The sequence below is a fragment of the Pseudomonas sp. P867 genome, assembly GCF_019891455.1.
Lineage (GTDB): Bacteria > Pseudomonadota > Gammaproteobacteria > Pseudomonadales > Pseudomonadaceae > Aquipseudomonas > Aquipseudomonas synxantha_A.
In genome coordinates this window covers 1-57671 of sequence record NZ_JAFLXB010000004.1, presented here as the reverse complement: position 1 = coordinate 57671, position 57671 = coordinate 1, and the positions used below count along the sequence as shown (strand labels likewise).

50 protein-coding genes, 1 tRNA gene, 1 pseudogene and 1 riboswitch (1 of these 53 running past the window's edge) are annotated in these 57671 nt (G+C 60.9%); of the genes and pseudogenes, 34 read left to right on the top strand and 18 right to left on the bottom strand.

Annotated elements, in window-relative coordinates:
• Both J1G33_RS08985 and J1G33_RS08980 read left to right on the top strand, forming a co-directional pair.
• On the top strand, nt 1–259 hold the end of the coding sequence (locus tag J1G33_RS08985; RefSeq protein ID WP_032878257.1) for a glycosyltransferase family 4 protein. The gene continues 890 nt to the left of window position 1, outside the view; only the last 259 of its 1149 coding nucleotides appear in the window; its start codon lies off the left edge, out of view; the stop codon is at nt 257–259.
• Complete coding sequence (locus J1G33_RS08980) at nt 256–1137, top strand: glycosyltransferase (protein WP_032878256.1); 882 nt, start codon at nt 256–258, stop codon at nt 1135–1137. The genes J1G33_RS08985 and J1G33_RS08980 overlap by 4 nt, the downstream gene beginning before the upstream one ends.
• Before the next feature lie 19 nt (nt 1138–1156).
• Here the strand turns inward: J1G33_RS08980 and J1G33_RS08975 are convergent, their stop codons facing one another.
• Nucleotides 1157–2998, bottom strand: coding sequence for a bifunctional O-antigen ligase/aminoglycoside phosphotransferase family protein (locus tag J1G33_RS08975; protein WP_223017952.1), 1842 nt, complete (start codon nt 2996–2998; stop codon nt 1157–1159).
• A gap of 157 nt (nt 2999–3155) precedes the next feature.
• On the opposite strand from J1G33_RS08975, the gene msbA reads away from it, so the two are divergent.
• The 3 genes from msbA (at nt 3156) to J1G33_RS08960 (ending at nt 7503) form a co-directional block, all read left to right on the top strand.
• Nucleotides 3156–4961 carry a lipid A export permease/ATP-binding protein MsbA gene (gene msbA, locus J1G33_RS08970; RefSeq protein ID WP_032878254.1) on the top strand — a complete coding sequence of 602 codons (1806 nt, stop codon included), beginning with the start codon at nt 3156–3158 and terminating at the stop codon, nt 4959–4961.
• 189 nt (nt 4962–5150) lie between these two features.
• Nucleotides 5151–6575, top strand: a complete 1425-nt coding sequence (gene hldE, locus J1G33_RS08965) for a bifunctional D-glycero-beta-D-manno-heptose-7-phosphate kinase/D-glycero-beta-D-manno-heptose 1-phosphate adenylyltransferase HldE (RefSeq protein WP_005784159.1) — start codon at nt 5151–5153, stop codon at nt 6573–6575.
• The gene (locus J1G33_RS08960) at nt 6568–7503 is read left to right on the top strand and encodes an NAD-dependent epimerase/dehydratase family protein (protein ID WP_005784161.1); all 936 of its coding nucleotides are present in this window, start codon (nt 6568–6570) and stop codon (nt 7501–7503) included. Before hldE ends, J1G33_RS08960 begins: the two co-directional genes overlap by 8 nt.
• Nucleotides 7504–7571: 68 nt before the next feature.
• On the opposite strand, the gene J1G33_RS08955 is transcribed toward J1G33_RS08960, so the two are convergent.
• From J1G33_RS08955 to J1G33_RS08940, 4 genes are read right to left on the bottom strand one after another with little or no spacing between them, the layout of a single operon-like run.
• Nucleotides 7572–8540, bottom strand: a complete 969-nt coding sequence (locus J1G33_RS08955) for a hypothetical protein (protein ID WP_005784162.1) — start codon at nt 8538–8540, stop codon at nt 7572–7574.
• Nucleotides 8541–8581: 41 nt separating this feature from the next.
• Complete coding sequence (locus J1G33_RS08950) at nt 8582–9394, bottom strand: aldo/keto reductase (protein ID WP_032878250.1); 813 nt, start codon at nt 9392–9394, stop codon at nt 8582–8584.
• Nucleotides 9391–10566, bottom strand: coding sequence for an FAD-dependent oxidoreductase (locus tag J1G33_RS08945; RefSeq protein WP_223017951.1), 1176 nt, complete (start codon nt 10564–10566; stop codon nt 9391–9393). Before J1G33_RS08945 ends, J1G33_RS08950 begins: the two co-directional genes overlap by 4 nt.
• Before the next feature lie 55 nt (nt 10567–10621).
• A complete protein-coding gene (locus J1G33_RS08940; RefSeq protein ID WP_005784167.1) occupies nt 10622–10957 on the bottom strand; it encodes a multidrug efflux SMR transporter in 336 nt (111 codons plus the stop codon).
• Between the two features lie 103 nt (nt 10958–11060).
• Here J1G33_RS08940 and J1G33_RS08935 point away from each other — a divergent pair, with 103 nt between their 5' ends.
• Together J1G33_RS08935 and waaA are read left to right on the top strand one after the other, a co-directional pair.
• Nucleotides 11061–11951, top strand: a complete 891-nt coding sequence (locus J1G33_RS08935) for a LysR family transcriptional regulator (RefSeq protein ID WP_032878246.1) — start codon at nt 11061–11063, stop codon at nt 11949–11951.
• A gap of 23 nt (nt 11952–11974) precedes the next feature.
• The gene (gene waaA / locus J1G33_RS08930; RefSeq protein WP_032878244.1) at nt 11975–13252 is read left to right on the top strand and encodes a lipid IV(A) 3-deoxy-D-manno-octulosonic acid transferase; all 1278 of its coding nucleotides are present in this window, start codon (nt 11975–11977) and stop codon (nt 13250–13252) included.
• A gap of 123 nt (nt 13253–13375) precedes the next feature.
• Here the strand turns inward: waaA and J1G33_RS08925 are convergent, their stop codons facing one another.
• Nucleotides 13376–14815 carry a TolC family outer membrane protein gene (locus J1G33_RS08925; RefSeq protein ID WP_005784173.1) on the bottom strand — a complete coding sequence of 480 codons (1440 nt, stop codon included), beginning with the start codon at nt 14813–14815 and terminating at the stop codon, nt 13376–13378.
• A gap of 196 nt (nt 14816–15011) precedes the next feature.
• Nucleotides 15012–15117, top strand: a riboswitch (TPP riboswitch).
• A gap of 149 nt (nt 15118–15266) precedes the next feature.
• Between J1G33_RS08925 and thiC the strand changes: the two genes are divergently transcribed.
• Nucleotides 15267–17171: a phosphomethylpyrimidine synthase ThiC gene (gene thiC, locus J1G33_RS08920; protein WP_262416772.1), complete on the top strand. Its 1905-nt coding sequence runs from the start codon at nt 15267–15269 to the stop codon at nt 17169–17171.
• Between the two features lie 226 nt (nt 17172–17397).
• Nucleotides 17398–17739 (top strand): annotated as a pseudogene (locus tag J1G33_RS08915) (putative hydroxymethylpyrimidine transporter CytX); the annotation flags it as partial.
• Here J1G33_RS08915 and J1G33_RS08910 read toward each other — a convergent pair.
• Nucleotides 17708–18454, bottom strand: coding sequence for an RsiV family protein (locus tag J1G33_RS08910; RefSeq protein WP_032878238.1), 747 nt, complete (start codon nt 18452–18454; stop codon nt 17708–17710). The pseudogene J1G33_RS08915 and the gene J1G33_RS08910 overlap by 32 nt on opposite strands.
• Before the next feature lie 205 nt (nt 18455–18659).
• Here J1G33_RS08910 and J1G33_RS08905 point away from each other — a divergent pair, with 205 nt between their 5' ends.
• The 8 genes from J1G33_RS08905 (at nt 18660) to J1G33_RS08870 (ending at nt 27546) form a co-directional block, all read left to right on the top strand.
• Nucleotides 18660–19277, top strand: coding sequence for an NUDIX domain-containing protein (locus tag J1G33_RS08905; protein WP_032878236.1), 618 nt, complete (start codon nt 18660–18662; stop codon nt 19275–19277).
• Nucleotides 19268–19717 (top strand): DUF1249 domain-containing protein, encoded by a 450-nt coding sequence (locus J1G33_RS08900; protein ID WP_003209507.1) that lies wholly within the window; start codon nt 19268–19270, stop codon nt 19715–19717. The genes J1G33_RS08905 and J1G33_RS08900 overlap by 10 nt, the downstream gene beginning before the upstream one ends.
• 95 nt (nt 19718–19812) lie before the next feature.
• On the top strand, nt 19813–20625 hold the full coding sequence (cpdA, locus tag J1G33_RS08895; RefSeq protein WP_148852931.1) for a 3',5'-cyclic-AMP phosphodiesterase: 813 nt from the start codon (nt 19813–19815) through the stop codon (nt 20623–20625).
• A 141-nt stretch (nt 20626–20766) separates the two neighbouring features.
• A complete protein-coding gene (locus tag J1G33_RS08890) occupies nt 20767–21375 on the top strand; it encodes a YqiA/YcfP family alpha/beta fold hydrolase (RefSeq protein WP_078820136.1) in 609 nt (202 codons plus the stop codon).
• Between the two features lie 46 nt (nt 21376–21421).
• Nucleotides 21422–23326, top strand: a complete 1905-nt coding sequence (parE, locus tag J1G33_RS08885) for a DNA topoisomerase IV subunit B (protein ID WP_005784190.1) — start codon at nt 21422–21424, stop codon at nt 23324–23326.
• Nucleotides 23326–24321, top strand: a complete 996-nt coding sequence (locus J1G33_RS08880; RefSeq protein WP_223017950.1) for an esterase-like activity of phytase family protein — start codon at nt 23326–23328, stop codon at nt 24319–24321. The genes parE and J1G33_RS08880 overlap by 1 nt, the downstream gene beginning before the upstream one ends.
• Nucleotides 24322–24394: 73 nt before the next feature.
• A complete protein-coding gene (gene parC / locus J1G33_RS08875) occupies nt 24395–26659 on the top strand; it encodes a DNA topoisomerase IV subunit A (protein WP_032878231.1) in 2265 nt (754 codons plus the stop codon).
• Between the two features lie 173 nt (nt 26660–26832).
• A complete protein-coding gene (locus tag J1G33_RS08870; protein ID WP_005784196.1) occupies nt 26833–27546 on the top strand; it encodes an ABC-type transport auxiliary lipoprotein family protein in 714 nt (237 codons plus the stop codon).
• Between the two features lie 117 nt (nt 27547–27663).
• On the opposite strand, the gene J1G33_RS08865 is transcribed toward J1G33_RS08870, so the two are convergent.
• Complete coding sequence (locus J1G33_RS08865; protein WP_005784198.1) at nt 27664–29199, bottom strand: HAMP domain-containing protein; 1536 nt, start codon at nt 29197–29199, stop codon at nt 27664–27666.
• Nucleotides 29200–29332: 133 nt separating this feature from the next.
• Here J1G33_RS08865 and serB point away from each other — a divergent pair, with 133 nt between their 5' ends.
• The gene (serB, locus tag J1G33_RS08860; protein ID WP_032878225.1) at nt 29333–30547 is read left to right on the top strand and encodes a phosphoserine phosphatase SerB; all 1215 of its coding nucleotides are present in this window, start codon (nt 29333–29335) and stop codon (nt 30545–30547) included.
• A gap of 141 nt (nt 30548–30688) precedes the next feature.
• Here serB and asd read toward each other — a convergent pair whose 3' ends face one another.
• The 3 genes from asd to J1G33_RS08845 are packed head-to-tail and all read right to left on the bottom strand — an operon-like array spanning nt 30689 to nt 33973.
• The gene (gene asd / locus J1G33_RS08855; protein WP_032878223.1) at nt 30689–31549 is read right to left on the bottom strand and encodes an archaetidylserine decarboxylase; all 861 of its coding nucleotides are present in this window, start codon (nt 31547–31549) and stop codon (nt 30689–30691) included.
• Nucleotides 31550–31564: 15 nt separating this feature from the next.
• Nucleotides 31565–32380 (bottom strand): thiosulfate sulfurtransferase, encoded by an 816-nt coding sequence (gene rhdA / locus J1G33_RS08850; RefSeq protein ID WP_032878220.1) that lies wholly within the window; start codon nt 32378–32380, stop codon nt 31565–31567.
• 57 nt (nt 32381–32437) lie between these two features.
• Nucleotides 32438–33973 (bottom strand): HDOD domain-containing protein, encoded by a 1536-nt coding sequence (locus J1G33_RS08845; RefSeq protein ID WP_223017949.1) that lies wholly within the window; start codon nt 33971–33973, stop codon nt 32438–32440.
• Between the two features lie 166 nt (nt 33974–34139).
• On the opposite strand from J1G33_RS08845, the gene motA reads away from it, so the two are divergent.
• Together motA and motB are read left to right on the top strand one after the other, a co-directional pair.
• Nucleotides 34140–34991 carry a flagellar motor stator protein MotA gene (gene motA, locus J1G33_RS08840; RefSeq protein WP_005784209.1) on the top strand — a complete coding sequence of 284 codons (852 nt, stop codon included), beginning with the start codon at nt 34140–34142 and terminating at the stop codon, nt 34989–34991.
• A 3-nt stretch (nt 34992–34994) separates the two neighbouring features.
• Nucleotides 34995–36014, top strand: coding sequence for a flagellar motor protein MotB (motB, locus tag J1G33_RS08835; RefSeq protein ID WP_046070637.1), 1020 nt, complete (start codon nt 34995–34997; stop codon nt 36012–36014).
• Between the two features lie 61 nt (nt 36015–36075).
• Here motB and J1G33_RS08830 read toward each other — a convergent pair whose 3' ends face one another.
• Nucleotides 36076–36285, bottom strand: a complete 210-nt coding sequence (locus J1G33_RS08830; protein ID WP_223018077.1) for a hypothetical protein — start codon at nt 36283–36285, stop codon at nt 36076–36078.
• Nucleotides 36286–36525: 240 nt separating this feature from the next.
• A complete protein-coding gene (rsgA, locus tag J1G33_RS08825; RefSeq protein ID WP_005784215.1) occupies nt 36526–37557 on the bottom strand; it encodes a small ribosomal subunit biogenesis GTPase RsgA in 1032 nt (343 codons plus the stop codon).
• A gap of 108 nt (nt 37558–37665) precedes the next feature.
• Between rsgA and orn the strand changes: the two genes are divergently transcribed.
• Both orn and J1G33_RS08815 read left to right on the top strand, forming a co-directional pair.
• Complete coding sequence (orn, locus tag J1G33_RS08820; protein WP_005784217.1) at nt 37666–38208, top strand: oligoribonuclease; 543 nt, start codon at nt 37666–37668, stop codon at nt 38206–38208.
• Between the two features lie 207 nt (nt 38209–38415).
• Complete coding sequence (locus J1G33_RS08815; protein WP_172833454.1) at nt 38416–39033, top strand: trimeric intracellular cation channel family protein; 618 nt, start codon at nt 38416–38418, stop codon at nt 39031–39033.
• Here the strand turns inward: J1G33_RS08815 and queG are convergent.
• Nucleotides 39030–40094: a tRNA epoxyqueuosine(34) reductase QueG gene (queG, locus tag J1G33_RS08810; protein ID WP_032878214.1), complete on the bottom strand. Its 1065-nt coding sequence runs from the start codon at nt 40092–40094 to the stop codon at nt 39030–39032. The two genes, J1G33_RS08815 and queG, sit on opposite strands and share 4 nt — an antisense overlap.
• A gap of 63 nt (nt 40095–40157) precedes the next feature.
• Here queG and J1G33_RS08805 point away from each other — a divergent pair, with 63 nt between their 5' ends.
• From J1G33_RS08805 to J1G33_RS08750, 12 genes are all read left to right on the top strand, one after another.
• Nucleotides 40158–41018: an NAD(P)H-hydrate dehydratase gene (locus J1G33_RS08805; protein ID WP_032878212.1), complete on the top strand. Its 861-nt coding sequence runs from the start codon at nt 40158–40160 to the stop codon at nt 41016–41018.
• On the top strand, nt 41006–41476 hold the full coding sequence (gene tsaE / locus J1G33_RS08800) for a tRNA (adenosine(37)-N6)-threonylcarbamoyltransferase complex ATPase subunit type 1 TsaE (RefSeq protein ID WP_223017948.1): 471 nt from the start codon (nt 41006–41008) through the stop codon (nt 41474–41476). The genes J1G33_RS08805 and tsaE overlap by 13 nt, the downstream gene beginning before the upstream one ends.
• Nucleotides 41477–41493: 17 nt before the next feature.
• Nucleotides 41494–42915: an N-acetylmuramoyl-L-alanine amidase gene (locus tag J1G33_RS08795; RefSeq protein WP_223017947.1), complete on the top strand. Its 1422-nt coding sequence runs from the start codon at nt 41494–41496 to the stop codon at nt 42913–42915.
• Between the two features lie 14 nt (nt 42916–42929).
• Complete coding sequence (mutL, locus tag J1G33_RS08790; RefSeq protein WP_164699556.1) at nt 42930–44831, top strand: DNA mismatch repair endonuclease MutL; 1902 nt, start codon at nt 42930–42932, stop codon at nt 44829–44831.
• Nucleotides 44831–45802 carry a tRNA (adenosine(37)-N6)-dimethylallyltransferase MiaA gene (miaA, locus tag J1G33_RS08785; protein WP_103733910.1) on the top strand — a complete coding sequence of 324 codons (972 nt, stop codon included), beginning with the start codon at nt 44831–44833 and terminating at the stop codon, nt 45800–45802. Before mutL ends, miaA begins: the two co-directional genes overlap by 1 nt.
• 94 nt (nt 45803–45896) lie before the next feature.
• On the top strand, nt 45897–46157 hold the full coding sequence (gene hfq, locus J1G33_RS08780) for an RNA chaperone Hfq (protein WP_003188059.1): 261 nt from the start codon (nt 45897–45899) through the stop codon (nt 46155–46157).
• A gap of 12 nt (nt 46158–46169) precedes the next feature.
• Nucleotides 46170–47471 carry a ribosome rescue GTPase HflX gene (hflX, locus tag J1G33_RS08775; RefSeq protein ID WP_032878202.1) on the top strand — a complete coding sequence of 434 codons (1302 nt, stop codon included), beginning with the start codon at nt 46170–46172 and terminating at the stop codon, nt 47469–47471.
• A 96-nt stretch (nt 47472–47567) separates the two neighbouring features.
• A complete protein-coding gene (gene hflK, locus J1G33_RS08770) occupies nt 47568–48743 on the top strand; it encodes an FtsH protease activity modulator HflK (RefSeq protein ID WP_005784234.1) in 1176 nt (391 codons plus the stop codon).
• Nucleotides 48743–49609, top strand: coding sequence for a protease modulator HflC (gene hflC / locus J1G33_RS08765; protein WP_003188064.1), 867 nt, complete (start codon nt 48743–48745; stop codon nt 49607–49609). The genes hflK and hflC overlap by 1 nt, the downstream gene beginning before the upstream one ends.
• A 293-nt stretch (nt 49610–49902) precedes the next feature.
• Nucleotides 49903–51090, top strand: coding sequence for an ATP phosphoribosyltransferase regulatory subunit (locus J1G33_RS08760; RefSeq protein ID WP_032878199.1), 1188 nt, complete (start codon nt 49903–49905; stop codon nt 51088–51090).
• A gap of 54 nt (nt 51091–51144) precedes the next feature.
• On the top strand, nt 51145–52434 hold the full coding sequence (locus J1G33_RS08755; RefSeq protein WP_005784238.1) for an adenylosuccinate synthase: 1290 nt from the start codon (nt 51145–51147) through the stop codon (nt 52432–52434).
• A gap of 139 nt (nt 52435–52573) precedes the next feature.
• Entirely contained in the window at nt 52574–54508 is a 1935-nt protein-coding gene (locus tag J1G33_RS08750; protein ID WP_032878197.1) for a methyl-accepting chemotaxis protein, read from the top strand.
• Nucleotides 54509–54620: 112 nt separating this feature from the next.
• Here the strand turns inward: J1G33_RS08750 and J1G33_RS08745 are convergent, their stop codons facing one another.
• From J1G33_RS08745 to J1G33_RS08730, 4 genes are all read right to left on the bottom strand, one after another.
• Entirely contained in the window at nt 54621–56174 is a 1554-nt protein-coding gene (locus J1G33_RS08745) for an iron ABC transporter permease (protein WP_032878196.1), read from the bottom strand.
• A complete protein-coding gene (locus tag J1G33_RS08740) occupies nt 56174–57199 on the bottom strand; it encodes an iron ABC transporter substrate-binding protein (protein ID WP_032878194.1) in 1026 nt (341 codons plus the stop codon). The genes J1G33_RS08745 and J1G33_RS08740 overlap by 1 nt, the downstream gene beginning before the upstream one ends.
• A gap of 146 nt (nt 57200–57345) precedes the next feature.
• Nucleotides 57346–57432 (bottom strand) — tRNA-Leu (locus J1G33_RS08735).
• 1 nt (nt 57433) lies between these two features.
• Nucleotides 57434–57671, bottom strand: a 238-nt coding sequence (locus J1G33_RS08730) for a hypothetical protein (RefSeq protein WP_223017946.1), incomplete at its 5' end; no start/stop codon positions are given.

Here is a 57671-nt window from a genome sequence, read left to right as displayed (position 1 = left end):
CCATCTGCCGGTGATTGCCTCCAACGGACCGGCAATGCTGCCCCTGGTGCAGGGCGCGGGTGGGCTGTCCCATGACCCGGGCAACGTCGAGCAGCTGGCTGCAGCCCTGGATACTTATCTGGCACTGAGCGATGAACAGCTGCGCGAAAAGGGTGAAGAGGTGTTCCGCTATCTGGAGGCCAACCACACCCTTGACGAGTTCAAGCACAAGTACCTGACCCTGATTGAAACCGGTTTGCGTGAAGTAGGTAGAGCATGAATCAGCAACAGCCCCTGGTCTCGGTGATCATCGCCTCCTATAACCATGGCCAGTACATCGAACAGAGCATCCTCAGCGTGCTGGGGCAGACCTACCCCAATATCGAACTGTTGGTGGTGGATGACGGTTCCAAGGATGACAGCGTCGAACGCATCCAGCGCTTGCAGGCCGAGCACGGCTTTGATTTCCAGGTGCAGCAGAACCAAGGCCTCAGCGCCACCTTGAACGGTGCGATCGCTCGTGCCAAGGGTAGCCTGATCGCGCCGTTCGGTTCGGATGACATCATGTTGCCGGACCGTCTCGCCACTCAGGTTGCGTACATGGAGGGCAAGCCGAAGGTGGGCATGTGCGCCGGCAATATCGAGCTGATCGACGGTGACGGCAACCTGCACCCGGAGAAGAAGCAACGTCGCGACGTGCCGTTTCGCAGCCTCGACTTCGACGATATATTCCTGGACCGCAAGCCCTTTCCGCCGGCGCCGACCATGCTGATTCGTCGCGACGTACTGGAGGAGGTCGGCGGGTTCGACCCGCAGATTCCCCTGGAGGACTTGTTGATCCAGCTGAAGATCACGGCGGCGGGCTATACCATCGACGCTTTGGGTGTGGTGATGGCCAAATATCGCCAGCACGCTACCAACACGTACAAGAACCACCGTTACATGATCCAGAACATTCTCAAGACTTACGCATTGTTCAGCGATCACCCGGCCTATGATCAGGTGCGCTACAACTTCCTGAACTCAATGTTCCTCAAGACCGCCGACCGCGACCGCCCGTTGGCGCGCGAGATTCTCAAGCAGATCCCGTTGAAGTTCTGGGGGCGCAAGACCTTGCGTGGGTTGGTGAGGTTGTATCTGGCGCCGCTCAGGAACTGAAACGGCGCCATCCCTCCTGCTACAGGCCCTGTACCTGCTCGCGGATTTTCGCAGTGGCGGCCGGGCTTGCCACCGAGGCATACCCTTTGACCAGTTGTTCGAAATGCGTTTCGAACAGCCAGTTGCGGTCTTGTGGGTAGCGCTGCATGTGACGCAGGTTACGTTGGCGCAGCGCATAACGCAGTGAAGAGGGGTAGATGCGCAGGTCAGCGATGTCGATCAGGCCGAACTCGCCATCGTCCATCAACAACACATTGCCCAGGTGCAACGAGCGAAAGTACACCCCACGCTCGTGCAACTGCGCCATGAACCGGCCAAAACGCTCCACCAGTGATTCGCGCAGGCTGCTGTCCAGGCTTTGCAACGCTTGGCGCAAAGTCAGGCCGGGCAGGGGGGTGTAGGTGACGGCACTGCTGGCATCGGGCAAACGATACAGCCCGAGGATTTGCGGAGCGGGGATCCCCAGGGTACGCAGTTGCTCGCTGTTGCTGGCAAAGCGCTCGGAATAGGGGTTGAAACTGCCGGAGGTGTACCAGCGGCGGGGGCGGAACACCTTGAGGAAATTACCGTCTTGCAGGCGCAGTACTTTGGGGCCCAGGCCATCGGCTTCAATGACATGGGCGTTGCTGCACAGCTGCTCGAAAGCCGGGGCCTTGATGTTCTGTACCGGCATGCGCAGCAGGCAGCGGTGGCGCTGGGCGAGGCTCAGACCTGTGATAATTGCCAACGGAATCCAGAGTACGAACCAATGTTCCTTGGGCCGCGACAGAATGCCGCCGCCTTCGGTCAGGCCAGCGCCGATGCCATAGGCCAGCAGCGACGATGCCAGGATGAACAACGGCTGCGCGCGCTCCTTCAGGCCCTTATACAGGCCCCACCCGAGCATGAAGATCCACGGAATAAAGCCGATGATACCGACGTAGTAGAGCACCCCGAGCGCAAAGCTGTGGGGTTCGCGCAGTTGGTCGCCATCTGCCAGGGTCAGGAACAGTTCGGAGTCGTAACTGTGACCGATCCACGGGTGTTCGGCGATAAGCCGCAACGACATGCTCCACAGTTCAAGGCGGAATGAGCTGCCTCGTTCAGTGATCGATTCGGGGTAGAGCACCAGGAGCGCGACGGCACCCAGGACCATACCGCCGAGAAGCAATGCCGAGCGGCGGTTGCGGCTGACAAAGCTCATCCACAGGATCGCCAGCGTCAACGCCACCAGCGGCGTGCGTGAGCCGGTCGCCAGCACCGCCGCCGTCATGATCGCCAGGGCCGGTACGCTGAACCACAATACCTTCAAGCGCTGGGTGGTCATGCAGGCGTACAGCCAATACACAGTGAAAAAACCAAAAAGGTGCGAACTGAGCAACGGGTTGTCGAGGGCGCCAAGGCCGCCGATCATGCGCATGCCGGGCTGGAATGATTTGACGAACACCACCAGGTTGCACAGGCTTACCACCAGCGCAATGACGGCGGCACCAAAGAAGATCGGCTTGAACAGTTCATTACGGTAATGCAGCAGGAGCCCGCAGCCGCCAAACAGCATGAAGGTATTGAGCGGCCGCTTGAAAAGGTCGGTATCGGAACTGGGCTCAGGGCTCCAGAGCAGGCTGGCCAAGGCCCAGGCGGAAAAGGCTAGAAAGGCGATAGCCAGGGGCTCTCGTAGCAGATCCCTGAGCTCCCGGGGGCGCATGCACAGTAAAAACAAGGTCGGTACGCTGAACAGGATGTAGACGATCCGGTGCAGGACATTACGATTGCCGACGAAGAAAAGTGCACTCAGGAGCAGCAGCAAGCCAACAGGTAAAATCCAAAGGACCAGGAAGTCGAAAACGCGGTTTGAGCCATAGATAAGGCGCTTGGAGTGCATACAGTAGAGCCATTCCACAAATAGAAAGCCAACCATCTTAAGCTAGTGGCTATGTAATGTCGCCGGTCAGATCCAACCGGGCCGCGGGTATACCGGGTGCAAGTACAACAGAGAAGCTGTGCTAAAGTCAGCCTCCTTTTTCAAAACGCCGCGTGATATGACCGACTCCAGTCCGAGCGCAAGCCCTTCGAGCTTGAAAATATACTTCCGCCTGCTCAGTTACGTTAAGCCCTACATGGGCTTGTTCGCGTTGAGTATCCTTGGATTTCTGATTTTCGCGTCGACCCAACCGATGCTGGGTTACATCCTCAAGTACTTTGTAGACGGCCTTTCCAATCCGGAAGCCGTGTTGTTCCCCACCGTACCCTTCCTGCGCGATCTGCAACTGCTGCAGGCGGTGCCGCTGCTGATCATCCTGATCGCGGCCTGGCAGGGCCTGGGTTCGTTCCTGGGCAACTATCTGTTGGCCAAGGTCTCCCTGGGGCTGGTCCATGACCTGCGGGTGCAGTTGTTCAACAACTTGTTGACGCTGCCCAACCGTTACTTCGATAACCACAACTCCGGGCACCTGATTTCCCGCATCACCTTCAACGTGACCATGGTCACGGGTGCGGCAACCGATGCCATCAAGGTGGTAATTCGCGAAGGCATGACGGTGATCTTCCTGTTCGCCTCCCTGCTGTACATGAACTGGCGCCTGACGCTGGTCATGATCGCGATCCTGCCGTTGATTGCGGTAATGGTCAGCACCGCCAGCAAGAAATTCCGCAAGCAGAGCAAGAAGATCCAGGTGGCCATGGGCGACGTGACCCACGTGGCCTCGGAAACCATCCAGGGCTACCGCGTAGTGCGCAGCTTTGGTGGCGAAGTCTACGAAGAGAAGCGCTTTTTCAAGGCCAGCCAGAGCAACACCAACAAGCAACTGCGCATGACTCGCACCGGGGCGATCTACACCCCGGCGCTGCAGTTGGTGATCTACTCCGCCATGGCCGTGCTGATGTTCCTGGTCCTGTATCTGCGTGGCGATGCCTCGGCGGGTGACATGGTGGCCTACATCACCCTGGCTGGCTTGTTGCCCAAGCCGATCCGTCAGCTATCGGAGGTCAGTTCGACCATCCAGAAAGGTGTTGCGGGCGCCGAGAGCATCTTTGAACAGCTGGACGAAGACGTTGAGGTCGACCACGGCACCATCGAGCGCGACAAGGTCAATGGCCGCCTGGAAGTGCGCAATCTGAACTTCACCTACCCAGGCACCGAACGCCATGTGCTCAAAGACATCAGCTTCACCGCCGAGCCTGGGCAGATGATCGCTCTGGTGGGCCGTTCAGGCAGCGGCAAGTCGACCCTGGCCAGCCTGATCCCGCGTTTCTACCACCATGAAAGCGGTGAGATCCTGCTCGATGGCGTAGAGATCGAAGACTACAAGCTGCTCAACCTGCGCAAGCATATTGCTCAGGTCACCCAGCACGTGACCCTGTTCAGCGACACCGTAACCAACAACATCGCCTACGGCGACCTGGCCGGTGCGCCCCGCGCCGACGTTGAAGCGGCGGCGGCGGATGCCAATGCCAAGGACTTCATCGACCAGTTGCCCAAAGGCTTCGATACCCAGGTCGGTGAGAACGGCGTGCTGTTGTCCGGCGGCCAGCGTCAGCGCCTGGCGATTGCGCGCGCCTTGCTCAAGAACGCGCCGCTGCTGATTCTCGACGAGGCCACTTCGGCCCTTGATACCGAGTCCGAGCGGCATATCCAGGCGGCACTGGACAAAGTCATGCAAGGCCGTACGACCTTGGTGATCGCGCACCGATTGTCGACTATCGAGAAAGCCGACCTGATTCTGGTTATGGATGACGGGCGGATTGTCGAGCGCGGCACCCACGGCGAGTTGCTGGCGCAGAACGGCTATTACGCTCGCCTGCATGCCATGGGGTTGGATGCGCCAGTAGCGGCTGACATCACCTGATCCAGCAGCGACACAGAGCTAATGTAGGGGGCTTGCCTCCGATAGCGGTGGATCAGCCGGCATTTGTGCAAGCTGATACACCGCCATCGGGCGCAAGCCCCCTTCCACATTTGGCCTGCAGTGCGCGCAAGCGACCGCAAACCCTGTGCTAATATCGCGCCCCTGTTCATTTTGTATGTGGGTTGCTCCATGAAGTTGTCCATGCCGCGATTCAATCAAGCCGCTGTCTTGGTGGTCGGCGATGTCATGCTCGACCGTTACTGGCATGGTGGTACCTCACGGATTTCCCCTGAGGCTCCGGTACCGGTCGTCAAGGTCGAGCAAATCGAAGACCGCCCGGGTGGCGCTGCCAACGTCGCTCTCAATATTGCCGCCCTCGGTGCCCCGGCTTCCCTGGTGGGTGTGACCGGCGACGACGAAGCTGCCGAAAGCCTGGCCAACAGCCTGCAGGGGGCCGGCGTGCGTGCACTGTTCCAGCGCATCGCCCATCAGCCGACGATCGTCAAGCTGCGGGTCATGAGCCGTCACCAGCAATTGCTGCGTATCGATTTTGAAGAGCCCTTCGCCACCGACGCCCTGGCCCTCGGCGACCAGGTCGAGGCGCTGCTCGAAGGTATCAAGGTGCTGGTATTGTCCGACTACGGCAAAGGCGCCTTGCAGAATCACCAGGTGCTGATCCAGGCCGCCAAGGCTCGCAACATTCCGGTACTCGCCGATCCCAAGGGCAAGGATTTCTCGGTGTATCGAGGCGCCAGCCTGCTGACGCCTAACCTCAGTGAGTTCGAAACCATCGTCGGCGGTTGTGCCGATGAGCACGAACTGGTGAGCAAGGGCGCGGCGCTGATGGCCGAGCTTGATCTGGGCGCCTTGCTGGTGACCCGTGGCGAGCACGGTATGACCCTGCTGCGACCTGACCATCCGGCCATGCACCTGCCGGCGCGGGCCCGTGAAGTGTTCGACGTTACCGGTGCCGGTGACACCGTGATTTCCACCCTGGCGGCGTCTATCGCGGCCGGTGAGGAACTGCCCCACGCCGTGGCCCTGGCCAACCTGGCGGCGGGCATTGTGGTGGGCAAGCTGGGTACCGCGGCCATCAGCGCACCGGAGTTGCGCCGTGCGATTCAGCGCTCCGAAGGCTCGGAGCGCGGCGTGCTGGGCCTGGAGCAGTTGCTGCTGGCGATTGACGATGCACGTGCCCATAACGAAAGCATTGTGTTCACCAACGGTTGCTTTGACATCCTGCACGCCGGGCATGTGACCTACCTGGAGCAGGCGAGTGCCCAAGGCGATCGCTTGATCGTCGCGGTCAACGATGATGCTTCGGTTAGCCGCCTGAAGGGGCCGGGCCGTCCGATCAACAGTGTTGACCGGCGCATGGCGGTGCTGGCGGGCCTGGGCGCGGTGGACTGGGTGATCAGCTTCTCCGAGGATACTCCGCAAAATCTGCTGGCCCAGGTCAAGCCTGACGTGCTGGTAAAGGGTGGTGACTATACCGTCGACCAGGTCGTGGGGGCGGATATCGTCAGCGCCTACGGCGGTAAGGTCAAAGTGCTGGGCCTAGTTGAAAACAGCTCAACCACCGCTATCGTCGAGAAGATCCGTAATAATGATTGATACTAAAAAGTGGGTTCTGATCACTGGCGGCGCTGGCTTCATCGGCTCACATTTGGTTGATGCGCTGCTTGCTGGAGGCTATTGGGTCCGCGTGCTGGATAACCTGTCCACTGGCAAGCGAAGCAATTTGCCGCTCGATAACGAGCGAGTCGAACTGCTTGAAGGTGACGTCGCCAATGCCGAAGAGGTGGCGCGGGCCCTTGTTGGTGTGACGGCGGTGGTGCACTTGGCGGCTGTAGCTTCGGTACAAGCATCGGTGGATGATCCCGTCAGCACCCATCAGAGCAATTTCGTCGGCACCTTGAATGTCTGCGAAGGTATGCGCAAGGCCGGTGTGAAGCGTGTGGTATTTGCCTCCAGCGCAGCTGTGTATGGCAACAATGGTGAAGGTGCTTCGATTGACGAGCAGACAGCTAAAGCCCCATTGACGCCCTATGCTTCGGACAAGTTGGCTGGCGAGTACTATTTTGATTTTTACCGCCGCCAGCATGGGCTGGAGCCGGTGATTTTTCGTTTCTTCAATATTTTCGGACCCCGCCAGGATCCGTCATCGCCGTACTCCGGCGTGATCAGCATCTTTAGCGAGCGTGCCCAGCGTGGCTTGCCTATCACCGTGTACGGCGATGGTGAGCAGACCCGCGATTTCATGTATGTGGAAGATCTAGTCAATGTGCTGGTGCAGGCCGTTGAAGTGCCAGACGCTCCCTTGGGGGCCATTAACGTCGGCTGGAGCCGCACCACCACCCTCAGGCAGGTTCTGCAGGCGCTGGAAGAGGCCTTGGGCTCGTTGCCTGCTGTGACATATGAAGCGGCGCGCTCGGGCGATATTCGGCATTCAAGGGCGAATAACCAACGGTTGTTGGCCAGTTTCACGCCGCCCGAGCCTACCCCGTTGAAAGTGGGGCTGGAGCGCCTGTTGAACAGCTGACGGTTTTACCTGCATGAGCCGAGGTGGACAGAACCGTCCTCCTCGCGCCTCAATGAAAGGTTAGCGCATCAGCTCCTGATGTTTTTCTTCGGCACGATCTTGCGCAGCATCTGCCGCGCCTTGCCGGTCAGGCGCTTGAGTTTCGAGTCCTTTTCCGGCTCTGCCAGGCCTTGCTGGCGCAGCCAATCCTTCCAGCGAATCCGCTCATCGCGCACCAGCCAGCCCTCTTGCTGGGCAAAGCTTTCCGCCAGGTACAAACCGCGTGTGCTGGCCGGGTACAGCTGATCTTTCTTGACGGTATACAGTTCGGCCAACGGCTCGCCGTCTTTCAATGGCATCAGGTACAGATCCGGGCGCTGACGATCCAGGCGCGCCACCAGTTGGTCACCTTCCAGGCGTTCATCCACATGGAACAAACTGAGGGACTTGGCTTCCTTTGGCACTTCCAGGCGCAGGTCATAAATCAATTGCAGCGATGCCGTCGGCAGGTGCACATAGGCCCGTGGGCGCTCGATCAGTTGCGTGGTGGCGCAGCGTACCGGGCGTGCGGCGCCGGACAGGGGGCTCAGGCGAAACGGTAGGGCTTCGCGGTAATGCAGGGCGGCGGAGTAGGGCGCCGGTAGCCAGGTATCATTGAAGCGCCCGCCGAGCCAGCCTTCAGGCGTCTCCAGCAGGCACTCTTCGGCAATTTCCTGGATCGCGGTGTGCAGCGGCAGGTTCAGTTCATGGGCCGGTACGTAGCCGGAGATCAGCTTGAGCACCACATCGCCGCGGTCCTGACGACGCTGGCGCACCAGCACCCAGTAATCCTTGTTTTGCCAGTGCAGTGTCAGGCGCACCGAGACGCCGAGGTTCGCCAGTTCCAGGGCGAAGCGTTCGGCATCCGGCACCTCCACCGGCTTGCGCCGTTGCAGGGTCTGGGCAAAGTTGAGCGGCATGCCGACGCTCTGGTAGCTCAGGCCTTCGGGGGTGGCCTCTACGTGCAGCGGCAGTGTCTTGAAGTTACTGGGGTTCTTTCTTATGAGCGTACGCGGCATGTCGGCTCCTTTGTGCGACGGGGTCGGCCGCGTGGGCGGCATCAGAGTTGACGGATGACTCGGGCAGCGGTTGCCACGTTATGGGCCAGGTGCAGCGGATTAATGGTCCCGACAATAGCACTGGCGACGCCCGTTTGCGCAAACAACAGCTGGAAACTGGCATGAATTGGATCCATTCCTGGCTCCAGGCACACGTGACCGCTGGCCAGGGCTTTTTTTACCAGGATGCCCTTGCCATGGGTGGTCGCGTAATCGATCACGGCTTTCTCGGCCTGTTCATTGAGGTTGTAGGTGACCATCGCGCAATCGCCCTGTTCCAGGGCCTTTATGCCGCCTTCGACGGTTTTGCCGGAGAAGCCGAAACCGCCGATCTTGCCGTCCTTCTTCAGTTGGGCCAGGGTCTGGTAAACCTCGCAGTCGTTGAGGATGTGCAAGTCGTTACCGTCGGAGTGCACCAGCACCAAATCGATAAAATCCGTTTCAAGGCGTTTCAGGCTGCGTTCGATCGACATTCGCGTATGGGCCGCGCTGAAGTCGTGACGGGACACGCCATCGGCAAACTCTTCGCCGACCTTGCTGACAATCACCCACTCGTTGCGCTGGCCACGCAGCAACGGGCCCAGGCGTTCCTCACTCATGCCGTAGGCGGGGGCGGTGTCGATCAGGTTGATGCCCAGCTCGCGAGCCTGGCGCAGCAGCATTCGCGCCTCGTCGTCGCCGGGAATCTGAAAGCCGCTGGGGTATTTGACCCCCTGGTCGCGGCCCAGCTTGACGGTGCCCAGTCCCAATGGCGACACCAGCAGGCCGGTGCTGCCCAACGGGCGATGCAGGTCGTGCAGGGTTGGCAGGCTCATGGCAACAGTTGCTCCCAGGCGGGTTGGCCGATAGCCGGTTTTGGCAGTTCGGGCAGTGGGGTGCTGGCGCCGGGGCGAATGCCGTCTCGCTCCAGAGCGTGGAGGACGCGGTCGGCGAAGTCCGGTGCCAGGGCCAGTTTGGTCGGCCAACCGACCAGCAGGCGGCCGTCTTCGGCCAGAAAGGCGTTGTCGGGCCGGCTCAGCCCCGATTGCAGCGGCTCGGCGCGCTCCACCCGCAGGGTCGCCCACCGGGTCTGGCTCATGTCGATCCAGGGCAGCAGGTGCGCCAGCTCTTTCTGGGCGGTGGCAATTTGTTCGTCAGGCGTACGCGCCACGCCATCGGCCTCGGCGATATCCCCGCCCAGGTACCACACCCAGTTGCCATCGGCGGCCGGGTGGGTGGTTACGGTGATGCGTGGCTTGGTACCGCCGCCCAGGCAATGGGCATACAGCGGCTTCAGGCTCGGGCCTTTGGCGATGATCATATGCAACGGGCGTTTTTGCATGGCCGGCTGGCTCAGGCCCAGGGCCGCGAGCAGGTCAGCGGTGCCGGCGCCGGCGCTCAGCACGATGCGCTGGGCACGGATCTCGCGGCCATCGACCTTCAAGCCCACCAGCGTATTACCGTCCAGCAACGGCTCGATTTGCTGGCCTGCGAGCAAGCCGTCACCCGCCAGTTGCGCCAGGCGTTCGATCAGGCTCGGTACGTCCACCACCAACTCTGCCAGACGATAGACCTTGCCCTTGAAGCGGCGGTCTTGCAGGGCAGCAGGCAGCTCTTCGCCCTTGACCTGATCAACGCGGCCGCGCACGGCCTTGCTGGCAAAAAAGCTGGTGAGGTTGCCGGCGAGGGTGCCCGGGGACCACAAATAATGCGCTTGGGACAACACGCGCACACCAGACAGATCCAGCTCACCGTCACCCGCAAGGGCTTCACGCCAGCGCCGCGGCATGTCGGCAATGGCTTCGGAGGCGCCGGTGAGGGCGCCATGCAGGGCGTATTTCGCACCGCCGTGAATGATCCCCTGGGACTTCACGCTTTGCCCGCCGCCCAGGCTGGCGCTTTCTACCAGTACCGTGGAAAACCCCTGGCGGCGCAGGCGCGCATTGAGCCAGAGCCCGGCAACCCCGGCGCCGACAATCAGAACGTCGGTGGAAATAACGGATGGCATCGGCGACCTCAGTGTTCAAGACAAGAGGCGCAGTATACAGGCTGTTGAGTGACGGTCAGTGCCCGGCGGTTTTCGAGAACAGCTGAATCACCACCACGCCCAGCACGATCAGGCCCATGCCCAGCATCGCCGGCACATCCAGCTTCTGCCCGTAGATGAACAGCGCCGCGACACTGACCATCACAATCCCCAGCCCTGCCCAGACCGCGTAAGCCACGCCCACGGGCACGGTGCGCACCACCAGGGTGAGCATCCAGAACGCTACGCCATAACCCGCGATCATCAGCAGCAGCGGGATCGGTGTGCTCAAGCCTTTGACCGCTTTCATGGAGACGGTGGCGATCACTTCCGAGCAAATGGCAATGGCCAGGTAGCAGTAGGCGGCGTTCATGGGGCAATCCTCAAGGTGAAGCTGGTTTGATAAGGTCGGCATTCTAGAGGTTCAACAGATGCGGTAAAGTCATTACCTATCCGAATTCAAGATAGGTTCAACCATGAGCGTGCAGTGGGATCTGGAACAGATGCGCCTGTTTGTCAGCGTTGCCGAGCAGCGTTCGTTCTCTGCCGTAGCGCGCGGGCAACGCAAGGCGCAATCGGCGGTCAGCAATGGCATCGCCCTGCTGGAGGCGGACCTGGGCGTCAGCCTGTTTGAACGTAGTAGCGGCCGCCAGCCACGCCTGACCGAAGCCGGCAGCGTGTTGCTGGAAGAAGCACGTGAAGTGCTGCGCCAATGCGAGCGGCTTAACGGCCGGGCGCTGTCCCTCACCCGCGGCGAGGAAGCCTGCCTGCGGCTGGCCCAGGATGAGGCGATGTTGTTTCAGCCAGTGCTCGACAGCCTGGAGGCGCTGGCGGTGCAGTACCCGCTCCTGGAAGTGCAGCTGTCCAGCGCCGCCCAGGGCGATGTGGCGCGCAAGCTGGTGGAGCGCCAGGCGGACCTTGGGTTGTTGTTCTATCACGACCAAATCCCGGAGGCCCTTGAGCGGCGGGTAGTGGGCAGTGTGGAAATGGTCACGGTATGCGGGGTGAATCATGCGCTGGCCAAGGAAACTTACGTGACTTGCCAGCATTTGGCCCAGCATCGGCAGTTGCTGATGTCGACCCAGACCAGCGTCTATCCCGGCAGCGAAGCGGCCAGCCCTCTGGTGTGGCGAGCCGACAGCTTCTACGTATTGGCCGAATGGCTGATGAGCGGCCTGGGCTGGGCCTGGCTGCCTCGGCACATCGTGCAATACCCGACCTACCAACAACAGATGGTCGAGTTAGCCAGCGAATGGACACCGCCGGCGCTGGTCGTGGAACTGGTATGGAGGCGCGATGAGCATCTGGGGCCCGCCGCTCGCTTCCTGGCCAAACGATTTGCCGAGTGCTTGCAGGCGATCGACTGAAAAAGCCGATAAACTCCGCCGCCATGAATAGAACTCTCTACAGCTGTCTGTTTTACCTGGCGCTGCCGTTGGTGGCCTTACGTTTATGGCTGCGCGCGCGCAAGGCACCGGCCTATGCCAAGCGTGTGGGCGAACGGTTTTCCTATGGCTTGCCGGTGATGCGCCCCGGCGGCATCTGGGTGCACGCCGTTTCGGTGGGCGAAAGCATTGCCGCCGCGCCGATGATTCGCGCTTTGCTGGCGCGGTATCCGCAACTGCCGATCACTGTCACCTGCATGACGCCTACCGGTTCCGAGCGTATCCAGGCGTTGTTCGCCAATGAGCCGCGCATCCAGCATTGCTACTTGCCCTACGACTTGCCTTGCGCCGCCAAGCGTTTTCTCGACCGTGTGCAGCCCAAGCTGGCGGTGATCATGGAAACCGAGCTATGGCCCAACCATATCCATGCCTGCGCTCAACGCGGTATCCCGGTCGCGCTGGCCAATGCACGTTTGTCGGCGCGTTCGGCAAAGGGCTACGCCCGGTTTGCCAAGCTGACGGCGCCGATGCTGGCGCAAATGAGCCTGTTCGCCGTGCAGACGCAAACCGAGGCGGAGCGCTTTCGCAGTCTGGGCGCACGGCCTGAAACGGTGGAGGTGACTGGCTCGATCAAATTCGACCTGACCATCGACCCCCAATTGACGGCCCGCGCCGCTGACCTGCGTGAACAGTGGGGCGCCAGCGACCGGCCAGTGTGGATCGCCGCCAGTACCCATGAAGGTGAAGACGAAGTGGTGTTGGCTGCCCATCGCCAATTGCTGGCGAGCTATCCCAACGCGTTGCTGATTCTGGTGCCGCGTCACCAGGAGCGCTTCGACCCGATGTTCGAGCTGAGTGTGCAACAAGGGTTTGCCACGGTGCGTCGCTCCAGCGGTGAGCCGGTCACCGAGCAAACCTCGGTGCTGCTCGGCGATACCATGGGTGAGCTGCTGTTTCTCTACGCCCTGGCCGACAGTGCCTTTGTGGGCGGCAGCCTGGTGCCGACCGGCGGGCACAACCCGCTGGAGCCGGCGGCTTTGGGTAAGCCTGTGATCATGGGGCCGCACCTGTTCAACTTCCTCGAAATCAGCACGATGATGCGCGACGCCGGGGCGTTGCGAGAGGTGGATGATGCAGACGGTTTGGCCGAAGCGGTGCGCCAATTGTTCGAACTGCCGCAGGATGCGCGCAGGATGGCGCAGGCGGGGTTGAAAGTGATGCAGGCCAACCAGGGTGCGTTAAAACGCCTTTTGGACGGTTTGGAAAGATTGATCGCTCACTGACCCAGCGCCCATCAAATGTGGGAGGGGGCTTGCTCCCGATGGCAGTGGGTCAGCCAACCTATTGGGCGACTGACACAGCGCTATCGGGAGCAAGCCCCCTCCCACATTGGTTATGCGGTGAGCTTAATAGCCCGGGCGGGCCTTGAGCTGTTCGGCAGCGGCCTTGGCCAGGTCCGGCGGCAGGAAGTCCTTGTCCGGGTTGTAGTCGGCCTTGAGGTAGCGCGCCAGGTCTTGCAGGTCCCCTGGGTTCAGGGTGCCCGCGGCCTGTTTCAAGCGCAGGTTGTCGAGGATGTAGTCGTAGCGGCTGTTGTTGTAGTTACGCACTGACGCATACAACTGGCGCTGTGAGTCCAGCACATCGACGATGTTGCGCGTGCCCACCTGATAACCGATTTCCGTGGCTTCTACCGCGCTCTGGTTGGAAATGATCGACTGGCGGCGTGCCTGCACCTGCTCCACGTCGGTGTTCACTGCACGGTGCAGGTTGCGGGTGTTTTCCACCACCTGGCGGCGCAGGCCCTCGCGCTGTTGCTCGGACTGGTCGAGGCGTGAATAGGATTCGCGCACTTGCGAACTGGTGAGGCCGCCGCTGTAGATCGGGATGTTCAAACGCAGGCCGATGGTGCGTTGCGACACATCGCCACCGTACGGGATAGGCAACTGATTCGGGTTGCTGAACCCCAGGGCGTCGTTGTCGCCTTTTTCGTATTGCGCGACCGCATCGAGTGTCGGCAAGTGGCCGGCCTTGCGCTGCCTGAGGGTTTCTTCGGCGGCGGTCACGGCGTAATTGCTGGCCAGCAGATTGAGGTTCTGACGCCCGGCGGTTTCGACCCAGGCCTTGGCGTCGTTCGGCGCCGGCGGCAGCACCGGCAGCGTATGGACGATGCCCTGGATCGAGTTGTATTGGCGGTTGGTCAGGGTAATCAGCGCTTCGAAAGCGTCGTCTACCTGGCGCTGGGCCACGATGCGGTTGGCCCGGGCGGTGTCGTAGCTGGCCTGGGATTGCAGCACGTCGGTCTTGTCCGACAGGCCCACATCGAAGCGCTCATTGGACTGGTCGAGCTGACGCTTGAAGGCATTTTCTTCGGCCTTGGTCGACGCCAGGTTGTCCTGGGCACGGAGCACGGCGAAGTAGCTCTCGGCACTTTGCAAAATCAGGTTCTGCTCACTGGCCGACAGTTGCAGCGAGGCTTGCTCGTTGACGGCTTCGGCAGCTTGCAGCTGGAACCAGCGATCGGCGCGGAACAGCGGCTGGCTCAGGGTAGCGCGCCAGGAGTGGGCGTCACGGTTGGCCGTGGCGGCGGGCTGGTCGATCTGGGTGCGCACATTGTTACTGTCGGCGCCGGCCGACAGGTTCGGCAGCAAGCCTGCGCGCGCCTGGGGCACCACCTCTTTTTGCGCGCCATATTGAGCGCGGGCAGCGGCCAGGTCGGCGTTGTTGCTCGCCGCTTCCTGATAAACGCTGACCAGATCGGTGTTGGTGGACAAGGGCGCTTCAGCTGCCCAGACCAGTCCGTTGGTCGCACAAGACACGGCAAGAGCCAGTGAAAGTTTGCGCAGCATGAGGCGATCCCTAATTTAAATATTACGGCAATAATTTAGCGCTCAAGGCTAAGGCTGGCCATTCCTGGCGTCAAGCCTTGAAGCAGTGCCCGAGTGTAGTTGTCGGACCTGCGCACAACAATCCCACGATCACGCCATTCATCACGCTGAATGCACCGCTATTGGCAATTTGCCCACGCCATGGTCTAGACTGGCCGCGTTCTTGTCGGGGTGCCTTGTTGGAAGGCTGAGATCGGTAAATACCGGATCCCGTTGAACCTGATCAGGTTAGCGCCTGCGTAGGGAACAAGATTTCTCGTCACCCGGCGAGTCCTCTTGTGCTTCGTCCGGGATGTTGTTCGACAATCGAACAGCCCTCGTGCGCCAAGCACAGCACTGATTCCAGTGCGTCCGTCCGTCACAGGTTCGCTCCGACAAAAATCCACCGCCTGGATCAGTTGGAGAGCCCGTGATGAGCACTGAGATAAAAAGTACAAAACCAAAAAATACTGTGCACCTGAGTGAATCGGCCAAGGTCGACTCCGGCTCCGTGCAGCCGTTTACCCGCTCGCAGAAAATCTACGTGCAGGGCTCGCGCCCCGACATCCGCGTACCGATGCGGGAAATCAGCCTGGATGTGACCCCCACCGAGTTTGGCGGCGAAATCAACGCCCCTGTGGTGGTTTACGACACCTCCGGCCCCTATACCGACCCCAACGTCATCATCGATGTGCGCAAAGGCCTGGCTGATGTGCGCTCGCCGTGGATCGAAGAGCGGGTCGATACCGAGCGGTTGTCCTGCCTGAGTTCCAAATACGGCCAGGAACGCCTGGATAACCCGGACCTGGCCTACCTGCGCTTTGCCCACCTGCAAAACCCGCGTCGGGCGAAGGCCGGTGCCAACGTCAGCCAGATGCACTACGCACGAAAAGGCATCATTACGCCCGAGATGGAATACGTGGCCATCCGCGAAAACATGAAGCTCGAAGAAGCCCGTGCAGCCGGCCTGCTCAAGCAACAACATGCCGGGCACAGCTTTGGTGCCAGCATTCCGAAAATCATCACGCCTGAATTCGTGCGCGAAGAAATCGCCCGCGGCCGCGCAATTATCCCGGCCAACATCAACCACACCGAGCTGGAACCGATGATCATCGGCCGTAACTTCCTGGTGAAGATCAACGGCAATATCGGCAACAGCGCCTTGGGTTCGTCCATTGAAGAGGAAGTGGCGAAAATGACCTGGGGTATCCGCTGGGGTTCGGACAACATCATGGACTTGTCCACCGGCAAACATATTCACGAAACCCGCGAATGGATCATCCGTAACTCGCCCGTACCAATTGGCACCGTGCCGATCTACCAGGCCCTGGAAAAAGTCGACGGCGTGGCCGAGGACCTGACCTGGGAGTTGTTCCGCGACACCCTGATCGAGCAAGCCGAGCAGGGTGTGGACTATTTCACCATCCACGCCGGCGTGTTGCTGCGTTACGTACCGCTGACTGCCAACCGCGTGACCGGCATTGTCAGCCGTGGCGGCGCGATCATGGCCAAGTGGTGCCTGGCCCACCACAAGGAAAACTTCGCCTACACGCATTTCGAAGAAATCTGCGAAATCATGAAGGCCTATGACGTCAGCTTCTCCCTGGGGGACGGCCTGCGCCCGGGTTCGGTGGCCGATGCCAACGACGCTGCGCAATTCGGCGAGCTGGAAACCCTGGGCGAGTTGACCAAGATCGCCTGGAAGCACGACGTGCAGACCATGATCGAAGGCCCCGGCCATGTGCCGATGCAGTTGATCAAGGAGAACATGGACAAGCAACTGGAGTGCTGCGACGAGGCGCCGTTCTACACCCTCGGCCCGCTGACCACCGACATCGCGCCGGGCTACGATCACATCACTTCAGGTATCGGCGCGGCGATGATCGGCTGGTTCGGATGCGCCATGCTCTGCTACGTCACGCCCAAGGAACACCTGGGTTTGCCGAACAAGGATGATGTGAAGACCGGGATCATCACCTACAAGATCGCCGCACACGCCGCAGACCTTGCCAAGGGCCATCCGGGTGCGCAGATTCGCGATAACGCCTTGAGCAAGGCACGCTTCGAATTCCGTTGGGAAGACCAGTTCAATCTCGGCCTGGACCCAGACACCGCACGGGCGTTTCACGACGAAACGCTGCCGAAGGAGTCGGCCAAGGTGGCGCATTTCTGCTCCATGTGCGGGCCGAAATTCTGTTCGATGAAGGTGACTCACGAAGTGCGTGAGTATGCGGCCAACCAGCGTATTGAAGCGGTGGATGTGGACGTGGCCAAGGGGTTGGCCGAGCAGGCGGAGCGGTTCAAGCGCGAAGGCAGTCAGCTCTACAAGAAGGTCTGATCCCGAGTCGGCGGTGCCTGCACGGCCGTCATCGCGGGCAAGCCCGGCTCCCACAGTTGATCGAGTTGTAGACAATTTTTGTGTCCACAGCCGGTCCCCTGTGGGAGCGGGCTTGCCCGCGATAGCGATCTCCCAAACAACAAGTGCCCCTTAGAGATCACACCCTTGGGCGGTCAGTGGCCCGCTGACGTTTGTACGGCAAATCCTGCGCAAATGGGGGATTTGGCTGCTGGCACTGGCGGGCGCCGGGCTCGGCATTCCGCTGCTGTTGATTCTGCTCGATGAGTCGGAAAACGCCTTTGCCGATATTCACTCGGCGGCGGTGTCCAGTGGGATGCTGTTGCGTATGAAAGTCGAGCACCTGGCGTTGGCCATTGGCCTGGTCTGTACCTTGATTGCCTGTTTTGCACCCTTGGCGCAATACCAGAACTTCCTGCTGCTGATCGGCTCAGTGTTTGCGCCGCTGTTCGGCGTGGTCGGTGCGACCCTGCCGGCATTGCTGCTGGCAGGGCTGTTGCAGTTGATTCTGGGCCGGGTTAGTGGCGTGCAGGCATCAGTTCAGGCTTGATCACACCCGTGAGGCGCGTATAGGGGATGGTAATTTCGATCAGCCCCTGTGCGTAAGGGGCGATGGTGGCAACGTTGTACTTGAGTACTACGCCACCACTGGTCAAGGCCACGTTCGGGGTTTTCTGGAATGGCCAGTTCTTCAGGAACTCCGGATCGCGGTCCATCTTGGTGTTGATCAACCAACTGTTATGCGCAACTTTCGCGGTGTTCCAGAATGCCTGCTCCTGGCCCGGCAGCAACATGTCGGCCAGGCTCAACTCCTTGTGCAGCAGGCGTGAATAGTTGATGAAACCACGGCCCGGCTCACCATGAGCGACGCCGGTGTCGAGGTAGCTGGACACTTCAACGATCACCAGTGCGTCATGTTGCTCGCGTACCTTGGCTTGCAGATACATGCTGTGGCGGTCCGCGGATTCGCGCAGGAACTTGTCTCGATAGGCATTGAGCGTGGCAGGCACACTGGCGCCAGGCGTAGTGCGGGTCATCTGCAGCAGGCGCTGTTCCACCAGGCTGTCGAGTTGCGGGTCGGCGGGGAAGTGTACGGTATCGATGTTCACCAGTGGGCAGTCCGGGCTATCACAGCCAGGCTTGATCTGTTCCGACTTGTCGGTCGTGACGTCCAGCGGCTTGAGCTGGCCGGGTTGGAACAGGCTCTGGCAAGCACCCAGGGTCAAGGCAATACAGGCCATGGAGGCGATTTTGAAAAGCGACATGTGTGTCCTTCGTAAATCGATGGAAAGCGAAAAGAGTAGCGCTTGGACTGCCAACAAGGCAGTCAGTTCGCCACTAGACTGATGGGGGAGAGTTTGACGTCCGCCGCCGGTCCCGGCAACCGGAAAGGGGCTGCATCAACGGGCAACGGCGCGTTAGGATGGCGCCAATTGCACAAGCACACTCCTTGTCAAAGAGAGGAAACACATGACGGACACCGCGAAGTCCACGCCGAACAAGATCGAGATCGTTCAGCGCGACAATAGCTACCAGGGCTTCTACAAGCTCGATCACGTGCAACTGCGCCACGAGAAATTCGACGGTGGCATGAGCCGCGTGATCAGCCGCGAAGTCTTCGTTCGCCATGACGCTGTGTGCGTGCTGCCCTACGACCCGCAACGTGACGAGGTGGTGCTGATCGAACAGTTCCGCGTGGGCGCCATGGGCCGCGCCGGCAACCCGTGGTTGGTAGAGATGGTCGCCGGCCTGATTGACAAGGATGAGCAACCGGAGGAGGTTGCACACCGCGAGGCCGAGGAGGAAGCTGGGTTGACGTTCTCCGCGCTGTGGCCGATCACCAAGTACTTCCCGTCGCCCGGCGGCAGTACCGAATTTGTCCACCTGTACCTGGGCCGTTGCGACGGCACGGGTGCTGGTGGCATCCATGGATTGGAAGAAGAGGCAGAAGATATCCGCGTCACCGTCTGGGCATTCGAAGACGCCCTGCAAGCGGTGCGCGACGGCAAAATTTCCAATGCAGCCAGCATCATCGCCCTGCAATGGCTTGCGCTTAACCGCGCGGAAGTGAGGGGGCTATGGCAGTAAAGGCACGGGAACGTTATCGAGTTGACCTGATCGGGCTGCAAGCCGCCTGCGAGGCCAATTATGCGCGGCTGATGCGCCTGCTTCCCGACATGCGCCACACTCCTGAGGCGCGGCGTATCGCCGTGACCCATGGCGACCAGATGCTTGGTGTGCTGACCCTGGAAGTCATCGTCAATTGCCCGTACACCACCACCCTGCGCGTACGCCAGGAACACAGCCTGCCCTGGCTGCCGGTGCCGCAACTTGAAGTGCAGGTGTACCACGACGCGCGTATGGCCGAAGTGATCAGCGCCGAACATGCGCGACGCTTTCGCAGCATCTATCCTTACCCGAATGTGTTCATGCACCAACCCGATGAGAAAGCACAGCTCAATGTGTTCCTCGGTGAATGGCTGAGCCACTGCCTGGCCCTGGGCCATGAGTTCGAAGTGGTGCGCTAGATGTGAATTGAGCCTGTTTCTCAGGTTTCCTCTTTGAGTCCTGCCCTAGCATAATCGTCAAATTATCCATGCCTGTGATTGCCAGGGAGAGCGCCTTGCCTCGCGTACCGACCATGAACCCTGATGCTGCGTTGTTGGTGCAATTGTCCGACAGCCATCTGTTTGCCGAAGCGGGCGGTACGCTGCTGGGCATGAACACCCGTGCAAGCTTGCAAAGCGTGATCGACTTGGTGCACGAGCAACAGCCGCGTATTGACCTGGTGCTCGCGACGGGCGACTTGTCCCAGGACGGCACACTGGCGTCGTACCAGCTATTTCGGAACATGACCGCGCCCATCGGTGCGCCGGCGCGCTGGATCCCGGGTAATCATGACGAGCCGCAGGTCATGGCCGAGGCCGCTGTGCAAAGCGATTTGCTCGAGCCCGTGGTGGACGTGGGCAACTGGCGCATAACCCTGCTGGACTCCGCGGTACCGGGTTCGGTGCCCGGTTACCTGCAGGATTCGCAACTGCAATTGCTTGCCCAGGCCCTGAGCGAGGCGCCCAGCCGCCATCATCTTGTGTGCTTGCACCATCATCCAGTGTCCATCGGCTGTGCGTGGATGGAGCCGATCGGCCTGCGCAATCCCGAGGCGCTGTTTGCCGTGCTTGACCGCTTCCCGCAGGTCAAGGCGCTGCTCTGGGGGCATGTGCATCAGGAAATCGACCGCGAGCGCAACGGCGTGCGGTTGCTGGCCTCACCGTCTACCTGCATCCAGTTCGCGCCGGGCAGCGAGGATTTCCAGGTCAGCGAGCAAGCGCCGGGGTATCGCTGGCTGCGCCTGTATGCCGACGGGCGGTTGGAGACGGGGGTAGAGCGGCTTCGGGACTTCGCGTTTACCGTCGACTACGGCAGCAACGGCTATTAAGACCTGCAAACACTGATCAAATGTGGGAGGGAGCAAGCCCCCTCCCACATGGGTTCTGCGGTGTCTGGAAGATCGGGTGCTCACACCTCACTCCGATCCCTGTAAACTGCGCCTCTTTGGCCCAAGCACGGAGAGCCCGGCATGTCCGCTTCGATCCTGTATATCCACGGCTTCAACAGTGCGCCAGCCTCCAACAAGGCCAGCCAGTTGATCACCGTAATGGGCAAGCTTGGCCTGTCCGACCGTTTGCGTGTGCCGGCCCTGCATCACCACCCGCGTCAGGCGATTCTGCAATTGGAGCAGGCCATTGACCAACTGGGGCGGCCGCTGCTGGTCGGCAGCTCACTCGGCGGCTACTATGCAACCCATCTTGCCGAACGCCATGGCCTGAAGGCGCTGCTGGTCAACCCGGCGGTCAGCCCCCATCGGATGTTCGACGGTTACCTGGGCACCCAGAAGAACCTCTACACCGATGAGACCTGGGAGTTGACCCATGATCACGTCGCAGCGCTGGCCGAGCTGGAAGTACCGGCGCCGCAGGATGCAGGGCGGTATCAGGTGTGGTTGCAGACCGGGGACGAAACCCTGGATTATCGCCTCGCCCAAGCGTATTACCGAGCCTGTGCCTTGCGCATCCAGGCCGGTGGCGATCATGGTTACCAAGGGTTCGCCGAGCAACTGCCGGCCTTGTTGAGTTTTGCCGGCATTGGCGCAGATCAGTATCAATCCTTCGATTTTTCGTCACTGTAAAAAATCGCAGGTCACTTTTTAATCGAACGACTCACGACGAGACCCCATGGCCACTCCCAGCGCTAGCTCTTATAACGCCGACGCCATCGAAGTCCTCTCGGGCCTCGACCCGGTGCGCAAACGCCCCGGCATGTACACCGATACCAGCCGGCCGAACCACCTTGCCCAGGAAGTCATCGACAACAGCGTCGACGAAGCCTTGGCCGGGCACGCGAAGTCGGTACAAGTCATCCTCCATGCCGATCACTCCCTTGAAGTGTCCGACGATGGTCGCGGCATGCCGGTGGACATTCACCCGGAAGAGGGCGTGTCGGGCGTCGAGCTGATCCTCACCAAACTGCACGCCGGCGGCAAGTTCTCCAACAAGAACTACCAGTTCTCCGGTGGTTTGCACGGCGTGGGTATTTCGGTGGTCAACGCCCTGTCGACGCAAGTGCGGGTCAAGGTCAAGCGCGACGGTAACGAGTACCAGATGACCTTCGCCGATGGCTATAAAGCCACCGACCTGGAAGTGGTTGGCACCGTTGGCAAGCGCAACACCGGTACCAGCGTGTACTTCGCCCCGGACCCGAAATACTTCGATTCGCCGAAATTCTCCATCAGCCGGCTCAAGCATGTGCTCAAGGCCAAGGCCGTATTGTGCCCCGGCCTGCTGGTCAGCTTTGAAGACAAAGGCACCGGCGAGAAGGTCGAATGGCATTACGAAGATGGCCTGCGCTCCTACCTGGAAGACTCCGTCAGCGACTTCGAACGCCTGCCCAACGAGCCGTTCTGCGGCAGCCTGGCGGGTAATAAGGAAGCCGTCGACTGGGCGTTGCTGTGGTTGCCCGAAGGTGGCGACAGTGTGCAGGAAAGCTACGTCAACCTGATCCCCACCGCCCAGGGCGGCACCCATGTCAACGGTTTGCGCCAGGGCTTGCTGGATGCCATGCGCGAATTCTGCGAATACCGCAGCCTGTTGCCGCGCGGCGTGAAGCTGGCGCCGGAAGACGTGTGGGAGCGCATCGCGTTCGTGCTGTCGATGAAGATGCAGGAGCCGCAATTCTCCGGCCAGACCAAAGAGCGCCTGTCGTCCCGTGAGGCGGCGGCATTTGTCTCCGGTGTGGTCAAGGATGCCTTCAGCCTGTGGCTCAACGAGCACCCGGAACTGGGCCTGGCCCTGGCGGAGCTGGCGATCAACAACGCCGGTCGTCGCCTGAAGGCCAGCAAGAAAGTCGAGCGCAAGCGCATCACCCAGGGCCCGGCATTGCCCGGCAAACTGGCCGACTGCGCCGGGCAGGACCCGATGCGTTCCGAGCTGTTCCTGGTGGAAGGTGACTCTGCCGGCGGTTCCGCCAAACAAGCGCGGGACAAAGAGTTCCAGGCGATCCTGCCGTTGCGCGGCAAGATCCTCAACACCTGGGAAGTCGACGGCAGCGAAGTGCTCGCCAGCCAGGAAGTGCACAATATCGCTGTCGCTATCGGTGTCGACCCTGGCGCGGCGGACATGAGCCAGCTGCGCTACGGCAAGATCTGCATCCTCGCCGACGCCGACTCCGACGGCCTGCACATTGCTACGTTGTTGTGCGCCTTGTTCGTGCAGCATTTCCGCCCATTGGTGGATGCCGGTCACGTCTACGTCGCCATGCCGCCGCTGTACCGCATCGATTTGGGCAAGGAGATTTTCTACGCCCTGGACGAAGCCGAGCGCGATGGCATCCTTGATCGGCTGGTGGCCGAGAAAAAACGCGGCAAGCCACAGGTCACGCGATTCAAGGGCCTGGGTGAAATGAACCCGCCGCAGTTGCGCGAAACCACCATGGACCCCAATACCCGGCGCCTGGTGCAACTGACCCTGGAAGACTTCGCCGGCACCTCGGAAATGATGGACATGCTGCTGGCGAAGAAGCGTGCGCCAGATCGCAAAGCCTGGCTGGAATCCAAGGGCAACCTGGCCGAGGTTCTGGGCTGATGCGCACAGGCTTCGCCCTGGCGATGCTGATGTTGAGCGCACTGGCAACTCCCCACGTGTTTGCCGCCGGCGTGGCAGAGCTGCAGCTGGTATCCGAGCACCCGGTGGACGGCATGCGCGGCGGTAACCTATCGGGCCTGGCGTTGTGTGGCGCAGAACTGTGGACGGTTTCCGACCGCGATGATGATCAGATCTACCGCCTGGATACCCGCGCACCGACCTGGAACGCCAAAGCTCTGAAGATTGACGTGCCGCCCGTGCCCGAGTCGGGTTTGCCCTGGGGGCTGCGTTCACGCACCAAGGCCGCGTCGTTCATTCGCGGTGGTGACCTGGATTTCGAGGGCATCAGCTGTGATGCCGCAGGTAACCGCTACATTGTCAGCGAAGCCCATGCTGCAGTGCTGCAGGTACCTGCGACGGGCGCGCCCGAGTGGTTGAAAATCGCCCCGGGCATGGTGCGTGAGGCGCGGGCCAGTGGCATGTTGCTGCACTTCAATGCCTTGTTCGAGGGACTGGCGGTGAACCCCGAAGGCAACCAGATCTGGCTGGCCGCCGAGCGTGAGCGTCGCGGCCTGATCTCGATCAAGCGCGGGCAGAGCGTATGGGATTGCGATGGCCGGTGCGTGTTGTTGAGCGAGGCCGGGCAGGAAGTGCAACCGGCGCAGTTTACCAACGCCAAGGCAGTGTCCAATGACTTTGCCGACCTGGCGCTGTTCAATGGCAAGCTGTTTACCCTGGAGCGCAATGCGTTCCAGATTTGCCGACGCGACACAGTCACGGCCAGGGTTGAGCTGTGTTGGTCGTTTGCTGAAGAGACCCTGACGCCGCAGCGGCGTTATCCACAGCCTTACGGCCTGGCCGAAGCCCTGCTGTTGGACGCCGACGGTGCATGGATCGGTATAGACAACAATTTCGGCCCCCGCGCCGATGGTGAAAAACGCCCCGTGGTCTATCGTTTCGCCGCCCCTGCCGGTGGCTGGAGCGCCCAGCCATGAGCCAGCCGTTTTTTCAATTGACCCGGCGCAGCGGCAGTTCCGCTGCGCGTTACCCAACAATGATGAGGCCCGCATGAGTGACATCCTCGCAGACAGCTTAGATGGCGTAGAACGCCGGTCGCTGGCTGACTTCACCGAAAATGCCTACCTCAACTACTCCATGTACGTGATCATGGACCGTGCCCTGCCGCATATCGGCGACGGCCTCAAGCCCGTGCAACGGCGCATTATCTACGCCATGAGTGAGCTGGGCCTGGACGCTGATTCCAAGCACAAGAAGTCGGCGCGTACCGTCGGTGACGTACTCGGTAAGTTCCACCCCCACGGCGATTCGGCGTGTTATGAAGCCATGGTGCTGATGGCCCAGCCATTCAGCTATCGCTATACGCTGGTGGACGGGCAGGGCAACTGGGGTGCGCCGGATGATCCCAAGTCCTTCGCCGCCATGCGTTACACCGAAGCGCGGCTGTCGCGTTATTCCGAAGTGCTGCTCAGCGAGCTGGGCCAGGGCACGGCGAACTGGGGGCCGAACTTTGACGGCACCCTCGACGAACCCCTGGTATTGCCAGCGCGTTTGCCGAATATCCTGCTCAATGGCACCACCGGTATCGCCGTTGGCATGGCCACCGACGTGCCGCCGCATAACCTGCGCGAAGTCGCCACTGCCTGCGTGCGCCTGCTGGACGAGCCCAAGGCCACGGTCGAGCAATTGTGTGAACATATCCAGGGCCCGGATTACCCGACCGAAGCGGAAATCATCACGCCGCGCGCCGACCTGCTGAAGATGTACGAAACCGGTAAGGGCTCGGTGCGTATGCGCGCCGTTTACCATATCGAAGACGGCGACATTATTGTCACCGCGCTGCCGCACCAGGTGTCCGGTGCCAAGGTGCTGGAGCAGATTGCCGCGTTGATGCAGGCCAAACCGTCGAAACTGCCACAGGTCGCCGACCTGCGTGACGAGTCCGACCACGAGAACCCGTGCCGTATCGTGATCATCCCGACCAACAGCCGGGTCGATCATGAAGTGCTGATGCAGCATCTGTTCGCCAGCACTGACCTGGAGTCGAGCTACCGGGTCAACGTCAATATCATCGGTCTGGACGGCAAGCCGCAGTTGAAGAACCTGCGCAACCTGCTGGTGGAGTGGCTGGAATTTCGCGTACAGACCGTGCGCCGCCGCCTGCAGTTTCGCCTCGACAAGGTCGAGCGCCGCCTGCATCTGTTGGACGGCTTGCTGATTGCCTACCTCAACCTGGATGAAGTGATCCATATCATTCGTACCGCCGAGCACCCGAAAGCCGAGTTGATCGCGCGTTTCGAGCTGAGCGAAATCCAGGCTGACTACATCCTCGATACGCGCTTGCGCCAATTGGCACGCCTGGAAGAAATGAAGCTGCGTGACGAGCAAGACGCGTTGCTCAAGGAACAAGCCAAGCTGCAAGCGCTGCTGGGCAGCGAAGCCAAGCTCAAGAAGCTGGTACGCAGTGAGCTGATCAAAGACGCCGAAACCTATGGCGACGACCGTCGTTCGCCGATCGTCGAGCGTGCTGAAGCCAAGGCTCTGACAGAAACCGAGTTGTTGCCTAACGAGAAAATTACCGTCGTTTTGTCGGAAAAGGGTTGGGTTCGTTCCGCCAAAGGGCATGATATTGACGCCACCGGCCTTTCGTACAAAGCCGGTGATGGCTTCAAGACCGCCGCCGCCGGGCGCTCCAATCAGTTCGCGGTGTTTATCGACTCGACCGGGCGCAGTTATTCGGTGCCGGCCCATACCCTGCCGTCCGCACGGGGGCAGGGCGAGCCGTTGACCGGACGCCTCACGCCGCCACCTGGGGCGAATTTCGAGTGCGTGCTGCTGCCGGACGATGATTCGCTGTACGTCATCGCCTCCGACGCCGGTTACGGTTTCGTGGTCAAGGGTGAAGACCTGCAAGCCAAGAACAAGGCGGGCAAGGCGCTGTTGAGCCTGCCGAACAACGCCAAGGTGATCCTGCCAAGGCCGGTGGATGATCGTGAAAGCAACTGGTTGGCTTCGGTGACCACCGAAGGGCGTTTGCTGGTGTTCAAGATCAGCGATTTGCCGCAACTGGGCAAAGGCAAGGGCAACAAGATTATCGGGATCCCCGGTGACCGGGTGGCCAGTCGCGAAGAGTACGTAACAGACATCGCCGTGGTCCCGGAAGGCTCTACCCTGGTGCTCCAGGCCGGCAAGCGCACGTTGTCATTGCGCCCAGACGACCTTGAACACTACAAGGGCGAGCGTGGTCGACGCGGTAACAAACTGCCTAGAGGTTTCCAGCGAGTGGATGCCTTGTTGGTAGAAACGCCGGTTTAAGGCGTACTAGAGCACTCGATCTACGATTTAACCTGTAGATCGATGCTTTCGCGCTGGAGTCATGGCGCATATTCACGGATGATATGGCCTTTCCAGCGCCGGCGTGGCCGAGCGTGTTCAGGTTATTTTTAGTATTACATTGTGGTTCGCCTTGTGGCAGCCACTTGGATGGGATGATGACTGCTCCACGCCTTCCTCTATTTTTGATGCTCGCTGGCCTTTTGGGGCTGGCGGGTTGCAGCACGCACCAACCGGTGTCGCTGTACCAGCTGGACAGCGGTAGCCCGGCTCAGCCAGCCCAAACGGCTGGCATGGCGGTATTGCTCGGTCCGGTAGTCGTTGCCGATTACCTGCAACGCGAAACCCTGCTGCAACGTCAGAACGACGGCAGCCTGCAAGGTTCCACTGATGGTCGTTGGGCGGGCAGCTTGTCGTCCGATATCAATCAACTGATGTTGCGTCAGGTTGCAGGGCAGTTGGATAGCCAGCGTGTGGTCCTGGCACCAGGGCCATCGGGATTCACTCCGGATGTGCAGGTGCTGCTGACGATTACGCGGCTCGACTCCGGCAAATCGCAACCGGCGATTCTGGATGCACAGTGGCGCCTGATCGACCGTCGCGGGCAAGTACGGGATAACCGCATCGTGCACCTGCAGGAAGAACATACCGGCACCACCGCTTCTCAGGTCCAGGCTCAGGGTGTGCTGTTGCAGCACTTGGCGCAGCAGTTGTCGGTGGCGCTCAAGCCATTGGCGAACCAGCCGCCGATTGCCGAGGTGCAGCCGCGTAAACAGGCCCCAGCCCAGGCCAAACCGGCAGCCCCGGAAAAGCCGAAGATGCCGATGGCTACGCCGATTCGTACCGATCTGGAAGTGTTCAGGTTCTGATCTGAATCGCAGCCAAACAAAAGGCCCGCTGAATAAGCGGGCCTTTTTGTTTGCGCAGGATTTGAGTCATGTTGAGGATCAACTGTGGGAGCGGGATCCCACTCCACAGTAGGTAGTTCAGGGCTTGCGGGTCTCATGCATCCGCGCCAGCTGGCGTTCGAGCATCGACGGGTACGGTTCCATCAACCGCTCTACGCAACTGGCCCCTTCAGGGCTGGCAATCGGACGGATACGTGCGCGTTGGCGGATCAGCGTGTCTTCACTGATCTTGCGTTCCACCAGCAGCAGGTTGCGGCTGTGTTGGGACAGGGCCAGGGCATCCTGGGCGATTTCGGTGAGCAGCAGGTCGATCTGGCTCATGCCGAACAGGTCATCACCCACGGTCAAGCCAAGCTGCAATTGCAGGGTAATGCCGCTGTCGGCCACTTCGATCTGCAGGGCATGGCCCAGAGCGCGCAGCAATTCGCCGCAGCAGATTGCATTGGTCAGGTAGTCTTCGCCGCTGTCTTCGCTGTGGAACAGCATCAGGGTGCTGCCATCGTTCAGCGTGTGCAGCTCGCTCTGGTACAGCGAGGCGGCCTGGTCGAGACAATCACGGTAGCGTTCGAGCAGTTCGGTCAGCCGGGCACGAGGCAGGCGGCGCAGCTGCTCCTGGGAGCCCAGTTGCACGGCGAGTACTGCACTGTGCTGCGGCTCGGTGTTTCTGACCACCGCAACGGGTTTTGTCGCAGCGGCCGGGGCCACGGCCGAGGTATCGCGCAGGTCGGCGAAGGGGTCTTCCTCGTCGAGTTCGTCTTCCTCGGCCTTGACCACATGGCGCGGTGCAGGCTTGAGGCCGGCCACCGGAGCGCTTTCGTCAAAGCCCGGGTCGCGCAGGTCGCGTACTTCAAACTCAGGCTCATCGCTGTAGTCGTCGGTATCGTCGTATTCGGGTTCCGGTTCGATTTCAGGCGCTTTCGGCTCCGGAGCGAAGCTGGTATGGAGCTGGCGCGCGAGGTCGCCGATTTCATCCTGGCGATCAGTGGCCGGGGTGTGTTCGTCGATATCCCGCAGCCAGATACGCAGTTGCATCAGCGGTGTGGAGATATGCCGCCCCAGACGCAGGCTCAAGGCCAGGGCCAGGGCCAGCAGGATCGCGCTCAAGATACCCATGCTTTGCAGGCTGATGGTCATCGGCTGCTGGAACTGCTGCATGTCGAGGCTGATACGCAGTTGGCCGGCTTTCACATCCTGAAAGGTGATATTGCTCTGGTAGAGGCCCTCGGCTTCACCCAGCAAGCCGTTCTTCGGGCGCTGCCCGGCTTCGGCCATGATCCGGTTGTCCACGCTATAAATGGCGGCGTGAGCTACCAGCGGGTTCTTGGTCAGGTTGTTGAGCAGCACGTTGAGGCTGAGGATGTCGTTGGACACCAGCAACTCAGTCGCCGAGGTGGCCGTCTGGGTCGTCAGGCTCGCACCCAGGGCGTCGGCTTGCTCATGCATGGCCTGCTTGAACTGCAAACCCATCACGCAGGCGTAGATTACCAGGGCCAAGGCGACCAGGATCACGTTATGGCTGGCGATGCGTAATGCGATCGGTACACGGCGGTGGCGCAGTGCCCGGAAGATCAGCAGGAAGAAGTTATCGGTTTTTACTGGCGTGGGCCGGTTCACTTGCGCTCGGCTCTTGGTCCGTGAAGTTGACGCGCAGTATAGCGACAGGCCCATGACCGGCAAAGCACTGGCTGTGCCCGATGGTCACTGAAAGTGGGTAGAATGCGGTTTTTTTCCAGCCTGGGGGTGCGCTTTGCGCGAAATTGTCCTGATCAACATCACGGGTGAAGACCGACCGGGTCTCACCGCGGCCATTACCGGCGTCCTGGCCCAGGGTGGTGTGAACATCCTCGACATCGGTCAGGCGGTGATCCACGACACCCTGTCGTTCGGCATTCTGGTGGAGATCCCCAGCACCGAACAGGCTTCGTCGGTACTCAAGGACATCCTGTTTACGGCCTATAAGCTGGATCAACAGGTGCGTTTCACCCCCGTGTCCGAAGCTGATTACCAGCACTGGGTGGAAGGCCAGGGCAAAAAACGCCATATCGTCACGTTGCTTACTCGCAAGGTAACGGCTGAACAATTGCAGCGTGTCAGCTCGATCACGGCCCACTACGGGTTGAATATCGACCATATCGACCGTCTGTCGGGTCGTATGCCCTTGGACACACCGGCCGACAAAGGCAAGGGCTGCATCGAGTTTTCTGTACGCGGTGAACCGGCTGACGCGCAAGCGCTGCGGGCCGAATTCCTGAGCGTGGCCCAGGAGTTGAATGTCGATATCGCCTTCCAGGAAGATTCGCTGTTCCGTCGCAACCGTCGTTTGGCGGTGTTCGACATGGACTCCACCCTGATCGAAGCCGAAGTCATCGACGAACTGGCCAAGGCAGCGGGAGTCGGCGAGCAAGTCAGCGAGATTACCGAGCGGGCGATGGCCGGTGAGCTGGATTTCCGTGCCAGCTTCAAGGAGCGCCTGGCGTTGCTCAAGGGCCTGGACGTGAGCGTGCTGGACTCCATCGGCGCATCCCTGCGCCTGACGGAAGGCGCCGAAACCCTGTTCGCCGAACTCAAGCGCCTGGGCTACAAGACCGCCATCCTGTCGGGCGGCTTCACCTACTTCGCCAAGCAGTTGCAGGCCAGGTTGGGCATTGACTACGTGTTCGCCAACGAGCTGGAAGTGGTGGACGGCAAAGTGACCGGCGTGGCCGTCGAGCCGATTGTCGATGCGCAGCGCAAGGCCGACCTGCTCAAGGAATTGGCGCACAAGGAAGGCTTGCGTCTGGAGCAGACCATTGCGGTCGGCGACGGCGCCAATGACTTGCCGATGCTGGCGATTGCAGGATTGGGTGTGGCGTTTCGCGCCAAGCCGTTGGTCAAGCAGTCGGCCAAACAGGCGATTTCAACGCTGGGGCTCGATGGCGTGTTGTATCTGCTGGGCTTGCGCGACCGCGACGGTCAGTTATAAGCCGATCTCACTGTAGAAATACAGTCAAAAATGTGGGAGCCGGGCTTGCCCGCGATAGCGGCAGTTCAGTCAATGATGTGTTGACTGACACTCCGCTATCGCGGGCAAGCCCGGCTCCCACATAGGATGTCACCAGCAATATCAGGCTTTCGGCAATGCGATACCCTGGCCCATCTGCACTGGCGTACCCGCTGCCAGTTCTTCAGCCCACTTCACCTGATCCGGCCCGAACAGCACGATGGCGGTCGAGCCCAGCTTGAAACGGCCCAGCTCCGCACCTTTTTCCAAATGAATCGGCGCACGTGCGGCTTCGTCGTAGCGGAAGGTTTTCAGCTCGCGCTTGGGCGGCGTTACCAACCCGGCCCACACCGTCTCAATCGACGCGACGATCATCGCACCCACCAACACCACGGCCATCGGGCCGCGCTCGGTGTCAAACAGGCATACAACCCGCTCGTTGCGCGCAAACAGCTCCGGTACGTTTTCGGCGGTGGTCTGGTTGACCGAGAAAATCCGACCTGGCACATAGACCATCTCACGCAAGGTGCCGGCCAGTGGCATGTGCACCCGGTGGTAGTCTTTGGGTGACAGGTAAATAGTCGCAAAATCGCCTCCCATGAACGGTGCAGCCAGCGCCGCGTCGCCACCGAGCAATTCCAGCACGCTGAAGCTGTGGCCCTTGGCCTGGAACACACGGCCATGTTCGATAGGGCCTAGCTGGCTGACGGCGCCATCGGCCGGGCTCAGCACGGCACCGGGAGTCTGGTCGAGCGGGCGGGCGCCGTCTTTCAAGGCGCGGGTGAAGAACGCGTTGAAATGCTCATAGGCGCTCAGGTCTTCAACCAGGGCCTGGGACATGTCCACTTGATAGCGCTTGGCGAACCAGGCGGTGAAGGCGTTCTTGAACCAGCGCACGCGGCACTCGGCAATGCAGCCGGCCAGGCGCGAGAGCAAGTGGTGTGGCAGCAAGTACTGGCTGAGGATAAACAACTGCTTTTTCATAACTGTCCTTAAACCTTAAATCTCAACGGGGGTGTCGGGGTGGTTGCCCCATTCGCCCCAGGAACCGGCATAGCCTTTGACTCGTGGATAACCGAGCGCCTTGGCCACCAGGTAGGTGAAGCCAGAGCGGTGGTGAGTCTGGCAGTGGGTAATGATTTCTTTATCGCGGGTCAGCCCGAGCTCTTCGAGGACCTGTGGCATGTCGCGACGGATGCGCAGGTTGCGCGCCTTGTCCATGCCGGCGGTCCATTCGAAATTCACCGCGCCGGGAATATGGCCCCCCTTGGCGGCGAGCACTTTTTCGCCGGAATATTCCAGCGGGCCGCGGGCATCCCAGACGCCCAGGTCGGCCGCGCCGAGACGGCTTTGCAGGTACTCACGGGTAGCCGTGGGGCCATCGTGCAACGTGAGGCTGACGGGGCCGCCTGCCGGCGCGGGCACTTCGATGGAGAGTGGGTACTTTTCCTCCAGCCATGCCAGCAGGCCGCCGTCGAGGTAGTGATATTTCTGGTGACCGATCACGTCGAGCATCCAGATAAAGCGTCCGGCCCAGCCGCCGCCTTCGTCGTCATAGACCACGTAGGTCGCGTCCGGGGTGTGGCCCAGTTCGCCGAACAGTTTTTCCAGGTCGGCCTTGCTCGGCAGCAAGCCGGGTGCCGGTGGCTGGCCCAGTTGGGTGCGCTTGGGGTCAACAAAATGCGCGCCGGGGATATGCCCTTCGGCGTAGCGGGCGGCACTGGTGAGGTCCACCAGAATCAAGTGCTCGGCATCCAGTTGAGCGAGCAGGTCACTGGATTCGATCACCAGCGGCAAGCCAGAGAAGTCAGGCATGTGAGGTCTCCTGGGCACAAATGTTGGTGATAAAGGCCGCTGATTGTAGCGCAAGCATCAGGCGCTGCGGTTGGTAAAGCTGTGCAGGGCTTTTTCGATGCATTGGGCGGTTCTGCCGAACGCCTGCACGGTGGTTTCCGAGAATGGTCCGCCGCCTTGGTCCGCCACTACCAGCATCACCACGCGGCCATTGCAGCTCAGCGAACGCAGCAGCAAGTGCTCGCCCGTAAACAGGCGACGCAGGATAGGCGGCAGCAGGGCGGAAAACTGCGCATGGTTGTCGGGGGTCAGACGCACCTGAGCGGACTTTTCCAGAAGGCGTTGCAGCAATGTGCTGTTGACCACATCCAGGCTCAGGTGCGCGGCGTCCCTGGGCAAACCGTCGGCCTGATGCACGCGCAGGGTGCTCAGGGCGCGATCGGCCATGAACAACAACACCCGCTGCATGCCACTGGCAACCAAGGCGTGCTTGGCGCAGGTGGTCAGGTGCATGGCGTTGGCAAAGCGGCTCGGCTCGACCAGCAACTCGGTGCAATGAGTGCGCCATACGGCCAGGGCTTCAGCCGTGGGCGGCGGCGCGGGCAACAAGCCGCGATGGACTTTTTGCACATGCCACGGCCAGATCAGCGACAGCGCCGGGTGCCAGAGGTCGGGCATCAAGGTGGTGCGGGCGCTCGTGACTGCCTGCTGGTGCGCCTGTTGTTGCACATCACTCAAGGGCACTTGCAGGTATAGCGCGGTGAGGTATTGCCAGCGTTCGGTGTGCGGGCAGGTCCAGGATTCCTGGGCGGACATCGCCAGGCCGTTGGCCAGCAACACGGTATTGGCTGGCTGGTTCAGCCAGCGGCGCAGGTTGGGGTCGGCGTCGAGCAATTGCTGGTGGCGCAAGGCGTCGTCTTCGCGGGCAATGTGCAGCGCCTTGACCAGCAGGCGTTGCTCGGCCAGCAGCAGCTTGTAGCCCTGCGAAACCCAGATCGGCAGGTGCCAGGCTTCGGTCAGGCCCAGGCACAGGTCCAGCAAGCGCACACCGAACAGTTCCTGCTCGACCTGGCGCGCCGACTGGCCCTTGTGAATCACCCGCAGCTCCCATTCCTCCAAAAGCTTGGGGTAGGCGACGGCCATCGGCCACAGTGGCGACAGAAACAGCAGGCTGCCCCAGTGGATGTCCTGCCATAGCCGCGCCAGGCGACTGCCGAACAAGCCGTTGGCTTGCTGGGACGCGTGCTGGCTGACCAGCAGCAGTTGGCGCAATGCGGCTGGGATTTCTCCAGCCGGCACCGAAGGTAGGCGTGCCAGCAACTCCTCGGCACGTTTGAGGCCGAGACGGTTAAGCGCTACTTCGAGGTTTTCGGCGGGCTCGGCCAGGCTCCCATGGGCTTGGCTGTTGGCCTCGCGCATCACGCTCAGCACCAGCGCCGGGCTGTTTTGCATCAGCTCGGCAATATCTCGCAATGAACTGCGACTGTCGCGGATGGCTTTGCACACGCGCTCATGGTTGGCCTGGGGAACGGGCAGCAGCACGTCGTCCAGGCGCTTGATCCAAGCGGCGAGGGTGGTGGGGCGGTTCGTTGGGACTGTCGTTTCGATTGCCATGATTGGGGCGCGATCATCACTTGTGTTCAACACACCCGGAACGGGCCGAATTGGCTTTTCGCCTTAACGGGCTATAGTCTGGCGCAGTTTTGCCGATAAGTAGAACAAGAGTTTTCTGCTGCACCCACTATGTCCATGAACCCGACGGCGCAAGTACCCATCTCCTATGGCTAAAATTATCGGCATCATTGTCGTCATCGCAAGTGTGCTCGGAGGGTACGTCCTCTCCCACGGTAAAATCGCCGCATTGATCCAACCTTTCGAAGTGCTGATCATCGGCGGCGCCGCGTTTGGCGCATTCTTGCAGGCCAACCCCGGCTACATGACCATGCACGTGATCAAGAAATCGCTGGGCATGTTCAGTTCGCGTTTTTCCCACACCTTCTATCTGGAAGTGCTGGGGCTGATCTACGAGATCCTCAACAAGAGCCGCCGCGAAGGCATGATGGCGATCGAAGGCGACATCGAAGACGCCGCCGCCAGCCCGATTTTCGCCAAGTACCCGGCCGTGCTCAAAGATGAGCGCATGACCGCGTATATCTGTGACTACCTGCGCATCATGTCCTCCGGCAACATGGCTCCCCACGAGCTGGAAGGCCTGTTCGACATGGAGTTGTTCAGCCTCAAGGAAGAGCTGGAGCATCCTTCCCATGCCGTGACCGGCATCGCCGATGGCATGCCCGGTTTCGGTATTGTCGCGGCGGTGCTGGGTATCGTGGTGACCATGGCGTCCTTGGGCGAGGGCGATCAAGCGGCCATCGGCATGCACGTGGGTGCGGCGCTGGTGGGTACCTTCTTCGGTATTCTCGCGGCCTATGGCTTCTTCGGCCCGCTCGCTACTTCCCTGGCCCACGATGCCAAGGAAGAGGTCAACCTCTACGAAGCGATCAAGGCGTGCCTGGTGGCTTCGGCATCGGGGATGCCGCCATCGCTGGCCGTGGAGTTCGGGCGCAAGGTGCTGTACCCCAAGCATCGCCCAAGTTTCTCCGAGCTGGAACAAGCGGTTCGCGGTCGCTAAGCCATGGAAAACAACCAGCCGATCATCATCAAGCGCGTCAAGCGCTTCGCTGCGGGGCACCATGGTGGTGCCTGGAAAATCGCGTTTGCCGACTTTGCCACGGCGATGATGGCGTTCTTCCTGGTGCTGTGGCTGATGTCCACCGCCACACCGGAACAGAAGATCGCCATCGCCGGTTACTTCAAAGACCCGATTGGCTTTTCGGAAAGCGGTACGCCATTTGTCATCGATCTGGGCGGTTCACCGCAACTGGCGCCAGAGCGCACCATCAACCCGGAAGTGCAAACTGAGTCGCCCCAGGAAAAAATCCCGATTGAGCGCGATACCGTCGAAACCATGGCCGAGCAGGTCGAGCAGGAACGCCTGGAGCTGTTGCTGCAGGAATTGCAGAACAAGGTCGAAGAAAACCCGCAACTGCTGAAGTTCAAGGACCAGATTTCGTTCGAGATCACGCCCGAAGGGCTGCGCATCCAGATCACGGACGCCGCCAACCGGCCGATGTTCGATTCCGGCAGTGCGCGCTTGAAGCCGTACTTTGAAGACATCCTGCTGGCCATGGCCGACACCATCAAGGCGGTACCGAACAAGATCAGCATCAGCGGCCATACCGACGCCAAGCCCTACGCGGGCCAGGGCGACTTCGGCAACTGGGAACTCTCGGCCAACCGCGCCAACGCCGCCCGCCGTGCGCTGGTGGCCGGCAGCTATCCGGACCCACAAGTGGCACGGGTGGTGGGCTTTGCCTCATCGCAGTTATTTGATCCCAAAGACCCGTTCAACCCGGTCAACCGCCGTATCGATATCGTGGTGCTGACCAAAAAAGCCCAGCGTGCGATTGAAGGCGACCAGCCACCGCCACCGGTACCGACTCAGGGCGATGGTGCCCCTGGCGAAGTGCCGGCCGACCCCAACGCACTGCCGCCTGAGCAGGAACCACTGCCGGCCCATGAGTTGCGGCAGAAGCTGAACCTGTTTGATGACGGTGGGATGAAGGATCCTACGGTGCCTGCGCCGGCCTCGTAACTTATCTCTCTACAGCAGAAACCAAAACGCCCCGAATCATTCGGGGCGTTTTCATTGGCGGTCAGAGTGGCAGGTAGGCTTTGACACCATTAACTACGCCTCGCATGTCGTCGGCGCACAGGCGTGGGACAACCTTGCGGATTTTCAGCATTTCCGGTGCAACAAAACCTCGTGTGAAGTCACACAGCAACACGTCGCCTTGTTTGGGGTGATAGTAGAGAGCCAATGTTAATTCCCCACAAAAAGCAGAGCCGCCCGAAGGCGGCTTCATTCGACACGCAGCGGAGCTTGCTTCGCCCCTTCTGCGCCGCTGGATCAACCCCGAAAAGGATCCAGACTCCTGTCAGCTTTCGCTGGTGACGGAGCAATTATGGGCATCAGGAAATCTGAATACAAGCTGGCTTGTGTGTATGAGCCACCCAGTTGATCCGGATTCTTGATTCCCGCTCCTGTTAAATCAATGGGCTAGGGCGTTCAGCGCCGTGGTTTATGTGTATCAAGAAATTGACCGTCAATAACTGCTCTCAGGCAAGCTCGCAATAATCGACCGATAGCTGTTCATCCGCTGCTGTTGCACGCGGCCATCTTCCAGGGCCTTGAGCAATGCACAGCCCGGCTCGCGGTCGTGTTTGCAGTCGCGGAAGCGGCAGGTGCCGATCAGGTCGTTGAACTCGATAAAGCCCGCCTCCACATCGCTGCGGCTGACGTGGCCCAAGCCGAATTCACGGATGCCCGGGGAGTCGATCAGCTCGCCGCCGCCGGGGAAGTGGAACAACCGCGCGGTAGTGGTGGTGTGAGTGCCCTGGCCGGACAGTTCCGACAGTGGCCCCACGCGGGTATCGACTTCCGGCAACAGGCTGTTGACCAGCGATGACTTGCCCACGCCAGACTGGCCGACAAACACGCTGATGCGCCCGTCCAGCTGCTGTTGCAGCTGTTCCATGCCGTTGCCGTGATGGGCCGACACTTCCAGCACCGGGTAGCCCAGGGTGCGATAGACCGCCAGCAACGCATTGAGCGCCGGGGCGTTTTGCTCGTCGATCAGGTCGAATTTGTTCAACAGCAACAGCGGGCGGATGCCGGCGTGTTCGGCCGCGACCAGGTAGCGGTCGATCAGGTTGGCATGGGGCTCGGGCAACGGTGCGAACACGATCACAATCATGTCGACGTTGGCTGCCACCGGCTTGAGCTGGCCACGGCTGTCGGGGCGACGCAGTTCGGTGCTACGCGGCAACTGGGCGACGATCACGCCGATGCCCTGGTTGCCGGCGCGCCACACGACTTTGTCGCCGGTCACCAGCGCAGGCAGGTTGGCGCGCAGGTGGCAACGGGACACCGAGCCTGCGAGTTCGCCTTCCAGCGCCTCGACTTCGACTTGCACACCAAAGTGCGCGATCACCAGGCCCGTTTGTTCGGGGCCCAGGTCGCCGCCCTCGAGCGCTTCCACGGCGGAGGATTCACGTTTGGCGGCACGCGCTGCGCGTTCACCTTGAATCTTTTCGATGCGCCAGTTTTGGCGACGGTTGAGCTGGCGTTTGGCCATTGGTGTTCCGTGTCGATAATGCAAAAGTTGGGTAAAACGGTCGCGAGTCTAGCACGGCCCCGCCTGCTAAACTGCGCAGCTACGCCAAGGTGCCAAGAGAATCAAGCCATGCAAAACCCACAGAACCTGATTTGGATCGATCTGGAAATGACCGGTCTGAACCCCGACAGCGACGTCATCATCGAGATGGCGACGATTGTTACCGACAGCAACCTCAACACCTTGGCCGAAGGTCCGGTGATCGCCATCCACCACAGCGACGCCGTGCTCGCCACCATGGATGAGTGGAACACCCGCACCCACGGTAACTCCGGGCTGACCCAGCGTGTGCGCGACAGCCGCATCAGCATGGCCGAAGCCGAAGCCGAAACCATCGCATTCCTGGAAAAATGGGTGCCCAAGGGCAAGTCGCCGATCTGCGGCAACAGCATCTGCCAGGACCGTCGCTTCCTTTATACGCATATGAAGGCGCTGGAGAGCTACTTCCACTATCGCAACCTGGACGTATCGACGCTTAAAGAGCTGGCTGCGCGTTGGGCGCCGGAAGTCAAAGACAGCTTCCATAAAGGCAGCACGCACCTGGCGCTGGATGATATTCGTGAGTCGATCGCCGAGTTGCAGCATTACCGCAAGCATTTCATCAAGGCTTGAAAACGGGCGACTGCTGAACATGTGGGAGGGGGCTTGCTCCCGATGGCGTTGTGTCAGCCCCAGATGCATTGACTGACACTCCCTCATCGGGAGCAAGCCCCCTCCAACACTTGAATGGGTTTGCAAATCCAAGTGTTGGAGAGCGTTTGCCCCCTTTTGGTGCCATCAGCAAATGATTAGACTGCCGGCCTCCCTGCAAGGATCGCCATCATGCTGTTGATGCTCTACCTCATCGCCATCACCGCCGAAGCCATGACCGGCGCCTTGTCCGCCGGTCGGCGCGGCATGGACTGGTTTGGCGTGGTGCTCATCGCCTGCGTGACGGCCCTGGGCGGTGGTTCGGTGCGCGATGTGCTGCTCGGCCACTACCCGCTGACCTGGGTCAAGCACCCGGAGTACCTGGTGCTGACCTCCGTCGCGGCGCTGGTGACGATCTTTATCGCGCCGCTGATGCGCCGCCTGCGCTCACTGTTTTTGGCGCTGGACGCCTTGGGGTTGGTGGCATTCACCCTGATCGGCTGCATGACCGCCCTGGAAATGGGTCACGGCATGTTGGTGGCGTCCGTCAGCGGGGTCATCACCGGCGTATTCGGGGGCATCCTGCGGGATATCTTCTGTAACGACATTCCGCTGATCTTCCGCCGCGAGTTGTACGCCAGCGTGTCGTTCCTGGCCGCCTGGTTCTACTTGCTGTGCCTGTATCTGGAACTGCCGAGCGAACAGGCGATTCTGTTGACGCTGTTCAGCGGCTTTCTATTGCGCCTGCTGGCGATCCGTTTTCACTGGGAAATGCCCAAGTTCGTCTACAACGACGACGTACACTAGCGGGCCGCGTGCTGGTTCAGCGCCCATTCCACATGCTCGCGAACCAGCTCTGAGGGGTAGTCCCGCCGCGCCTTCAAGGCTTCCAATACCGGAATGCTTGACGGCGCATTGCCCAGGCCCACCGCCAGATTGCGTAACCAGCGCTCGTAACCGGCGCGGCGCAGGGGGGAGCCCTCGGTGCTGCTGAGGAATTTATCCTCGTCCCACATAAATAGTTCGGCTAACTCGGCGTTATCCAGGTTGTGCCTGGGCTTGAAATCGCTTTCGGCAGTGGGTCGAGCGAAACGATTCCATGGACAAACGATCTGACAGTCATCGCAGCCAAAGACGCGGTTGCCGATCAGTGGGCGCAGGTCCTCGGGAATGGCGCTCTTTAGCTCGATGGTCAGGTAGGAAATGCAGCGCCGGGCATCCAGCACGTAAGGGCCGACGAAGGCGTTGGTGGGGCAGATGTCCAGGCACGCCGTGCAACGGCCGCAGTGCTCGGTAGTGTGGGGTGGGTCCACCGGCAACGGTAAATCGACAAACAGTTCGCTCAAGAAGAAATAACTGCCGGCCTTGCGGTTGAGCACAAGGGTGTTTTTACCGATCCAGCCCAGTCCGGCTTGTTCGGCGATGGCTTTTTCCAGGACCGGCGCGCTGTCGACAAAGGCGCGAAAGCCGAACGGCCCGATCTGCGCCTGGATGCGGTCGGCCAGCTGTTGCACGCGCTTGCGGATCAGCTTGTGGTAGTCGCGGCCCAGGGCGTAGCGCGAGATATAGGCTTTTTCCGGCTGGCCCAGCAGTTGCGCCATCTGGGTGTCGCCGGGCAGGTAGTCCATGCGCAGTGACACCACGCGCAAGGTGCCGGGTACCAGTTCCTCGGGATGGGAGCGTTTGCTGCCGTGGGCGCCCATGTAGTCCATCTCGCCGTGGTAGCCCGCGTCGAGCCAGCGTTGCAGGTGCTGTTCATGCTCAGCCAGGTCCAGGCCACTGATGCCGACTTGTTGAAAGCCCAGCTCGCGGCCCCAGTCTTTGATCGATTGGGCGAGGGCGGGCAGATCGGAGGTAATAGCAGGCATGAGACACGGGAAACCACAGGTTAGATGCGTATAATTCTGCCAGACATCGGAGCTTGAAGACGCATGCCTCAGACAAAACACCCAATTACCGACGTTCAGCTGTTGTTGCCCGGCCATTTGCCGCAACTGGCTGCGCGTTCTCCGGACGCCCATAAGGGCCAGTTCGGCCACCTGCTGGTCATCGGTGGTGACCGTGGCTTTGGCGGTGCGGCGCTGCTGAGCACCGAAAGTGCCCTGCGCGGTGGCGCCGGCATGGTCTCGCTGGCAACTCGACCGGAACATGTGCCAGCCGCTCTGGCCCGGCTGCCGGAAGTCATGGCTGTCGGCGTGAGCTCGGCCAACCAGTTGATGGGCCTGCTGGAAAAAATCTCGGTGATCGTCATTGGCCCAGGCCTGGGCGATGCCGCTTGGGGCAAAAGCCTGTTGTCGGTCGCGGCCAATGCCCGCCAGCCGCAGGTGTGGGACGCCGACGCGCTCAATCAACTGGCCACTGGCAGCGTCGAGCTGCCGGCCAACTGTGTGATTACTCCTCATCCGGGCGAAGCTGCGCGTTTGTTGGGGCTATCGACAGCCGAGGTTCAGGCCGATCGCCTTAATGTGGCGCGCGCGTTGAGCCAAAAATTCAATGCAGTGGCTATCCTCAAGGGTGCTGGCAGTTTGATTGCCAGCCCGGATGGACGGCTTGCCCGTTGTGATCAAGGCCACCCGGCGATGGCGACGGCGGGGCTTGGGGATGTCTTGGCTGGTCTGGTCGGCGCGCTATTGGCTCAGGGTATGCCCGCGTACGAGGCAAGCTGCCTGGCCGTGTGGTTGCACGCTACCGCTGGCGACCGCCAGGGCAGTTTTGGTCGGGGGCTGGCTGCCAGCGACCTGATCCCTGCCATTCGTCAATTGCTGGAGGAGCAGTCGCCGTGCCTGAAGTAATTCTTTTCCTGGCAGATGAAGAGGCCATGGTCGCGTTGGGGCAGCGTCTTTCGCAGGTCACGCAAGGGGCAGGGTTGATCTTTCTCGAAGGCGATCTCGGCGCAGGCAAAACCACATTGTCCCGTGGGATTATTCGCGGCCTGGGCCATACCGGCGCGGTAAAAAGCCCGACCTTTACGTTGGTCGAGCCCTACGAGATCGGCGACGTGCGTGCTTTCCACTTCGATCTTTATCGCCTGGTAGATCCAGAGGAACTGGAGTACATGGGCATCCGTGATTACTTCGATGAAGATGCGCTGTGCCTGATCGAATGGCCAGAGAAAGGCACAGGCTTTTTGCCAAAGCCAGACATGACCATTACCATTACGCCGCATGAGCACGGACGTCAGCTGAAGTTGTTGCCCCAGAGCGTGCGCGCTGAAGCGTGGTGCACCGCTCTGGCATTGGAATTCAAATAAAATTGGTGGGGTTAGGTATGCGCTTTCGCGCGTTGGTTGCTGTCGTGGGGGTGTTGCTTGCGGCAATGACTGTCAATGCTCTGGCTGCTTCACAGGTAAAGAGCGTTCGCCTGTGGCGAGCGCCGGATAACACGCGACTGGTGTTCGACCTGTCTGGCCCGGTCCAGCACAGCGTCTTTACCCTGACGGCGCCTGATCGCCTGGTGATCGACATCAACGGTGCGAGCCTGGCCGCGCCGCTGAAGGTGTCTACCGCCAATACCCCGATTACCGCCATGCGCTCGGCCCAGCGTACTCCGTCCGACTTGCGCGTGGTCATCGACCTGAAAAAGGCCGTGACGCCAAAGAGCTTCTCCCTGGCGCCCAACGCCCAATACGGTAACCGACTGGTGGTCGACCTGTTCGACAACCCCGCCGACGCGGCACCACCGCCTGCGCCGACGCCAAGCGTGGCTACCGTGCCTGCGGTGCCGGTCAACCCGTCGCAACCCCAGGTCAAATTGCCACCGCCGCCGCCCGCGCCGGCAGGCAAGCGCGACATTATCGTGGTGATCGACGCCGGCCACGGTGGCGAAGATCCGGGGGCTTCCGGCTCACGCGGCCAGCATGAGAAAGACGTGGTACTGGCCATCGCTCGCGAGCTGCAACGCCAGGTCAACGGCATGAAAGGCTACCGCGCCGAGCTGACCCGCACCGGTGACTACTTCATTCCGTTGCGTGGCCGTACCGAAATTGCGCGCAAGAAGGGTGCAGACCTGTTCGTGTCCATTCACGCCGACGCCGCGCCTTCAACTGCTGCATTTGGTGCCTCGGTATTTGCCCTGTCGGATCGCGGTGCCACGTCCGAGACCGCCCGCTGGCTGGCCGACAGTGAAAACCGCTCCGACTTGATCGGCGGGGCCGGCAACGTGTCCCTCGATGACAAGGACAAGATGCTCGCCGGTGTGCTGCTCGACCTGTCGATGACCGCCTCGCTGACCTCCAGCCTTAACGTTGGCCAGAAAGTCCTGAGCAATATCGGTCGTGTGACGTCGCTGCATAAACAGCGGGTGGAACAAGCCGGGTTCATGGTGTTGAAGTCGCCGGACATCCCGTCGATCCTGGTGGAAACCGGGTTTATCTCCAACGCCAACGAGGCCTCCAAGCTGGCCAGCGCCAGCCACCAGCAAGCGCTGGCGCGCTCCATCAGTGCGGGCGTGCGGCAGTTCTTCCAGCAGAACCCACCACCGGGCACTTATATCGCCTGGCTACGCGATTCCGGCAAAATCGCCCAGGGCCCGCGTGACCATCGTGTGCAGCCCGGCGACACCGTTGCCATGCTGGCGGTACGTTTCCAGGTCACGCCTGCGGCCCTGCGCAGCGCCAATAACCTGAAAACCGATGAGTTGAAGATCGGCCAGGTGTTGACCATTCCCGGCACTGAATTGGCGGCACAGTAATGAGCGAATCCTTGTTGAACAGCGGCTCGCGCATCGAATTGCTCAGCCCGCGCCTGGCTAACCAGATTGCTGCGGGTGAGGTCGTCGAGCGCCCTGCGTCGGTGATCAAGGAGCTGCTGGAAAACAGCATCGACTCTGGTGCCAGGCGCATCGATGTCGACGTGGAGCAGGGCGGCGTCAAGTTGCTGCGGGTACGTGATGACGGCAGCGGCATCTCCTCCGATGATCTGCCGCTGGCTCTGGCCCGTCACGCCACCAGCAAGATCCGTGATCTGGAAGACCTTGAGCGGGTCATGAGCCTGGGTTTTCGCGGTGAAGCCCTGGCCTCCATCAGTTCCGTGGCGCGCCTGACCCTGACCTCCCGCACCCGCGACGCCGAGCAAGCCTGGCAAGTGGAAACCGAAGGCCGCGACATGGCGCCTCGGGTCCAGCCGGCTGCACACCCGGTGGGCACTTCGGTGGAGGTGCGCGACCTGTTCTTCAACACCCCGGCGCGGCGCAAATTCCTCAAGGCCGAGAAAACCGAATTCGATCACCTGCAAGAAGTCATCAAGCGCCTGGCCCTGGCCCGTTTCGATGTGGCGTTTCACCTGCGCCACAACGGCAAGACCATCCTCAGTCTGCACGAAGCCAACGACGACGCCGCCCGCGCACGACGTGTGGCAGCCGTGTGCGGCAGCGGTTTCCTGGAGCAGGCGCTGCCGATTGAAATCGAGCGCAATGGCCTGAGGTTGTGGGGTTGGGTGGGGTTGCCGACGTTCTCCCGTAGCCAGGCCGACTTGCAGTACTTCTTTGTGAATGGCCGTGCGGTTCGCGACAAGCTGGTAGCCCACGCGGTGCGCCAGGCTTATCGCGACGTGCTGTTCAACGGCCGGCACCCCACGTTTGTGCTGTTCTTCGAGGTCGACCCGTCGGTGGTCGACGTCAACGTGCACCCGACCAAGCACGAAGTACGCTTCCGGGACGGGCGCATGGTGCATGACTTCCTGTATGGCACGCTGCACCGCGCCTTGGGCGATGTGCGCCCGGATGATCAACTGTCAGCGCCGATTGTCACGGCGGTGGTGCGCCCGAGCGGTCCTGAGGCCGGTGAGTTCGGTCCGCAAGGTGAAATGAGCCTGGCGGCCAACCTGCTGCAATCGACGCCGTCGCAGCCAGCCTACACGGCGCCAAACTCGGGTGCCGGTGCGGGTTATCAGTACCAATACACACCGCGCCCGCAATCGACGGTGCCGGTGGCCGAGGCCCAGGCGGCTTACCGGGAGTTTTTCGCGCCGCTGCCGGGTGCCGAGCCGGGTGCTGCTCCCTCGTTGCCGGAAGGCGGCGGTGATATCCCACCGCTGGGCTATGCCCTGGCGCAGCTCAAGGGCATCTACATCCTTGCGGAAAACGCCCATGGCCTGGTGCTGGTGGACATGCATGCCGCCCACGAACGGATCATGTACGAGCGCCTGAAGATCGCCATGGCCAGCGAAGGCCTCAGCGGTCAGCCGCTGCTGGTGCCGGAGTCCCTGGCCGTGAGCCAGCGCGAGGCCGATTGCGCCGAAGAACACCACAGCGTGTTCCAGAAGCTGGGTTTTGAGCTACAACGCCTGGGCCCGGAAACCCTGGCGATCCGTCAGATTCCCGCGCTGCTCAAGCAGGCCGAAGCCAACCGCCTGGTGGCCGACGTGCTGGCAGACCTGATGGAATACGGCACCAGTGACCGTATCCAGGCGCATATCAACGAATTGCTCGGCACCATGGCCTGCCACGGCGCCATCCGCGCCAATCGCCGCCTGGCCCTGCCGGAAATGAACGGCCTGCTGCGTGACATGGAAAACACCGAGCGCAGCGGCCAATGCAACCATGGCCGACCGACCTGGACCCAAATGGGCCTGGACGATCTGGACAAACTGTTCTTGCGCGGCCGTTGATGAGCGCCTTGCCCCCCGCGATCTTCCTGATGGGCCCCACGGCCGCCGGCAAGACCGACCTGGCCATCGAGCTGACCAAGGTGCTGCCCTGCGAGTTGATCAGTGTCGACTCTGCCCTGGTTTACCGGGACATGGATATCGGCACGGCCAAGCCGTCCAAAGCGCTATTGGCCCAATATCCGCATAAATTGATCGACATCATCGACCCGGCGCAGAGCTATTCGGCTGCGGATTTTCGCACCGATGCCCTGGCGGCCATGGCCGAGATCACCGCGCGCGGTAATATCCCGCTGCTGGTGGGTGGCACCATGCTCTACTACAAGGCATTGCAGGAGGGGCTGGCCGATATGCCGCCTGCCGATGCCCAGGTGCGCGCCGAACTCGAAGAAGAGGCTGTACGCCTTGGCTGGCAAGCCCTGCACGACCAGTTGGCAGCGGTGGACCCCGTGTCCGCAGCGCGCATCCACCCCAATGATCCCCAGCGCCTTACCCGTGCCCTGGAAGTTTGGCGTGTCAGCGGCCAGACCATGACTGAACATCGGCTGAAACAAAGTGCGCAAAGTGCTGATGCAGGCGCATCTGGACAGTCACAATTGCCCTATACTGTGGCGAATCTGGCCATCGCTCCGGCAAATCGCCAGGTGCTGCATGAACGAATTGCACAAAGATTCACAATTATGTTGGAACAGGGGTTTGTGGACGAGGTCGTAGCACTGCGTTCAAGAGGTGACCTGCATGCCGGGCTGCCTTCGATACGTGCTGTAGGCTACCGCCAAGTCTGGGATCATCTGGATGGCAAGCTGACGTCAGCCGAAATGCAGGAGCGCGGCATCATCGCCACGCGCCAATTGGCGAAGCGCCAGTTCACCTGGCTGCGCAGCTGGAGCGATTTGCACTGGTTGGACAGCCTGGACAGCGACAATCTGTCACGCGCCTTGAAATACTTGGGAACGGTCTCCATATTGAGCTGAGTCCTTGCAATTGCCGTCTATCCTTGGGGGTGTGACGGCCATAAGCTATCTATTTTCCGATTTTTTATTATTGATCCTTAAAGGAGTGCGGCACATGTCAAAAGGGCATTCGCTACAAGACCCTTACTTGAATACTTTACGTAAAGAGAAAGTTGGGGTTTCCATCTATCTGGTCAACGGTATCAAGTTGCAAGGCACGATCGAGTCGTTCGACCAGTTCGTGATCCTGCTGAAAAACACCGTCAGCCAGATGGTCTACAAACACGCTATCTCGACAGTCGTTCCAGTTCGTCCAATCCGTCTGCCTAGCGCAGCAGGTGATGAACAGGGTGACGCTGAGCCAGGTAACGCCTGATAGGAGTCTCCTTTGTTCTTTGAGCGCCACGGTGGTGGTGAGCGAGTAATCCTCGTTCACTTGGATGGACAGGACCCTGAGGCGCGCGAAGATCCGCAGGAGTTTCAGGAGTTGGCAAATTCGGCCGGCGCCGAGACCGTTGCGTTTTTTAACGTGCCGCGTCATCGGCCAACCGCCAAATACCTGATCGGCAGCGGCAAGGTCGAGGAACTGCGCGACCTGGTTCACGCTGAAGAAGCCGATCTGGTGATCTTCAATCACACCCTCACGCCCAGTCAGGAACGTAACCTCGAACGTGTTTTCGAGTGTCGCGTGATCGACCGTACCGGCCTGATTCTCGATATTTTCGCCCAGCGCGCCCGTACCCATGAAGGCAAGCTCCAGGTCGAACTGGCCCAGCTTGATCACATGAGCACCCGCCTGGTTCGCGGCTGGACTCACCTTGAGCGTCAAGGTGGCGGCATCGGTATGCGCGGTCCGGGTGAAACCCAGCTGGAAACCGACCGGCGTCTGCTGCGGGTTCGCCTGCGCCAGATCAAGGGCCGCCTGGAAAAAGTCCGCAGCCAGCGCGAACAATCGCGCCGTGGCCGTTCCCGTGCGGATATCCCTACCGTGTCCCTGGTGGGCTATACCAACGCCGGCAAGTCCACGCTGTTCAACAACGTGACGAAATCGGACGTGTACGCGGCCGACCAACTGTTCGCCACCCTCGACCCGACCTTGCGCCGTCTGGACATAGACGACCTGGGGCCGATTGTCCTGGCCGATACCGTGGGTTTCATTCGTCACTTGCCGCACAAGCTGGTCGAGGCATTTCGGTCTACGCTCGAAGAGTCGAGCAATTCCGACCTGCTGCTGCACGTGATCGATGCGGCCGAACCGGATCGCATGTTGCAGATTGAACAGGTCATGGTGGTGCTGGGCGAGATTGGTGCCCAGGACTTGCCGATCCTCGAGGTCTATAACAAACTCGATTTGCTTGAAGGTGTTGAGCCACAAATCCAGCGTGACGAAAACGGCAAGCCCCAGCGGGTCTGGCTGTCGGCGCGTGATGGCAGTGGTTTGGACCTGCTTGAGCAAGCAATTGCCGAACTGCTGGGCAGCGATTTGTTTGTCGGCACCTTGCGCTTGCCGCAGCGTTTTGCTCGACTGCGGGCACAGTTTTTCGAACTGGGTGCGGTACAGAAAGAAGAACACGACGAAGAAGGTGTCAGCTTGCTGGCCGTTCGATTGCCACGCTCGGAGCTCAATCGACTGGTCAGTCGCGAGGGTGTTGTGCCGGCGGAGTTCATTGAACAACACACTTTGCAATAAAAGCCTGAGAAAGCGGTTGTGCCGCAGTAGCAGGCATTCTGTAGCATTGGTCGGCGCGCCGTGGGTGCGTCTTTGCTTTATCAGATGGAGAGCGCTATGGCTTGGAATGAGCCGGGTGGCAACTCGAATAATCAGGATCCTTGGGGTGGTAAGCGCCGCAATAATGGCGACCGCAAGGGGCCACCGGATCTCGACGAGGCCTTCCGAAAGCTGCAGGAAAGCCTGAATGGGTTGTTCGGTGGTGGAAAAAAACGTGGCGGTGACGACGGCGGTCGCACCAGCAAGGGCGGCGGCTACGGCCTGCTGGGCCTGGGTCTTGTCGTGCTCGCGGCCGTATGGCTGTACAGCGCGGTCTACGTGGTGGACGAGCAGGAGCAAGCCGTGGTGCTGCGCTTCGGCAAGTACTACGAGACTGTCGGGCCGGGCCTGAACATCTATTTCCCGCCGATCGACAAGAAGTACATGGAAAACGTCACGCGTGAGCGTGCGTACACCAAGCAGGGCCAGATGCTGACCGAAGACGAGAACATCGTCGAAGTGCCGCTGACCGTGCAGTACAAGATCAGCAACCTGCAGGATTTCGTGCTGAACGTTGATCAGCCGGAGATCAGCCTGCAACACGCAACCGAAAGTGCCCTGCGCCATGTGGTGGGTTCCACCGCCATGGACCAGGTGCTGACCGAAGGTCGTGAATTGATGGCCAGTGAAATCAAGGAGCGCCTGCAACGGTTCCTCGATACCTACCGCACCGGTATCACTGTCACTCAGGTGAACGTACAGAGCGCCGCGGCACCGCGTGAAGTGCAGGAAGCGTTTGACGATGTGATCCGCGCCCGTGAAGACGAGCAGCGTTCGCGCAACCAGGCTGAAACCTATGCCAACGGCGTTGTGCCGGAAGCCCGTGGTCAGGCCCAGCGCATCCTTGAAGATGCCAACGGTTATCGCGACGAAGTGGTCTCGCGCGCCAAGGGTGAGGCAGATCGCTTTACCAAGCTGGTTGCCGAGTACCGCAAGGCGCCGGAAGTCACGCGTGAGCGTCTGTACCTGGACACCATGCAGGAAGTTTTCAGCAACACCAGCAAGGTTCTCGTGACCGGCAACAAGGGTGGGCAGAACAACCTGCTGTACCTGCCGCTGGACAAGATGATCGAAAGTGGTCGTAGTGGCACCAGCGCACCGTCCACCGGTTCGAATGCCGCTGCCAACGAAGCGAGCGCCCGTGCGGCCGCTGACTTGCTGCAACAGCAAACACGTACCAGGGAGAGTCGTTGATGAGCAATAAATCGCTGACCGCCCTGATTGTGGGCGTCGTCGTGGTCATCGCTGCCTGGAACTGCTTCTACATCGTGGCTCAGACCGAGCGTGCGGTGCTGCTGCAATTCGGTCGCGTGGTCCAGGCGGATGTCCAGCCAGGCCTGCATGTGAAAGTCCCCTACGTCAACCAGGTGCGCAAGTTCGACGCCCGCCTGATGACCCTGGATGCACCGACACAGCGCTTCCTGACCCTGGAAAAGAAAGCCGTGATGGTTGACGCCTACGCCAAGTGGCGCGTCAAGGATGCCGAGCGCTTCTACACCGCGACCTCCGGCCTCAAGCAGATTGCCGACGAGCGTTTGTCCCGTCGTCTGGAATCGGGCCTGCGTGACCAGTTTGGTAAGCGCACCCTGCATGAGGTGGTTTCTGGTGAACGTGATGCGCTGATGGCGGATATCACCCGTTCGCTGAACACCATGGCGGAAAAAGAGCTGGGTATCGAAGTCGTCGATGTCCGGGTCAAGGCCATTGACCTGCCCAAGGAAGTGAACCGCAGCGTGTTCGAACGTATGAGCACCGAGCGTGAGCGTGAAGCTCGTGAGCATCGTGCCAAGGGTAACGAGCTGGCTGAAGGTATCCGCGCCGATGCTGACCGTCAGCGCCGGGTCCTGCTGGCAGAGGCCTATCGTGAGTCTGAAGAGGCCCGCGGTGATGGTGATGCTCAAGCGGCGGCGATCTACGCCAAGGCTTACGGCCAGGACCAGGAGTTCTACGCGTTCTACCGTAGCCTGCGTGCCTACCGTGAAAGCTTCGCGAACAAAACCGACGTACTGGTGCTGGACCCAAGCAGCGACTTCTTCCGCTACCTGGAAAAGTCCAAGTAACAGGCCTGTGATTCTGTAGGGGGCACTCCGTCGGGCGGCTAAAATGCCTGGCGGGGTGATCCTTTCAGAAAACGGGTGTATGATGCGGCAGCCGGGAAATTCCCGGCTTTTTTGCGTCTGCATGTTTGATTCGGCAGGCGTGACAGGTTTTTCGAGGAAAGTGCCCGACGAGGCCGTTTGCAGGCCGTTCGTCACGTCGCTCTTGCGCGTGGTTTATGCAGGAGGCGGGTATTTTCTGCTTCACTCAAGGCTCGGCCGAGGGCTGGCCGCCCGGATCAAAGGGGAATGGCGTAATGGCAACGGTAGACCGCTGGCTGCTGCCAGATGGCATCGAAGAAGTACTGCCACCAGAAGCTGCGCGCATTGAAGTAGCGCGTCGCCAGGTGTTGGATCTGTTCCAGAGCTGGGGTTACGAGTTTGTCGTGACTCCCCATATCGAGTACCTGGAATCCCTGCTGACCGGCGCGGGCCAGGACCTGGATCTGCGCACCTTCAAGGTGATCGACCCGCAATCGGGCCGGCAAATGGGGTTCCGTGCCGACATCACGCCGCAAGTGGCGCGCATCGACGCGCACACCCTGCGCCGCGAAGGTCCGAGCCGCCTGTGCTACGCCGGCAGCGTGTTGCATGCCCAACCGCGAGCCTTGTCGTCTTCGCGCAGCCCGATCCAGTTGGGTGCCGAGTTGTACGGCGATGCCAGCCCGAGCAGCGACGTTGAAGTGATCAGCCTGATGCTGGCCATGCTGCAACTGGCTGACGTGCCGGATGTCCACATGGACCTGGGCCACGTCGGTATCTATCGTGGTCTGGCCCGTGCGGCCGGCTTGTCCGGTGAAGTGGAGCAACAGTTGTTCGATGCCCTGCAGCGCAAGGCGATCGACGAAGTGATCGCCCTGACCGAGGGTGTGCCGGCTGAACTGGCCGGTATGCTGCGTGCGCTGGTGGACCTGTGCGGTGGTCGTGAAGTGCTGGTGGCTGCGCGTGAGCGCCTGGCCAATGCGCCGGCGCCGGTATTGGCGGCACTGGATGACGTGCTGGCGATTGCCGAACGCTTGTCGGCGCGGTTCCCGCAGCTGCCGCTGTATTTTGATCTGGGCGAGTTGCGCGGCTACCACTACCACACCGGTGTGGTGTTCGCGGTATTTGTCCCGGGTGTTGGCCAGGCCATCGCCCAAGGTGGTCGTTACGACGATATCGGCGCCGACTTCGGTCGCGCGCGTCCGGCCACTGGTTTTTCCACCGATTTGAAAACCCTGGTGACCCTGGGGCGCGCTGAGGTCGAGCTGCCGTCTGGTGGCATCTGGATGCCCGACAGTACGGACGCGGCGCTCTGGCAGCAGGTTTGCCAGTTACGCAGTGAGGGTCAGCGTGTGGTCCAGGCCTTGCCTGGGCAGCCATTGGCCGCCGCCCGTGAAGCGGACTGCGACCGGCAATTGATTCAGCAGAACGGACTTTGGCAAGTATCGCCACTGGCTTCTTGAGTTTTCCTGCCGGCCATCGCCGGCACCAAGTTTGCGCGAATGAGGACAAGTGTTATGGGTAAGAATGTCGTAGTCCTGGGCACCCAATGGGGTGATGAGGGCAAAGGCAAGATCGTTGATCTGCTGACCGAACATGCTGCCGCCGTAGTGCGCTACCAGGGTGGCCACAACGCTGGCCACACCCTGGTCATCGATGGCGAAAAAACCGTCTTGCACCTGATTCCGTCGGGCGTACTGCGCGAAGGCGTGCAGTGCCTGATCGGCAACGGCGTGGTAGTTGCACCTGACGCCTTGCTGCGCGAGATCACCAAGCTGGAAGAGAAAGGCGTACCGGTGCGCGAGCGCCTGCGCATCAGCCCGTCCTGCCCGCTGATCCTGTCCTTCCACGTTGCACTGGACCAGGCCCGTGAAAAGGCCCGTGGCGAGCTGAAGATCGGCACTACCGGTCGCGGCATCGGTCCGGCCTATGAAGACAAGGTTGCGCGTCGTGGCCTGCGTGTGGGCGACCTGCTCAACATGCCGCGCTTTGAAGACAAGCTGCGTGAACTGGTGGATTACCACAACTTCATGCTGGTGGGTTACTACAAAGAGCCTGCCATCGAGTTCGACAAGACCCTGGCCGAGTGCAAGGAATACGCAGAGCTGCTCAAGCCGCTGATGCTGGACGTGACCGCCGAGCTGCACGACCTGCGTCGCGCCGGCAAAGACATCATGTTCGAAGGCGCCCAGGGCTCGTTGCTGGACATCGACCACGGCACCTACCCGTACGTGACCAGCTCCAACACCACTGCTGGCGGCGTTGCCACAGGTTCAGGCGTTGGTCCGATGTTCCTGGACTACATCCTGGGCATCACCAAGGCTTACACCACCCGTGTAGGCTCGGGTCCGTTCCCGACTGAGCTGTTCGACGACGTTGGCGCGCACCTGGCCAAGCAAGGTCACGAATTCGGCGCCACCACTGGCCGTGCTCGTCGTTGCGGTTGGTTCGACGCCGTTATCCTGCGTCGCGCTATCGATGTGAACAGCATTTCGGGCATTTGCCTGACCAAGCTGGACGTACTCGACGGCCTGGAAGCCATCAACATCTGCGTCGGCTACAAAGACGCGCAAGGCAACGACGTTGCCCCGACCGACGCTGACAGCTACGTGGGCCTGCAGCCTGTGTACGAAGAAGTGCCAGGTTGGACCGAATCGACCGTGGGCGCCAAGACCCTGGAAGAACTGCCAGCCAACGCCCGCGCTTACATCAAGCGTGTGGAAGAGCTGATCGGTGCACCGATCGACATTATTTCGACCGGCCCGGACCGCAACGAGACCATCGTTCTGCGTCACCCGTTCGCTTAATAAAGTGTTGATGTAAAAAGCAAAGGGCTCCTTCGGGAGCCCTTTGTCGTTTCTGCCTGGCAAACGGCACGACCCTTGCTGTGTTTCCCCCTTTCGAGGTGCTATCAAATTAGTGGCACCCGTGGTGGAGGGGTTTCCAGTGTCTGCCGTTCTCTCGTTGTTACAAAGCCGTCTGTTGCGGCCGGTGTTCGTTACCCTTGGTATCGCCCTTTTGGTGCAAGTGCTGGTTGCCGTCGCGCTGACGCGGAGCACCGTGACCGCGCTGGAAGCTGATTTGGGTAATCGTCTGGGCATCGATAGTCAGAAGCTGTCTGGCGAATTGGCCCAGGCCGGCAAGGAGGTCACGTCCAGCCTCGACAGCTTGTCCTCCAGCACGCGCCAGCGCCTGACAGCCGGGCTTTCCACGCGTCTGCAGGAAGAGCAGAAGCAACTGCGTGCGACCCTGGAAAAAGACCTGAAGGACTCCGCCAATGACATGGCGCAGTTGCTGGCCTCGGTCGCGCCCCGCGCCATGTGGGACAGCGATGTGCCAACACTCTCGGAATTTGCCCGGCGTGCCCAACGCAATCCCAACGTGTTGTTCGTCGTGTATGACGACGCCGCGGGTGAGCACCTGACGCGTTATCTGAACCGTGATAACCCGATCAACCAGGCGTTGCTGGCAAAGGGCGCGGGTGAGCGTGCCCTCGATAAAGTGCTGAACGCGGCCAAGACAGACCCGTCGGTGTACTACGTCGAAGCCTCCATCAGCCCAAATGGTGTGGAAATCGGCAAGGTGCGCATGGGCGTGTCGACCGCTGCGGTTGAGGCCGACCTGCAAGCGTTGGATAAGCGCTTTGCCGCGCTGATCGCCAGCGGTGATCAACTGGTGGGCGATAGCCTCCAGGGGGCGGCGGCTGATAGTGCCAGCGCCATGGGCGCCAGGCTGCAGTCGGCACAGGCAACTGCCACCCAAATGACTGCAAACACCTCCAGCGCCGTGCAAGAAGCGGCGGGCGCCCTGCGTTGGCGTATCGGCATGGGCCTGGCATTGGTGGGGCTTGGCGTATTGCTGTTGCTCGCTGTTGTGTTGGGCCGGCGCGTGGTCAATCGTCTCAAGCTGCTTATTGCCGCCATGGACGACTTGGCGGCAGGCGAGGGCGACCTCACCAAGCGTGTGCAGATCAACAGCAAGGACGAAATCGGTGATATGGCTTCGGCGGTCAATCGCTTTGTGGATAAGTTGCAGCCCATCGTGCGTGAGGCGGGCGATGTGGCCCAGCGTACCGGTGTGGAAATCGGCGCCATGACATTGCGTAACGCGGGCGCCGACGCGGCAGCGGGTTTGCAGCGCGACGAGGTTGCAGAGAGCTTGCGCGCACTTTCGCAAATGGCTGACGAGGCCCAGGCCGAAAGTCACGCCATGCAAGCGGCCTTGCAGCAGGTGGTGGATATTCGCCAGGCCACGGATGAGAACTCGCGCACCTCGGCTGAGGTCGGCAGCTTGATCGAGGCGTTGGCGGGGCAGGTGCAAGCTGGCTCCCAGGTGATTGAGCGGCTGGCGCAGCAAAGCGAGCAGATCGAAGTCGTGCTAACCGTGATCCACGGTATCGCCGAGCAAACCAATTTGCTTGCCCTGAATGCGGCTATCGAAGCGGCGCGGGCGGGCGAGACTGGACGTGGCTTTGCGGTGGTGGCGGACGAAGTGCGTGCGCTGGCCAGCAAGACCCAAAGCTCTACCGGCGACATCCAGGCGCATATCGTGGCGTTGCAACAGGGCGCGCGTGAGGCGGTGGAAACAATCGGCAAGGCTGGCCGCCAGGCCAATGAGGGCTTGCTGGTGTTGCGCGACAGTGTGCGTTTGCAGCAGACAGTACAAGCGTCGGTGGAGCAGGTGCACGCCGCGATTGGTCTGGCGACGCGTGCGGCTGAGCACCAGGCTCAGGGCGCCCATGCGGTGCGTGGGCGGGTGGAAGTGATCCATGCCCAGGCCGAGCGTGCGGCGCAGGCTGTGGTGGAGACGACGGCCAGTGGCAAGGTGCTGGATGGGTTGGCGGCGCAGTTGAAGGCGAGCCTGGGGCAGTTCCGGGCTTAGTGGTGTCCATACCGGCCTCATCGGGAGCAAGCCCCCTCCCACACTTGATTTGCGAACACATTCAAATGTGGGAGGGGCGGTGCGACGATTCGACTTGCCCCCGATAGCGGTCTCAGCGACTCAGATACATCCGAGTCGTAAGTAGATACACCGGCAACCCCGACACCAATATCAACAACGCTGCATACGGTGCCGCCGCCGCAAACTCCACATTCGAAGTATGCGCCCACACGGCCGTCGCCAAGGTATTCAACCCGGTCGGGCTCAGAAGCAAAGTCGCCGTCAATTCCTTCATCGCATCCAGAAACACCAGCGCAAATGCCGCCCCTAACGCCGGGAAGATAATCGGCAACGTCACTCGGCAAAACGCACTGAACGACGAAGCGCCCAACGTGCGCGCCGCCTCCTCCAGTTGTGGTGCCGCTTTGTTCAAGGCCGTACGAATCGGCGCCTGGGCCAATGGCAAAAACAGCAACGCATAAGCGATCAGCAACAACGCCGAGGTCTGGTACAGCGCGGGCACGTAATGCAGCGCGAAATACACCAGTGTCAGTGCAATCACCAGGCCGGGCAGGGCGTGTAGCAGGTAAGGCAGGCGTTCGGCCCACAGTGCCAACTGGCCTTTGTAGCGCACCACCAGCAAACCTACGGGCACCGCCAGTACCAGGCACAACGCCGCGCCTCCCAGCGACAAGGCAAGTGAGGAGAGCAACGCCTCGCCAATTTCAGCCAGTGGAAACGCGGCGGAAGATCCGACGGCCAACCAATAACCGAGCATCCCCAGTGGAATGCCGCTGCCAATGATCGCCAGCGCCAGGCAATACACCTGCCCCAATGGTGCCCACTTGCCCAGCCGGACCTGCTCGGCATGTCGCGCCGCGCCCTGGCCAATGCGCACGTGTCGGCCTTTGCCACGCACGCGCAACTCCAGCCACAGCAAGGTCAGGCACATCACCAGCAACACCGCCGAGAGCATCGCGGCATTGGCGTTGCTGAATTCCAGTTCGAATTGCTGGTAGATCGCGGTGGTAAAGGTCTGCAGGCCGATGATCGACAAGGCCCCGAACTCCACCAGCATGTGCAGGGCTATCAGGAGTGCCCCGGCCAATAGCGACGGCCATAGCAGCGGTAAGGTGACGCGAAAGAACACGCCCCAGCGATTCAGTCCCAGGGTGCGCGCGGACTCTTCCAGGGACGGGTCAAGGTTGCGCAAGGTTGCTGCCACCGGTAGAAATACCAGCGGGTACTTGGACAGACTCATCACCAGAATCGCGCCACCGAGCCCTTCGAAGCTCGCGCTCAGGGACACCCAGGTAAAGCTGCTGACAAACGCAGGTACCGCAAACGGCAGGCACAGGATTACGCCCCAGATCCTTCGTCCCGGCAGGTTGCTGCGTTCCAGCAGCCAAGCCAGGGACAGGCCGATCACACCACAGGTCACGGTCACGCCGACCATCAGCGCGAGGGTGTTGCGCAGCAGGCCAAACACATAAGGCCGCCACAGCAGATGCACCGCCTCTGCCCAGCCCGCTTGCCAGGCCTTGAGCCCGACATACGCCAGCGGCAGCAGGCTCAGGCCCACTAGCAGCAGTACTGGCAGCAACAGCCAGATCGACGGGCGTTTGCGCCGTGGGCTGAATGCCCCGGCCGTTAGCGATGCGGTCATCAGTTCAAGCCAACGTCACGTTCCAGTTCCAGGGCTTCTTCGGCGTTGCCAAGGTCGGCTGGGGTGACTTTCGGCGGCTGCAGCTCGCTGAAGGGCTTGAGGCCACGGTTGGATTGCATGCCCTTGCGCAGCGGGTACTCGGCCGAGGTGTTGGTGATCACGCGCTGGCCTTCTTCACTGGCCATGAATGCCAGCAGTTGCTGAGCTTCTTTGGGGTGTTTGCTGGATTTCAGTGCGGCAGCGGAGGATACGGTGATCAGGCCGCCAGCATCGCCATCGGTGAAGTAGTGCAGTTGGGAGTCCAGGTTGGTTTTTTCCTTTTTCAGGGCAAACCAGTAATAGTTGTTCACCAGCACGGTGGCCACTTCGCCATTTTCAACGGCCTTGAGGGCGACCATATTGTTGCTGTACACCTTGCCGAAGGCGCGCAGGCCGGTCAGCCACTCTTCGGCGGCTTCGCGACCGTGCAGTTTGATGATCGCCACGGCTTGTTCCTGGAAGGCACCGCTGGTGGGCACGAAGCCAACCTTGCCTTGCCACTCGGGGCCGGCGAAATCCAGGACGGATTTGGGCAGGTCCTTTTCAGCAATCAGTTTTGGATTGAACGCCACCACGCGGGTGCGTGCAGTCACGCCCATCCAGTCACCATTACGACCGACGTAATCCTTGGGCAGCACGTCGAGGGTGCTGGCATCGATCTTCGCCAGCAAGCCTTGCTCGCCGAGTTTGTTCAGCGGCGGCGATTCTTCGGTATAGATCACGTCGGCGGGGGAGCGGTCACCTTCTTCGACGACCTGGCTGGCCAACTGATTGCTGCTGCCTTTGCGCACGTTGACGTGAATGCCGGTCTTGGCTTCAAAGGCTTTGGCGAGTTCATCGCCGACTTCCTTGTGTTGGCCGTTGTACAAGGTCAGGGCGATCTTGTCGGCAGAATAGGCGGCGGGCGAGAGCAGGGTCAGGCTGAGCAGGGTGAGGCTCAGGCCGCGCAGAAGGGATGTTTTGAGACGGTTATCGCGGATCATCATCCGAAGTGTTCCTCGCTATATGCAACAAATCATTGCAAGGATAAACGATAAAACTTCTCAAGTGCGGACGAGGGGGGGGAAATCGCTGGGGAGTTTTTCGAGCGTCAGAAACGAAAAAACCCGCTTTCGCGGGTTTGATCTGAATTTGGTGCCCAGGAGAAGACTCGAACTTCCACGACCTTGCGATCACCAGCACCTGAAGCTGGCGTGTCTACCAATTTCACCACCTGGGCATTATCTAACAACGTTGCCGCTGTTGATGGGGCGAACTATACGGCGGGCTTTTTGATCTGTAAACCCCTGATTCGAAAAATATAAATCAATTTTTCCGTTAAAAATCAAAGGTCTGAAACGAAAAAAACCGCTTTCGCGGGTTTGATCTGAATTTGGTGCCCAGGAGAAGACTCGAACTTCCACGACCTTGCGATCACCAGCACCTGAAGCTGGCGTGTCTACCAATTTCACCACCTGG

Excerpts from the sequence above, each read along its gene's own strand:
- J1G33_RS08980 (WP_032878256.1), top strand. The coding sequence starts at position 256 with ATGAATCAGCAACAGCCCCTGGTCTCGGTGATCATCGCCTCCTATAAC.
- J1G33_RS08975 (WP_223017952.1), bottom strand. The coding sequence starts at position 2,998 with ATGCACTCCAAGCGCCTTATCTATGGCTCAAACCGCGTTTTCGACTTC.
- msbA (WP_032878254.1), top strand. The coding sequence starts at position 3,156 with ATGACCGACTCCAGTCCGAGCGCAAGCCCTTCGAGCTTGAAAATATAC.
- hldE (WP_005784159.1), top strand. The coding sequence starts at position 5,151 with ATGAAGTTGTCCATGCCGCGATTCAATCAAGCCGCTGTCTTGGTGGTC.
- J1G33_RS08960 (WP_005784161.1), top strand. The coding sequence starts at position 6,568 with ATGATTGATACTAAAAAGTGGGTTCTGATCACTGGCGGCGCTGGCTTC.
- J1G33_RS08955 (WP_005784162.1), bottom strand. The coding sequence starts at position 8,540 with ATGCCGCGTACGCTCATAAGAAAGAACCCCAGTAACTTCAAGACACTG.
- J1G33_RS08950 (WP_032878250.1), bottom strand. The coding sequence starts at position 9,394 with ATGAGCCTGCCAACCCTGCACGACCTGCATCGCCCGTTGGGCAGCACC.
- J1G33_RS08945 (WP_223017951.1), bottom strand. The coding sequence starts at position 10,566 with ATGCCATCCGTTATTTCCACCGACGTTCTGATTGTCGGCGCCGGGGTT.
- J1G33_RS08940 (WP_005784167.1), bottom strand. The coding sequence starts at position 10,957 with ATGAACGCCGCCTACTGCTACCTGGCCATTGCCATTTGCTCGGAAGTG.
- J1G33_RS08935 (WP_032878246.1), top strand. The coding sequence starts at position 11,061 with ATGAGCGTGCAGTGGGATCTGGAACAGATGCGCCTGTTTGTCAGCGTT.
- waaA (WP_032878244.1), top strand. The coding sequence starts at position 11,975 with ATGAATAGAACTCTCTACAGCTGTCTGTTTTACCTGGCGCTGCCGTTG.
- J1G33_RS08925 (WP_005784173.1), bottom strand. The coding sequence starts at position 14,815 with ATGCTGCGCAAACTTTCACTGGCTCTTGCCGTGTCTTGTGCGACCAAC.
- thiC (WP_262416772.1), top strand. The coding sequence starts at position 15,267 with ATGAGCACTGAGATAAAAAGTACAAAACCAAAAAATACTGTGCACCTG.
- J1G33_RS08910 (WP_032878238.1), bottom strand. The coding sequence starts at position 18,454 with ATGTCGCTTTTCAAAATCGCCTCCATGGCCTGTATTGCCTTGACCCTG.
- J1G33_RS08905 (WP_032878236.1), top strand. The coding sequence starts at position 18,660 with ATGACGGACACCGCGAAGTCCACGCCGAACAAGATCGAGATCGTTCAG.
- J1G33_RS08900 (WP_003209507.1), top strand. The coding sequence starts at position 19,268 with ATGGCAGTAAAGGCACGGGAACGTTATCGAGTTGACCTGATCGGGCTG.
- J1G33_RS08890 (WP_078820136.1), top strand. The coding sequence starts at position 20,767 with ATGTCCGCTTCGATCCTGTATATCCACGGCTTCAACAGTGCGCCAGCC.
- parE (WP_005784190.1), top strand. The coding sequence starts at position 21,422 with ATGGCCACTCCCAGCGCTAGCTCTTATAACGCCGACGCCATCGAAGTC.
- J1G33_RS08880 (WP_223017950.1), top strand. The coding sequence starts at position 23,326 with ATGCGCACAGGCTTCGCCCTGGCGATGCTGATGTTGAGCGCACTGGCA.
- parC (WP_032878231.1), top strand. The coding sequence starts at position 24,395 with ATGAGTGACATCCTCGCAGACAGCTTAGATGGCGTAGAACGCCGGTCG.
- J1G33_RS08870 (WP_005784196.1), top strand. The coding sequence starts at position 26,833 with ATGATGACTGCTCCACGCCTTCCTCTATTTTTGATGCTCGCTGGCCTT.
- asd (WP_032878223.1), bottom strand. The coding sequence starts at position 31,549 with ATGAAAAAGCAGTTGTTTATCCTCAGCCAGTACTTGCTGCCACACCAC.
- rhdA (WP_032878220.1), bottom strand. The coding sequence starts at position 32,380 with ATGCCTGACTTCTCTGGCTTGCCGCTGGTGATCGAATCCAGTGACCTG.
- J1G33_RS08845 (WP_223017949.1), bottom strand. The coding sequence starts at position 33,973 with ATGGCAATCGAAACGACAGTCCCAACGAACCGCCCCACCACCCTCGCC.
- motA (WP_005784209.1), top strand. The coding sequence starts at position 34,140 with ATGGCTAAAATTATCGGCATCATTGTCGTCATCGCAAGTGTGCTCGGA.
- motB (WP_046070637.1), top strand. The coding sequence starts at position 34,995 with ATGGAAAACAACCAGCCGATCATCATCAAGCGCGTCAAGCGCTTCGCT.
- J1G33_RS08830 (WP_223018077.1), bottom strand. The coding sequence starts at position 36,285 with ATGAAGCCGCCTTCGGGCGGCTCTGCTTTTTGTGGGGAATTAACATTG.
- rsgA (WP_005784215.1), bottom strand. The coding sequence starts at position 37,557 with ATGGCCAAACGCCAGCTCAACCGTCGCCAAAACTGGCGCATCGAAAAG.
- orn (WP_005784217.1), top strand. The coding sequence starts at position 37,666 with ATGCAAAACCCACAGAACCTGATTTGGATCGATCTGGAAATGACCGGT.
- queG (WP_032878214.1), bottom strand. The coding sequence starts at position 40,094 with ATGCCTGCTATTACCTCCGATCTGCCCGCCCTCGCCCAATCGATCAAA.
- J1G33_RS08805 (WP_032878212.1), top strand. The coding sequence starts at position 40,158 with ATGCCTCAGACAAAACACCCAATTACCGACGTTCAGCTGTTGTTGCCC.
- J1G33_RS08795 (WP_223017947.1), top strand. The coding sequence starts at position 41,494 with ATGCGCTTTCGCGCGTTGGTTGCTGTCGTGGGGGTGTTGCTTGCGGCA.
- miaA (WP_103733910.1), top strand. The coding sequence starts at position 44,831 with ATGAGCGCCTTGCCCCCCGCGATCTTCCTGATGGGCCCCACGGCCGCC.
- hfq (WP_003188059.1), top strand. The coding sequence starts at position 45,897 with ATGTCAAAAGGGCATTCGCTACAAGACCCTTACTTGAATACTTTACGT.
- hflK (WP_005784234.1), top strand. The coding sequence starts at position 47,568 with ATGGCTTGGAATGAGCCGGGTGGCAACTCGAATAATCAGGATCCTTGG.
- hflC (WP_003188064.1), top strand. The coding sequence starts at position 48,743 with ATGAGCAATAAATCGCTGACCGCCCTGATTGTGGGCGTCGTCGTGGTC.
- J1G33_RS08760 (WP_032878199.1), top strand. The coding sequence starts at position 49,903 with ATGGCAACGGTAGACCGCTGGCTGCTGCCAGATGGCATCGAAGAAGTA.
- J1G33_RS08755 (WP_005784238.1), top strand. The coding sequence starts at position 51,145 with ATGGGTAAGAATGTCGTAGTCCTGGGCACCCAATGGGGTGATGAGGGC.
- J1G33_RS08745 (WP_032878196.1), bottom strand. The coding sequence starts at position 56,174 with ATGACCGCATCGCTAACGGCCGGGGCATTCAGCCCACGGCGCAAACGC.
- J1G33_RS08740 (WP_032878194.1), bottom strand. The coding sequence starts at position 57,199 with ATGATGATCCGCGATAACCGTCTCAAAACATCCCTTCTGCGCGGCCTG.